This is a genomic window from Bradyrhizobium sp. AUGA SZCCT0176, assembly GCF_018130145.1.
Classification (GTDB): domain Bacteria; phylum Pseudomonadota; class Alphaproteobacteria; order Rhizobiales; family Xanthobacteraceae; genus Bradyrhizobium.
The window spans coordinates 1-56,769 of sequence record NZ_JAFCMB010000019.1 but is presented as its reverse complement, the minus strand read 5'-3'; the positions used below and the strand labels follow the sequence as shown (position 1 = coordinate 56,769).

The 56,769-nt window shown below is 62.9% G+C and carries 54 protein-coding genes (1 of these 54 only partly in view); 34 read left to right on the top strand and 20 right to left on the bottom strand.

Translation table 11 applies throughout. From position 1 onward, the window contains the following. The 6 genes from JQ600_RS30005 to JQ600_RS29980 all read left to right on the top strand — a co-directional run. Positions 1-219, top strand: the 3' end of a protein-coding gene (locus tag JQ600_RS30005; RefSeq protein WP_212390706.1) for a class I SAM-dependent methyltransferase. It extends 708 nt beyond the left edge of the window; only the last 219 of its 927 coding nucleotides appear in the window; the start codon falls outside the window, past its left edge; the stop codon is at positions 217-219. Between the two features lie 106 nt (positions 220-325). Continuing rightward, a complete protein-coding gene (locus tag JQ600_RS30000; protein WP_212390707.1) occupies positions 326-1,075 on the top strand; it encodes a FadR/GntR family transcriptional regulator in 750 nt (249 codons plus the stop codon). Positions 1,076-1,203: 128 nt separating this feature from the next. Then, positions 1,204-2,433: an ABC transporter substrate-binding protein gene (locus JQ600_RS29995; protein WP_212265298.1), complete on the top strand. Its 1,230-nt coding sequence runs from the start codon at positions 1,204-1,206 to the stop codon at positions 2,431-2,433. Between the two features lie 184 nt (positions 2,434-2,617). Then, positions 2,618-5,194 (top strand): ligase-associated DNA damage response DEXH box helicase, encoded by a 2,577-nt coding sequence (locus tag JQ600_RS29990; RefSeq protein ID WP_312011072.1) that lies wholly within the window; start codon positions 2,618-2,620, stop codon positions 5,192-5,194. Positions 5,195-5,233: 39 nt separating this feature from the next. Beyond that, positions 5,234-5,908 (top strand): ligase-associated DNA damage response endonuclease PdeM, encoded by a 675-nt coding sequence (gene pdeM / locus JQ600_RS29985; protein ID WP_212390708.1) that lies wholly within the window; start codon positions 5,234-5,236, stop codon positions 5,906-5,908. 383 nt (positions 5,909-6,291) lie between these two features. Continuing rightward, the gene (locus tag JQ600_RS29980; protein WP_212390709.1) at positions 6,292-6,681 is read left to right on the top strand and encodes a hypothetical protein; all 390 of its coding nucleotides are present in this window, start codon (positions 6,292-6,294) and stop codon (positions 6,679-6,681) included. An 88-nt stretch (positions 6,682-6,769) separates the two neighbouring features. On the opposite strand, the gene JQ600_RS29975 is transcribed toward JQ600_RS29980, so the two are convergent. After that, a complete protein-coding gene (locus tag JQ600_RS29975) occupies positions 6,770-7,633 on the bottom strand; it encodes a LysR substrate-binding domain-containing protein (RefSeq protein ID WP_212390740.1) in 864 nt (287 codons plus the stop codon). Between the two features lie 119 nt (positions 7,634-7,752). Here JQ600_RS29975 and JQ600_RS29970 point away from each other — a divergent pair, with 119 nt between their 5' ends. Next, positions 7,753-8,670 carry a DMT family transporter gene (locus JQ600_RS29970; protein ID WP_212390710.1) on the top strand — a complete coding sequence of 306 codons (918 nt, stop codon included), beginning with the start codon at positions 7,753-7,755 and terminating at the stop codon, positions 8,668-8,670. A 122-nt stretch (positions 8,671-8,792) separates the two neighbouring features. Here JQ600_RS29970 and JQ600_RS29965 read toward each other — a convergent pair whose 3' ends face one another. The 5 genes from JQ600_RS29965 to JQ600_RS29945 all read right to left on the bottom strand — a co-directional run bounded on the left by JQ600_RS29965 (position 8,793) and on the right by JQ600_RS29945 (position 16,052). Next, positions 8,793-9,578 (bottom strand): TIGR02186 family protein, encoded by a 786-nt coding sequence (locus JQ600_RS29965; RefSeq protein WP_212390711.1) that lies wholly within the window; start codon positions 9,576-9,578, stop codon positions 8,793-8,795. Then, positions 9,575-10,501 (bottom strand): sulfite exporter TauE/SafE family protein, encoded by a 927-nt coding sequence (locus JQ600_RS29960; RefSeq protein WP_212265293.1) that lies wholly within the window; start codon positions 10,499-10,501, stop codon positions 9,575-9,577. Before JQ600_RS29960 ends, JQ600_RS29965 begins: the two co-directional genes overlap by 4 nt. A 279-nt stretch (positions 10,502-10,780) precedes the next feature. Beyond that, positions 10,781-11,623, bottom strand: coding sequence for a hypothetical protein (locus tag JQ600_RS29955; RefSeq protein ID WP_212390712.1), 843 nt, complete (start codon positions 11,621-11,623; stop codon positions 10,781-10,783). A 70-nt stretch (positions 11,624-11,693) separates the two neighbouring features. After that, the gene (locus JQ600_RS29950) at positions 11,694-15,260 is read right to left on the bottom strand and encodes a tetratricopeptide repeat protein (protein ID WP_212390713.1); all 3,567 of its coding nucleotides are present in this window, start codon (positions 15,258-15,260) and stop codon (positions 11,694-11,696) included. 201 nt (positions 15,261-15,461) lie between these two features. After that, positions 15,462-16,052 (bottom strand): PadR family transcriptional regulator, encoded by a 591-nt coding sequence (locus JQ600_RS29945; RefSeq protein ID WP_212265290.1) that lies wholly within the window; start codon positions 16,050-16,052, stop codon positions 15,462-15,464. A gap of 161 nt (positions 16,053-16,213) precedes the next feature. Between JQ600_RS29945 and JQ600_RS29940 the strand changes: the two genes are divergently transcribed. The 5 genes from JQ600_RS29940 to JQ600_RS29920 all read left to right on the top strand — a co-directional run bounded on the left by JQ600_RS29940 (position 16,214) and on the right by JQ600_RS29920 (position 23,937). Beyond that, the gene (locus tag JQ600_RS29940) at positions 16,214-16,597 is read left to right on the top strand and encodes a nuclear transport factor 2 family protein (protein ID WP_212390714.1); all 384 of its coding nucleotides are present in this window, start codon (positions 16,214-16,216) and stop codon (positions 16,595-16,597) included. Positions 16,598-16,712: 115 nt separating this feature from the next. Beyond that, entirely contained in the window at positions 16,713-18,503 is a 1,791-nt protein-coding gene (locus tag JQ600_RS29935; protein ID WP_212390715.1) for an acyl-CoA dehydrogenase C-terminal domain-containing protein, read from the top strand. A 173-nt stretch (positions 18,504-18,676) separates the two neighbouring features. Next, on the top strand, positions 18,677-19,885 hold the full coding sequence (locus JQ600_RS29930) for an acetyl-CoA C-acetyltransferase (RefSeq protein WP_212390716.1): 1,209 nt from the start codon (positions 18,677-18,679) through the stop codon (positions 19,883-19,885). A gap of 128 nt (positions 19,886-20,013) precedes the next feature. Continuing rightward, on the top strand, positions 20,014-22,230 hold the full coding sequence (locus JQ600_RS29925; RefSeq protein WP_212390717.1) for a 3-hydroxyacyl-CoA dehydrogenase NAD-binding domain-containing protein: 2,217 nt from the start codon (positions 20,014-20,016) through the stop codon (positions 22,228-22,230). Positions 22,231-22,704: 474 nt separating this feature from the next. Next, positions 22,705-23,937: an FAD-binding oxidoreductase gene (locus JQ600_RS29920; RefSeq protein WP_212390718.1), complete on the top strand. Its 1,233-nt coding sequence runs from the start codon at positions 22,705-22,707 to the stop codon at positions 23,935-23,937. A gap of 220 nt (positions 23,938-24,157) precedes the next feature. On the opposite strand, the gene gstA is transcribed toward JQ600_RS29920, so the two are convergent. Beyond that, positions 24,158-24,772 carry a glutathione transferase GstA gene (gene gstA / locus JQ600_RS29915; RefSeq protein ID WP_211997897.1) on the bottom strand — a complete coding sequence of 205 codons (615 nt, stop codon included), beginning with the start codon at positions 24,770-24,772 and terminating at the stop codon, positions 24,158-24,160. A 163-nt stretch (positions 24,773-24,935) separates the two neighbouring features. Between gstA and JQ600_RS29910 the strand changes: the two genes are divergently transcribed. The 3 genes from JQ600_RS29910 to JQ600_RS29900 all read left to right on the top strand — a co-directional run bounded on the left by JQ600_RS29910 (position 24,936) and on the right by JQ600_RS29900 (position 27,650). Next, entirely contained in the window at positions 24,936-25,424 is a 489-nt protein-coding gene (locus JQ600_RS29910; RefSeq protein ID WP_212265283.1) for a MarR family winged helix-turn-helix transcriptional regulator, read from the top strand. 96 nt (positions 25,425-25,520) lie between these two features. Next, positions 25,521-26,891, top strand: coding sequence for a glutamate--cysteine ligase (locus tag JQ600_RS29905; RefSeq protein ID WP_212265282.1), 1,371 nt, complete (start codon positions 25,521-25,523; stop codon positions 26,889-26,891). Positions 26,892-27,095: 204 nt separating this feature from the next. Next, complete coding sequence (locus JQ600_RS29900) at positions 27,096-27,650, top strand: PAN domain-containing protein (RefSeq protein WP_212390741.1); 555 nt, start codon at positions 27,096-27,098, stop codon at positions 27,648-27,650. Between the two features lie 158 nt (positions 27,651-27,808). Here the strand turns inward: JQ600_RS29900 and JQ600_RS29895 are convergent, their stop codons facing one another. From JQ600_RS29895 to tldD, 4 genes are read right to left on the bottom strand one after another with little or no spacing between them, the layout of a single operon-like run. After that, the gene (locus tag JQ600_RS29895; protein WP_212390719.1) at positions 27,809-28,375 is read right to left on the bottom strand and encodes a nucleotidyltransferase family protein; all 567 of its coding nucleotides are present in this window, start codon (positions 28,373-28,375) and stop codon (positions 27,809-27,811) included. Between the two features lie 51 nt (positions 28,376-28,426). Further along, on the bottom strand, positions 28,427-28,765 hold the full coding sequence (locus JQ600_RS29890; protein WP_212390720.1) for an MmcQ/YjbR family DNA-binding protein: 339 nt from the start codon (positions 28,763-28,765) through the stop codon (positions 28,427-28,429). Between the two features lie 6 nt (positions 28,766-28,771). Beyond that, positions 28,772-29,542: a signal peptidase I gene (lepB, locus tag JQ600_RS29885; RefSeq protein ID WP_312017270.1), complete on the bottom strand. Its 771-nt coding sequence runs from the start codon at positions 29,540-29,542 to the stop codon at positions 28,772-28,774. Then, positions 29,542-30,969, bottom strand: a complete 1,428-nt coding sequence (gene tldD / locus JQ600_RS29880) for a metalloprotease TldD (protein WP_212390721.1) — start codon at positions 30,967-30,969, stop codon at positions 29,542-29,544. Before tldD ends, lepB begins: the two co-directional genes overlap by 1 nt. A gap of 89 nt (positions 30,970-31,058) precedes the next feature. On the opposite strand from tldD, the gene JQ600_RS29875 reads away from it, so the two are divergent. After that, complete coding sequence (locus tag JQ600_RS29875) at positions 31,059-31,553, top strand: GNAT family N-acetyltransferase (RefSeq protein ID WP_212390722.1); 495 nt, start codon at positions 31,059-31,061, stop codon at positions 31,551-31,553. A 72-nt stretch (positions 31,554-31,625) separates the two neighbouring features. Here the strand turns inward: JQ600_RS29875 and JQ600_RS29870 are convergent, their stop codons facing one another. Next, entirely contained in the window at positions 31,626-31,802 is a 177-nt protein-coding gene (locus JQ600_RS29870; RefSeq protein ID WP_212265277.1) for a hypothetical protein, read from the bottom strand. A gap of 129 nt (positions 31,803-31,931) precedes the next feature. Further along, positions 31,932-32,327, bottom strand: coding sequence for a helix-turn-helix domain-containing protein (locus JQ600_RS29865; protein WP_212390743.1), 396 nt, complete (start codon positions 32,325-32,327; stop codon positions 31,932-31,934). 137 nt (positions 32,328-32,464) lie between these two features. On the opposite strand from JQ600_RS29865, the gene JQ600_RS29860 reads away from it, so the two are divergent. From JQ600_RS29860 to JQ600_RS29850, 3 genes are read left to right on the top strand one after another with little or no spacing between them, the layout of a single operon-like run. After that, on the top strand, positions 32,465-32,857 hold the full coding sequence (locus JQ600_RS29860; protein ID WP_212390723.1) for a DoxX family protein: 393 nt from the start codon (positions 32,465-32,467) through the stop codon (positions 32,855-32,857). Between the two features lie 24 nt (positions 32,858-32,881). After that, on the top strand, positions 32,882-33,385 hold the full coding sequence (locus JQ600_RS29855) for a DsrE family protein (protein WP_212265275.1): 504 nt from the start codon (positions 32,882-32,884) through the stop codon (positions 33,383-33,385). Between the two features lie 49 nt (positions 33,386-33,434). Further along, positions 33,435-34,046 carry a TlpA disulfide reductase family protein gene (locus tag JQ600_RS29850; protein WP_212390724.1) on the top strand — a complete coding sequence of 204 codons (612 nt, stop codon included), beginning with the start codon at positions 33,435-33,437 and terminating at the stop codon, positions 34,044-34,046. 33 nt (positions 34,047-34,079) lie between these two features. On the opposite strand, the gene JQ600_RS29845 is transcribed toward JQ600_RS29850, so the two are convergent. Further along, the gene (locus tag JQ600_RS29845; RefSeq protein WP_249133544.1) at positions 34,080-34,616 is read right to left on the bottom strand and encodes an invasion associated locus B family protein; all 537 of its coding nucleotides are present in this window, start codon (positions 34,614-34,616) and stop codon (positions 34,080-34,082) included. A 483-nt stretch (positions 34,617-35,099) separates the two neighbouring features. Between JQ600_RS29845 and coxB the strand changes: the two genes are divergently transcribed. The 12 genes from coxB (at position 35,100) to JQ600_RS29785 (ending at position 47,743) form a co-directional block, all read left to right on the top strand. Further along, entirely contained in the window at positions 35,100-35,939 is an 840-nt protein-coding gene (gene coxB, locus JQ600_RS29840; protein ID WP_212265273.1) for a cytochrome c oxidase subunit II, read from the top strand. 95 nt (positions 35,940-36,034) lie between these two features. Further along, positions 36,035-37,654: a cytochrome c oxidase subunit I gene (ctaD, locus tag JQ600_RS29835; RefSeq protein ID WP_212390725.1), complete on the top strand. Its 1,620-nt coding sequence runs from the start codon at positions 36,035-36,037 to the stop codon at positions 37,652-37,654. A gap of 63 nt (positions 37,655-37,717) precedes the next feature. After that, entirely contained in the window at positions 37,718-38,653 is a 936-nt protein-coding gene (locus JQ600_RS29830) for a heme o synthase (protein WP_212265271.1), read from the top strand. A gap of 18 nt (positions 38,654-38,671) precedes the next feature. After that, positions 38,672-38,836: a CoxF protein gene (locus JQ600_RS29825; RefSeq protein ID WP_192735385.1), complete on the top strand. Its 165-nt coding sequence runs from the start codon at positions 38,672-38,674 to the stop codon at positions 38,834-38,836. A 26-nt stretch (positions 38,837-38,862) separates the two neighbouring features. Next, positions 38,863-39,504 carry a cytochrome c oxidase assembly protein gene (locus JQ600_RS29820; RefSeq protein WP_212390726.1) on the top strand — a complete coding sequence of 214 codons (642 nt, stop codon included), beginning with the start codon at positions 38,863-38,865 and terminating at the stop codon, positions 39,502-39,504. Between the two features lie 94 nt (positions 39,505-39,598). Then, positions 39,599-40,495 (top strand): cytochrome c oxidase subunit 3, encoded by an 897-nt coding sequence (locus JQ600_RS29815; RefSeq protein WP_212390727.1) that lies wholly within the window; start codon positions 39,599-39,601, stop codon positions 40,493-40,495. 355 nt (positions 40,496-40,850) lie between these two features. Further along, complete coding sequence (locus JQ600_RS29810; protein ID WP_212390728.1) at positions 40,851-41,921, top strand: hypothetical protein; 1,071 nt, start codon at positions 40,851-40,853, stop codon at positions 41,919-41,921. Between the two features lie 475 nt (positions 41,922-42,396). Further along, positions 42,397-43,254 (top strand): outer membrane protein, encoded by an 858-nt coding sequence (locus JQ600_RS29805; protein WP_212390729.1) that lies wholly within the window; start codon positions 42,397-42,399, stop codon positions 43,252-43,254. 594 nt (positions 43,255-43,848) lie between these two features. Further along, the gene (locus JQ600_RS29800) at positions 43,849-44,235 is read left to right on the top strand and encodes a DUF983 domain-containing protein (protein ID WP_249133543.1); all 387 of its coding nucleotides are present in this window, start codon (positions 43,849-43,851) and stop codon (positions 44,233-44,235) included. Continuing rightward, the gene (locus JQ600_RS29795; protein ID WP_212390730.1) at positions 44,232-45,008 is read left to right on the top strand and encodes an SURF1 family protein; all 777 of its coding nucleotides are present in this window, start codon (positions 44,232-44,234) and stop codon (positions 45,006-45,008) included. The genes JQ600_RS29800 and JQ600_RS29795 overlap by 4 nt, the downstream gene beginning before the upstream one ends. A gap of 205 nt (positions 45,009-45,213) precedes the next feature. Then, positions 45,214-46,455, top strand: a complete 1,242-nt coding sequence (locus tag JQ600_RS29790; RefSeq protein WP_212390731.1) for a threonine ammonia-lyase — start codon at positions 45,214-45,216, stop codon at positions 46,453-46,455. Positions 46,456-46,558: 103 nt separating this feature from the next. Further along, positions 46,559-47,743: an NADH:flavin oxidoreductase/NADH oxidase gene (locus tag JQ600_RS29785; protein ID WP_212390732.1), complete on the top strand. Its 1,185-nt coding sequence runs from the start codon at positions 46,559-46,561 to the stop codon at positions 47,741-47,743. Positions 47,744-47,860: 117 nt separating this feature from the next. On the opposite strand, the gene JQ600_RS29780 is transcribed toward JQ600_RS29785, so the two are convergent. From JQ600_RS29780 to JQ600_RS29765, 4 genes are all read right to left on the bottom strand, one after another. Beyond that, positions 47,861-48,958 carry an ABC transporter ATP-binding protein gene (locus JQ600_RS29780; protein WP_212390733.1) on the bottom strand — a complete coding sequence of 366 codons (1,098 nt, stop codon included), beginning with the start codon at positions 48,956-48,958 and terminating at the stop codon, positions 47,861-47,863. 138 nt (positions 48,959-49,096) lie between these two features. Next, positions 49,097-50,383 carry an ABC transporter substrate-binding protein gene (locus tag JQ600_RS29775; RefSeq protein ID WP_212390734.1) on the bottom strand — a complete coding sequence of 429 codons (1,287 nt, stop codon included), beginning with the start codon at positions 50,381-50,383 and terminating at the stop codon, positions 49,097-49,099. Between the two features lie 59 nt (positions 50,384-50,442). After that, positions 50,443-51,279 (bottom strand): carbohydrate ABC transporter permease, encoded by an 837-nt coding sequence (locus JQ600_RS29770; protein ID WP_211997879.1) that lies wholly within the window; start codon positions 51,277-51,279, stop codon positions 50,443-50,445. 4 nt (positions 51,280-51,283) lie between these two features. Further along, a complete protein-coding gene (locus JQ600_RS29765; protein ID WP_249119074.1) occupies positions 51,284-52,132 on the bottom strand; it encodes a carbohydrate ABC transporter permease in 849 nt (282 codons plus the stop codon). Positions 52,133-52,577: 445 nt separating this feature from the next. On the opposite strand from JQ600_RS29765, the gene JQ600_RS29760 reads away from it, so the two are divergent. Further along, positions 52,578-53,027, top strand: a complete 450-nt coding sequence (locus tag JQ600_RS29760; protein WP_249136155.1) for a nuclear transport factor 2 family protein — start codon at positions 52,578-52,580, stop codon at positions 53,025-53,027. An 82-nt stretch (positions 53,028-53,109) separates the two neighbouring features. On the opposite strand, the gene JQ600_RS29755 is transcribed toward JQ600_RS29760, so the two are convergent. Next, positions 53,110-54,405: a histidine kinase gene (locus tag JQ600_RS29755; protein ID WP_312011074.1), complete on the bottom strand. Its 1,296-nt coding sequence runs from the start codon at positions 54,403-54,405 to the stop codon at positions 53,110-53,112. 107 nt (positions 54,406-54,512) lie between these two features. On the opposite strand from JQ600_RS29755, the gene JQ600_RS29750 reads away from it, so the two are divergent. Together JQ600_RS29750 and JQ600_RS29745 are read left to right on the top strand one after the other, a co-directional pair. Beyond that, a complete protein-coding gene (locus JQ600_RS29750; protein ID WP_212036681.1) occupies positions 54,513-55,157 on the top strand; it encodes a response regulator transcription factor in 645 nt (214 codons plus the stop codon). 610 nt (positions 55,158-55,767) lie between these two features. Continuing rightward, positions 55,768-55,980 carry a hypothetical protein gene (locus JQ600_RS29745; protein ID WP_409363329.1) on the top strand — a complete coding sequence of 71 codons (213 nt, stop codon included), beginning with the start codon at positions 55,768-55,770 and terminating at the stop codon, positions 55,978-55,980. Positions 55,981-56,061: 81 nt separating this feature from the next. On the opposite strand, the gene JQ600_RS29740 is transcribed toward JQ600_RS29745, so the two are convergent. Further along, positions 56,062-56,385 carry a hypothetical protein gene (locus JQ600_RS29740; protein ID WP_212265257.1) on the bottom strand — a complete coding sequence of 108 codons (324 nt, stop codon included), beginning with the start codon at positions 56,383-56,385 and terminating at the stop codon, positions 56,062-56,064. Positions 56,386-56,769: the final 384 nt, after the last annotated feature.

The window sequence follows — 56,769 nt, the reverse complement described above, 5'->3', positions numbered from 1 at the left end:
GTGCTCGCCGCCGGCGGCCTGTTCGCCTTCACGACCGAGACGCATGCCGGCGAAGGCGTCATTCTCGGCGCAGGGCTGCGCTATGCCCACGCGGCAGCCCATGTGCACGAAGCGGTGGAAGCGGCCGGTCTGAATTTATCCGTGCTCGAAGATCGCTCGGCGCGCACTGAGGACAGCATCCCGGTACCGGGCCTGGTGGCGGTCGCAGCCAAGGGCTGACCGCCAGAATTGCTATTAGGGGAATGAACCCGAAGCCCCCCGCGGGGCGGGCTGGACAAACCTATAGGGATATACCAATCTGGACCTACCAGATTGGTAGGATCAGATGACGGTGCTGCAGCAGGCAGGCGAAGGATCGAGAGCGGTCAAGCGGACGATCGAGTTCATCCGCCATCACCGATTGCAGAAGGGCGACCGGCTGCCGTCAGAGCGCGAGCTGTCAGATCGCTTTGGCGTCACCCGCAGTTCGGTGCGGGAAGCGTTGGCGGTTCTTGATGCGCTGCGGCTGACCGAGCGCCGGCCGAAGTCCGGTATTTTCCTGCGCAACGCGCTCGAAGACAGCGGGCTCGATTCCCTGGTCATCCAGGCCAATCTGGATTTGCCGTTTGACGAGCGCACCATGCGCGATGTGAGCGAGGCCCGCGTCATATTTGAAACCCATGCGATCCGCCTCGCATGCGCGCGCAGGACGGATGCCGATCTCAACAGGTTGCGGGGGTTGGTCGCCAATTATTACAGTCGGGTGCAGGCCGAACTCAATGTCGCCAATGAAGACGTCGAGTTTCATCTGGCAATGGCGGCGGCCAGCCAGAATGCCATCATCGTTCGAACGCTCACGCCTTTGTTTCTCATGAGCTTTCAGTGGCGGCAGAAGTACTTCTCATCCCCTGTCATTCGCCGCCGTTCGCTGGGTGATCATCAGGAGTTCGTGGCCGCCATTGCTGACAGGAACGAATCCCGGGCGGCGGCCTTGGTGCAAAAGCATGTCCATTCCGCATTCGACGAAGTTCGGGCACTGGCGGAAGGAAACGGGCAGCCGGAATCTCACAACCAATGGGTAGGCCGGGACCAGTAATGCCGGGAATACCGGCTCACGCAGCGCAAGTCGAAGCCAATTTCGATCCGCACGAACTGAAGGACAGATCACTGCATTCAGGTTTCAGACAATAACCAATGAAGAACAACTATAAGGGAGTAAACAGCATGAAAAACAAACAGACCCGGCGCCAATTCGGTGCCACCGCTCTTGCCGGTCTCGCTGCCGCCGCCATGCCCGCCCCGTTCGTGTGGGCGGCCGAGAAAAAATACGATCCGGGCGCGACCGATACCGAAATCAAGCTCGGGCAGACCGTGCCGCATTCCGGCCCGGGTTCGCTCTACGGCGTGCTCGGCCGGGTCGGCGAGGCCTATTTCCAGATGCTGAACGAAAAGGGCGGCATCAACGGCCGCAAGGTCAAGTTCTTGACCATGGACGACGGCTACAGCGCGCCGAAATGCGTGGAAGCGACGCGGCGGCTGGTGGAGAATGACGAAGTGCTGGCGCTGTTCGGCTCGCTCGGCACCGCGCCGCAGACCGCCGTGCATAAATATCTCAACTCCAAGGGCGTGCCGCAGCTGATGCTCAATACCGGCGCGTCGAAATGGAACGATCCGAAGAATTTCAAATGGACCATGGCGGGCCTGCCGCTGTACCCGACCGAAGCGCGCATCCTCGCCAAGTACGTCGTGGCCACGAAGCCGAACGCCAAAATCGGCATTCTCTACCAGAACGACGATTTCGGCCGCGATTTCCTGGCGCCGTTCAAGAAGGTTCTGGAGGAAGCCGGCGGCACCGCCAAGGTGATCATGGAGCAGAGCTACGATCTGACCGAGCCGACGATCGATTCGCAGCTGATCAATCTCTCCAAGTCGGGCGCGGACGTCTTCTACAACATCTCGACCGGCAAGGCGTCGTCGCAGTCGATCCGCAAGGTGGTCGAACTCGGCTGGAAGCCGCTGCAATTGCTCTCGGCAGGCTCGACCGGACGTTCGATCCTCAGCGCCGCCGGTTTCGAAAACGCTACCGGCATCGTCGCCATCCGCTACGCCAAGGAAGTCGGCGTGCCGCGCTGGGAAAAGGATCCCGACGTGATGGCGTTCGAGGCGCTGCGCAAGAAATATCTGCCCAATGTGGATCCTGACAACACCATCGCGTTCGCCGGCTACGGCCAGGTGGCGTCGATGGCGGAAATCCTGCGCCGCTGCGGCGACGATCTCACCCGCGCCAATGTGTTGAAACAAGCGACGACGCTGGCCGGCTTCCACTCGCCGTATTTCCTCGACGGCGTCAATTTCAGCTACACGCCGGAGGACTACACGCCGATGAAGACCCTCTTCATCTCGCAGTTCAACGGCAAGGACTGGGATATTTCCGACAAGCCCGTGACGGAGTAGCGGACCTTCTCCCTCGCCCCGCTCTTGCGGGGAGAGGGTTGGGGTGAGGGGCTGTCTCCGCGAAATCGATGTCAAACGTTAGACCTGTACCCCCTCACCCGACGCTTCGCGACGACCTCTCCCCGCAGGCGGGGAGAGGTTAGTAGCCCTCGACGTAGCGATCCTGACGGCTTACCTCTTAGCCGTGCCGCCCCTGACCTCACCCGCCATATCGGCCGAGCCGGCCGCGCTGCTGCCCGAGCGCTTCCTTCGGTGGTTCGCGTCGCGCAGCTGGTCGCCGCGTGAACATCAGCTGGAACTGCTGGCCAAGGCCCGTGAAGATCGCTCGGCGCTGCTGATCGCGCCGACCGGCGCCGGCAAAACGCTGGCGGGTTTTTTGCCGACGCTGGTGGAACTGTCTACTCCGCCACCGGGTGCAGGGGAGGGCGCAAAGAACGTCATCTCCACCGGCCGCGGCGTCCAACGCACCGGCGGTCTACACACGCTTTACATTTCTCCCCTGAAGGCCCTCGCGGTCGATATCGCGCGCAACCTGGAGACGCCGATCGCCGAGATGGGCCTCCCGATCAAGGTCGAGACCCGCACCGGCGACACGCCGGTGTCGCGCCGGCAGCGGCAGCGGCGCTATCCGCCGGACATTCTGCTCACCACGCCCGAGCAACTGGCGCTGCTGCTGTCGTCCGACGATGCGCCGTTCTTGTTCGGCTCGTTGAAGCGCATCGTGCTCGACGAATTGCATGCGCTGGTCACGTCCAAGCGCGGCGACCTGCTGTCGCTCGGGCTGGCGCGGCTGTGGCGGCTGGCGCCCGAAATGCGCGGCATCGGATTGTCGGCGACGGTGGCCGAGCCGGAATCGCTGGCGCGGTTTTTGGTGCCGCAGCGCGACCGCAAAATCGAGTCCGCCGACATTGTCGTCGCCGGCGGCGCCGCGGCGCCCGTGGTCGAGATGCTCGACACCAAAGAACGTCTGCCATGGGCGGGGCATAGCGCCCGCCATGCGCTCGGCGAAATGTACGAGCTGATCAAGCGCAACAAGACCACGCTGGTGTTCGTCAACACCCGCAGCCAGGCCGAAATGCTGTTCCAGGATTTCTGGCGCATGAACGACGACGGCCTGGCCATTGCGCTGCATCACGGCTCGCTCGACGTCGCGCAGCGCCGCAAGGTCGAGGACGCGATGGCGGCCGGCAAATTGCGCGGCGTGGTCTGCACCTCCTCGCTCGATCTCGGTATCGACTGGGGCGACATCGACCTCGTGATCAATGTCGGCGCGCCGAAGGGGTCCTCGCGGCTGATGCAGCGGATCGGCCGCGCCAACCATCGACTGGACGAACCCTCGCGCGCGGTGCTGGTGCCGGCCAACCGCTTCGAGGTGCTGGAATGCGCGGTTGCGATCGATGCGATCGCGGAGAATGCGCAGGATACCCCGCCGTTACGGATCGGCGCGCTCGACGTGCTGGCGCAGCACGTGTTGGGGTGCGCCTGCGGCGAGCCGTTTCTTTCCGATGAGCTCTATGCGGAGGTACTGACATCGGCGCCTTACTCTGGTTTGACGCGAACCGATTTCGACGACGTGGTCGATTTCGTCGCCACCGGCGGTTACGCGCTGAAAACCTATGAGCGCTTCGCGCGCATCAAGCAGGACAAGCAAGGCCGCTGGCGCGTCGCCAATCCCCGCGTGCGGCAGAGCTATCGCCTCAACGTCGGCACCATCGTCGAAGAACCGATGCTCAAAGTCCGGCTGGTGCGTTCGCGCGGCGGCGGCTCGGGATCATCAGGCCCACTTGGACGCGGCGGGCGGATGCTCGGCGAGATCGAGGAATATTTCATCGAGGGACTGGTGGTCGGCGACACCTTTGTGTTCGGCGGCGAGGTGGTGCGCTATGAGGCGCTCGCCGAAGATCAGGTCTACGTCTCCCGTGCCAACGACGCGGATGCCAAGGTGCCGTCTTATATGGGCGGCAAGTTTCCGTTGTCGACCTATCTCGCCGAGCGCGTGCGTAAATTGCTCGACGACAAGCGTGCCTGGAACGCGCTGCCCGATCAGGTGCGCGACTGGCTGTCGCTGCAACGGCATTTTTCGCGCGTGCCGGCGGTGCGGGAATTGCTCATCGAAACCTTCCCGCGCGGCAACAAGCATTATTTGATCTGCTATCCCTTCGAGGGGCGGCTGGCGCACCAGACGCTCGGCATGTTGCTGACGCGGCGGATGGAGCGGGCGCGGGTGCGGCCGCTCGGCTTTGTCGCCAATGAATATGCGGTCGCGGTGTGGGGGCTCGGCGACATGTCGTTCATGATCCGCCAGGGCAAGCTCGATCTCAACGCGCTGTTCGATCCGGACATGCTGGGCGACGATCTCGAGGCGTGGCTCGCCGAATCCGCACTGATGAAGCGCACCTTCCGCACCTGCGCGGTGATATCAGGCCTGATCGCGCGGCGCTTCACCGGCGAGGAAAAATCCCGCCGCCAGGTGCTGTTCTCGACCGATTTGATCTACGACGTGCTGCGCAAACACCAGGCCGACCACGTGCTGCTGCGCGCCGCGCGCGCCGACGCCGCCACCGGGCTGCTCGATCTCAAGCGGCTCGGTGATATGCTGTCGCGTATTCAGGGCCGAATCATCCATCGGGAACTCGACCGTGTTTCGCCGCTGGCGGTGCCGGTGATGCTGGAAATCGGCCGCGAGTCAGTTTATGGCGAAGCAGCCGACGAGTTGCTGGCGGAAGCCGCCGAGGAACTCGTCAAGGAAGCGACAGGGTAGAACGTGACGGCATCGGCGCAATCTTCGGACGATGATCAAATGGCGCGGGTTTCGAAGGTTGCGATTGCGGATGTCACTTTCCTCGCCGATCTCTCCGGCGCGCTGTTCTGGCAGGAACAGCGCCTGCTGGTCGTTTCCGACCTGCATCTGGAAAAAGGCTCCAGCTTCGCCGCGCGCGGCGTGCTGCTGCCGCCTTACGACACGGTGGCGACGCTGAGCCGGCTTGCCGCCGTGATCGCGCGGCACGACCCGCGCATGGTGATCGCGCTCGGCGACAGTTTTCACGACCGCGATGCGCATGAGCGGCTGTCCGCGCCCGACCGCGAGGCGCTGTCAGCGATGCAGGCGCGGCGCGACTGGATCTGGATCGCGGGCAATCATGATCCGGCGTTGCCGTCCGATCTCGGCGGCGTCGTCGCCAGTGACGTCGCGATCGGCAACATCACGTTCCGTCATGAGCCCACGGGCGCGTCAGGCGAGATCGCGGGCCATCTGCACCCCAAGGCCCGCGTCGCCACGCGCGGCCGCGCGATGGAGCGGCGCTGCTTCGCCTGCGACGGCGAACGCGCGGTAATGCCGGCGTTCGGCGCCTATACCGGCGGCCTCAGCATCCGCGATCCGGCGTTCGCAAAGATATTCCAGACACCGGGCCTGATGGCGCACGTGCTCGGCGACAACAGACTGCACGCGATCGCAGCGTCGCGGTGTTACTGAGAGAGCGACCGCAGCTCACCGTTGATACGAACCAAAGCTGATACGAGCCAAAGCCAAGCGAACGCGCATCAGCGTCTGCGACCGAATCTATCGGTAGATTTCGAAATTGTGAGTCAACTCCGTTTCACTATGCGGTGAGCCATTGTTGATTGGCGCAACAGCACCGCGCCAAGCTATCGACAACGGCACATGGAGTTCGGCGACGGCCGAAAGGGAGTCGGTGTCCTCCATGCGTGCCGCGACTCCAATGCGTCAACGGGGTTCATCGACTACCTCGAAAAACGCATCAGGCCTCGGCGGGAGAGCCGGGTTGTCCCTCCGGGACAACGGGCCAATTACAAAACAAAGCGAGCTGTAACTCGCTTAACCATGGAGCAAATACCATGAACTACAAAACACTCGTTGCCGCATCCTTGATGTCGGTCGCTCTGTCGTCCGCAGCGTTTGCGCAGTGCACGGACTGCGCAATGTATCCGGATCGCGATGTCCTGAACAAAGGCGCGCCGACCCCCGCCAGCAAGATGATGGCGGAGCCGGGCGGCCCAGCAGGTGCGAGCGCCGCGAATTTTGAAAACGGTGCGTACAATGCACGGGCCGGAGCCAGGGTGGCTGGAACGCAGCGCCGCCACCCCCACGACGCCAACGCTTCCATGGCCGGGGGTTTTGCGCCGGCCGGTGCCCCGTCGCAGCGGGTGTACCTCAAGAACCTGCACGACTCCGGATACAATCCTGCCAGCGATGTCGATGGCGCCGGCAACATGAAAGTAAACTGATCCCCCGACGCACCATTCGGCATGCGTTACTTGGTGCGCACCCCAGCCCTCGCAAGCGGGAGAGGGGGCGTGCCGAGTTCGCCGCAAGCTACGCCGCCTTCGCCTGCACCGTATTGCAAAACTCCGCCAGCCGATCGGCGAGCCGCAACGTGGCGGGGCTGGCATCCGGTGCGGCGACCAGCGCGACTTCGGTGCGGTCGATCGGCGCAAAACCGTCTTTCGCGGTCAGCACGCGATGGTCGGCCTGGATCGCCATCTCGGACAGAATGCTCAGGCCCATGCCGGCGGCAACCGCGGCCTGGATGCCGGAGAGGCTGGAGGACGTGTAGGCCATGTGCCAGGCGCGGCCGGCGCTTTCCAGCGCGTGGATCGCGCGCGAGCGATAGAGGCATCCGGTGGGAAAGCCGATCAGCGGCACCGAGCCAGTGCTGGTGTCGCGGGGCCGGCTCTTGCTGGTGACCCAGTGCACCCGTTCGGGCCACACCGCGATGCCGATTTTCTCGCCGGCGGCGCGCTTGAACAGCGCCAGATCGAGTTCGCCGCGTTCGAGGTCGCGCTTCAGGTAAGTGCTCTGGTCGGAGCGGACATCCATCCGCAGCTGCGGATGCGAGCGCGAAAACGCCGCCAGCAATTTCGCCAGCCGGTAGGCGGCAAAATCTTCGGGCACGCCGAGCCGGATCGCGCCTTCACTGCCGGGGCGCGTCAGCACATCGCGGGCCTCTTCCGCCAGCGACAGCAGCCGCCGCGCATAGGACAGCAACCGTTCGCCGGCCTCGGTCGGCGTGACGTCCTTGCCGCTCCGGTTCAGCAACGGCTGGCCGACGTCCTCCTCCAGACGCTTGATCTGCTGGCTGACGGTCGACTGGGTGCGGTGGACGCGCTCGCCGGCGCGGGTGAAGCCGCCGGAATCCACCACCGAGACGAAGCTGCGCAGCAGTTCCAGATCGAGCATGGCCATGGCTCGTCTCACTCCACAGAAGTGACTATTCATAAATTCACTGAGTGTCAGTTTATCATTTAATTTCTAAATATCAAGGCGCGGGCCTACATCATTGGCGAAGGAGACTTTCCATGTCGCTCGCGCCCTCGATTGCCGTTCCCCGCACCGGTTTCAATTGGCTGCCGCTCACGATCACGCTGTTCTGCCTGCTCTGGAGCTTTGCCTTCGTCGCCGGCAAGATCGGTGTCACCGATTGTCCGCCGCTGATCCTGCTCACGGCGCGGTTTTCGCTCGCGGGCGTGCTTATCCTCGGCATATCCGCACTGCGCAACGAAGGCTGGCAACTCAGCTGGCGCGACGCCGCCGTGTTTGCCGTGCTCGGCGTCGCCAACAACGCGCTCTATCTCGGGCTCGGTTACACCGGCCTCAAGACCGTATCCGCCGGCCTCGGCGGGCTGATCGTCAGCGCCAATCCGGTGTTCACCGCTGTCGCGGCGGCGGTGTTTCTCGGCGAGGTGCTGACCTGGCGCAAGGTAATGGGACTTTTACTCGGCATCGCCGGCGTCGGCTTTATCGTCTGGCATCGCATGTCGGTTGGGTCAGACAGCATGGACGGCATCGTCTACACGCTGGCGTCGCTCGCCTCGATCGTGGTCGGCACCATCCTGTTCAAGGTGCTGGCGCCGAAGGGCAGCCTGTGGGTCGGCAACGGCGTGCAGAATCTCGCCGGCGGCCTGGCGCTGCTGCCGTTCGCCTTCACGTTTTCCAGCGTCGGCGACATCGTGCCGAGCGCGCGACTGCTCGGCGCATTCGCCTTCCTGGTGCTGGGCGGATCGATCCTGGCCTATTTGCTGTGGTTTCACCTGCTGAAGGTCTGCGGCGCCACCGCTGCGAGCGCCTATCACTTCCTGATGCCGCCGCTCGGCATGCTGTTCGCCTTCCTCGTGCTGGGCGAGCACGTCGAATTCCGCGACCTGCTCGGGATCATTCCGGTGGCGCTCGGGATTTATCTGGTGACGCGGCCCAGCAGAGCCGCTGGTGCTGCGTGAACGCGGCGATGCTAATCAGCCTGTTGTGAAATGGACCGTAGCCCGGATGAGCGCAGCGATATCCGGGAGCCATCGCGACACTGCCCCGGATGTCGCTTCGCTCATCCGGGCTACGTCGGGATTCAATCCTTCCGGAACACGATCGACGCCATCCAGCCCGTCATCAGCGCCATGAAGGCCGTCACCAGCCCGTAGGCGAAACCATTGTTGTGGGCGGCGTTGGCGATGAACTGTTCGAAACCGACTTTGACGATCTCGAACGCGGTTTCGGTGCGCGTGACCAGCGTGCCGTCGGCGAACAGCTTGATTTCGACGTCGTAGGTGCCGATCGGCACCTCGCCCGGCAGCGGAATGCCGGTGCGGAACAGCGTCGGCGTCAGGAACGTCACCGCCGATTGTTCCTCGCGATAAAGCCCGTGCTGGGTACGCAGCCGCACGAACGCGCTGCGGAACGGATCGTTGGGCACGACGTCGGCAAAATCAGGACCGACGCGCTGGGTCAGCAGGACATTGTTGAGCCCGAGTTGTTGCCGCCGCTGCACTTCGGGTGAGGCGATGGCGTCGAACGGCCGGTTGGAAAACAGCGCGAGATAGGTCGGCACTTTGAGGAATTGCCGGGAGTCGGTGTTGATCCAGATGCCGAACTTGCGCTCCTTGCGCCGTGTCACCATGTCGGCGCGCGGTCCGCTGACGGTCACGACCAGATCGTAATTGTTGCGGCCGGCCGGCGTCTGGGCGTCCTTTTCGACCGAGCCGAACAGCACCAGCTCCTCGCCGGAATAATTCGGCGTCACCGTGACGCGGTGGTTCGACACCGACACGATCAGCCGCTCGGCGCATGCCGGCGAAATGGCGAGCGCAGCACCCAGCACGAGACTTGCCACGATGAGCGAGGCGCGCGCGCTCATACCCCGCCTCCCGTTTCGCGGATCGTGAACAGATCGGCCGGCCGGATCACCAGTTCGACGGCAAAGCGGATACCGACGGCGAGCACCAGAAGCCCGAGCAGCAGCCGCAGATGTTCACCGCGGATCTTCTGGCCGGCGCGCGCGCCGAACTGGGCGCCGGTCACGCCGCCGATCATCAGGATCAGCGCCAGCACGGCGTCGACCAGATGATTGGTCACCGCATGCAGCAGGGTGGCGAATATCATCGTCACCAGCGTCAGCACCATCGAGGTGCCGACCACGGTCGAAGTCGGCACCCGCAGCACGTAGATCATCAGCGGCACCAGGATGAAGCCGCCGCCGATTCCCATGACGGCGCCGATGAAGCCGATGATCAGGCCGATCACGACGACGGGGATCACGGACAGGTAGATCTTCGAGCGCTTGAAGCGCATCTTCAGCGGCAGGCCGTGAATCCAGCCATGGCTGCCGGGGCGGCGTATCGTCGCCGCGCCGCCGCGGCGGGTCCGCAGCAGCGCGCGCAGGCCTTCCCAAAACATCAGCCCGCCGACCGTCGTCAGCAGGATGACGTAGGACGTCGCGATCAACAGATCGAGCTGGCCGAGCGAGCGCAGCAGCGTAAACGTCCAGACCCCGAGCGCCGTCCCGACGGTACCGCCGGTCAACAAGACCAACGCCAGAATGGGATCGATGGATCGTCGCCTCCAATAGGATATCGCGCCCGAGAAGGAGGAAGCCGCGATGTGGCTCGCGACCGAGGCGACGGCGACCGCGGGCGCGATGCCGACGAAGATCAACAGCGGCGTCATCAGGAAGCCGCCGCCGATGCCGAACATGCCGGAGACGAAACCAACCGCCGCGCCCATCGCCAGGATGAGGAAAACATTGACGGGAATGTCTGCGATCGGAAGGTAGAGCTGCACGCGCGTCTGCTTCTCGTTGTCTGCCGTTGACCTGGCCTAACGGCCGCCCAGGGCATGGTTTCGAGCATTTGCCGGCAGTGGAATCCGATTGGCGCGCAGGGTCAGCGCACGCGGACCGGTTGCCGCATCTTTGCATAACCCAGATCAGTGGCAGGGGGGACTAAAGAATGCCCCGGAAGGCAATTATTTGCCGCACCTGCACACACTTCCGACGGCGGCGTGAAACATTCGGATGAATGCACTGCATCACATTTGCGTGGCCGACCGGGCCCGGCGGATTCAGGGCTTTCCGAGGGGATCGGTGACGAGGTTCATGGCGAGCGCCTCCTTGGGCGCAAGCCAGCGGATGTCCTTGGTCTCGGACATCGCCTGCACGACCGACGACGAAACCCCCATTTTGGTCATATAGCCCAGCACCGCGCCTGATATCTTCTGGGCTTCGGCGAGCGGATCATCCACTTGCTTTGTCGTGGTAAACCGGTGCACGCCCAAGCCTGAACCCAACACGCCGATGCGGCTCTTGCCGCCGGCATAGACGAGCACGCAGGCGCTGGCGCAATAGGAGGGTTTGACGCGGCCCGCGGCATCGGCGGTGCCGACCGCCGTGATCAGTCCGCGCGAGCGAATGATCTCGCCAATGATCGCGGCCTGATTCAAATCGCCGCCGGGCGAAGACATCAGGATCACGTCGCCGGCGGCAAGCTGGGCCTCGTCCAGTTTCTCGCGGAACCATCTTGCGGCCCCGGGTCCGATCTCTCCCTTGATGAACAGGGCACGCCGATCACGCGCGGCGCCATCAAGATTGAGTTTGGCGACCACCGAGGAGGTCAGGCTCGGCGAGACATACTGGTCCTTCCAGTAATCCCAGGCATCGGGCCGCGAGAGGTCGCGATAGGCCTGGATGGCGATGCCGGCAAGCAAAAGAACGAAGATGAGAATGGAGCCGAGCGGCCATTGGCTCCGCACCGTTTGCGGTTGCTGCGGAGGAGGAGGCGGCAGCGGAGCAGATCGCCACGGCGAAGGCGCGGAGTGCTCGGCCGGCTTGCGCGGCGGCGCGACCGAAGGCCCGGTCGGCGACCTTCGGAAACGGCCTTCCCCGTCCTGACCATCTTCGGCAGACAATCGATCCTCACTGCAAAGCCGCGCGAGGCCACGCCGGCCCCGTCAGATCATACGGCTTTATATGGAGGGATTATCGGGTCGATGCCAGCGGCGCCGCCGCCGAGGCTGCGGCGCGCTTGGTCGAAGCCTGCTTGGCGGCGGGTTTGGTCGCAGCTGCGGGCGCAGGCGCCGGGTCCCAGCCGCCGGCCGGGGTTGCGACATTCACGGCGGCGTCGGGCTGCGGCTCCGGCGTAAAGGTCTGGATCGCGAGCTTGGCCGCGGCCAGCGACTGGGCGTCGAGGCGCTTGGCGATATCGTCACGCTTGCGGCCGGAATCGGCATCGCCCTGCGCGGCGGCGAGGCTGAACCATTTGAAGGATTCGGCGAGGTTCTGCTCGACCCCGATGCCGCGGGCATAGAGGATGCCGAGGTTGAACTGGCTGTCGGCGACGCCGCGATCGGCGGCCTTGCGGAACCATTGCGACGCGACCTTGTAGTTGGCGCCCTTGCCGCCGCCATCGGCGTCGAGAACGGCCAGATTGTGCATCGCCTTGGCGTTGCCGCGTTCGGCCGCCTGCAGATAGTAACGCCGCGCGACATCGGCGTCCTTTTTGACGCTCATGCCCTTCTCGTAGAAGGTGCCGAGCCGGAAGATCGCGGGCACCACGCCGGCTTGCGCCGCGCGGTCATACCATTTCGCGGCTTCGTCGAGATTGGCTGCCACGCCCTTGCCCTCGGCAAAGCGCACGCCGACTTCATAGGCTGCGGTCGGATCGCCCTTCAGCGCAGCGGCGCGCAGCATCGGCCCGCCGATGCCATCGGGCAGTTGCTCGCCCGGCGGCACCTGCACCATTCCAGGCTTGCCGTTGGCCGGCAGGGCCGGGAGCGCGCCGGTGATATCGCCGGCATTGATCGGCGACATCACCGCCTGCGGCGGGATGGACATCGCCGCCTGCGGCGGGATCGCGGTCTGCGGAATAGCGGCTTGAGGAATTATGGCCTGAGGAATCGTGGATTGGGGAATAGCGACTTGCGCGCCATCCAGCGTGTTCGGTGCGGAGCTGTTGTTCGATTGCCGTCCGATCGGGGCGGGCGACATCATGGAGGGCCCAGCCGGTGCCGGCATGGCGGGCTTGGCGCTGTTCTCGGCCGGGGCCTTTGAGGCCGGCGCCGGATCGGTGGATTCCATCTGCGGTATTTGCGGCGCGCTGCCGGTGTCGAGCAGCGTCATCGCCAGCTGGAAGGTGCTAAGCACGATCGCGAATACGCTCGCGCCGACCAGCAGCGAGCGGATCTTGGAAGTGATGTTCGACGGCTCCTTGCCGTCGGTCTTGCCGTTGTCGATGGCCGTAACCTTGGCGGAGGTCTTCGAAGTAGCCTTCGAGGCGGCCTTCGCAGCGGCCTTGGCCGCCTTCTCGTTGGCGGGCGCGGCGGCAGCAGCCTGCGCGGCACGGCGGGCGGCGGCGATGAAGCTCGACGAACTGACCGGCTCCTTGGCGGCCGCGGAAATTTCGTTGATCACGCTTTCGGATGCGGCGATCCGCTCCGATGGCGACGACGCCCGTGCGGTCGGCCGTGTGCCCGGCTCCAGCGGATGATCCGGCGGCAATTCCGGCGCGATCGCGGTGCGCGGCGGGGCTGCGTGCGGCTCAAGGATTTCGCTGATGGCGCGCGGCGTCATCGGCGGAATGGCCGGCGGCGCTACCGGCTCCGCGGCATGGAAGTCGCGCGGCGCGGCGGTAAAATGCTCCTGGGAGGCTGCGGGATTCGGCAATTCCGGTTTCGGCTGCGGCGCAAAGGCCTGCGGCTGAGCCTGAGGGACATAGGCCGGCGGTGCAAAGCTCGGCGGCGGCATCATCGCGCGCGGCGCTTCTTCGCGGGCTTCGTATGCAGCAGGGGCCGGCGCTGCCACGGGCGGTGCGGCGCGAACCGCGCGCAAATCGCCTTCGATCATCGCCAGCCGATCGACCACATGGCCGAGCGTGCTGTGAACCGTCTCCAGCGAATCCTGGGTGCGGCGGTCGGTTTCCGACTGGTTGAAACGGATGTCCGACAGCTCACGCTTGACGGCTTCGACGATGCCGGAATCCATCGACTGCGGTGCCGCATAGCTGCTGGTGTTGTCGGCGAGCCTGGCCAAATTCGCGTGCTGGTGTTCGAGATGGCGCAGGATGTCCTGCAGCCCTTCCTCGACGCGCCCGAGATTGCCGCCGCCAGAACCGCCCTGGCTGCCGGAGGTCTCCAGGCGTTCCAGCAGATAGGTCACGCGCTGTTCGAGATGGGTGAATGCCGAAGCATTGTCGTTGCCGGCCGGGATCCGATCCAGGCGTTCGGACAGCGAGCGCAGCGCGCCTTCGATATATTCGGAATTGTCGCTTGCGACCGGCCGCTCGCGCGTTTCGATCGACGAGGTCAGCGCGGCAATGCGCTGTTCGAGGCTGGCCAGCGACTCGCTGTTGTCGCCGGCGCGGGACAATTGATCGACCTTGGCCGACAGCGCATGCAGATCGTCGGAAACCCTTGCCAGCGCATCGTTGGACGCAACGTTGGAGGCGATCGCGCGCATCGCCGAGATCGCGTCTTCGAGCTGACGCACCGTCGACGGATCGTCGTTCGTACGCAGGATCAGGTCGAGCTTGGTGCCGAGGTTGCGGATCGCATCGTCATAGCCCGCGAGTTGCTCCGCCGGCTTCAGCGAGCGCAGCGCGTCGTAGATTTCGCCGAGCGCGCGCTCGAGGTTGGCCAGCACGTTGGCGTCCATGCCGTTCTGGCGGGTTTCGTCGATCCGGCGCGACAGCGAGCGGATTTCGTTCTCGATCGAATCGATCGCCTGGCGTGGCATCGCTTCGGTAATGGCGCGGCGGATGTCGGCAAGCTCGGTGCGGAAGGCCGCAATCGACTGCTCGACATTGTCGGGGCGCTGCATCGCCTCGATCTGGCTCGTGATCTTGAGCAGATGCCGTTCCAGCGACGAAAAATCCGGACCGGCGGGCATGGGAGCAGGTGCCGGCGCCGGTGCAGGCGGCTGCATCGGTGGCGCATAAGCCATGGCAGGGGCGCTCGGCGCCATCGGCGGCATACCTGCCGCCATCGGCGGCGCGCTGCGCGGCGGCATCTGCCGGGACGGCACCCCGTCCAGTTCGTTCTGGCGCGCGGCGATTTCGGCGATCGCCGAATCAAACGACGTCGGGCTCAGCGGCGGCGAGGGACGATAAACCTGGGCTGCGGCGCGCTCGACCAGGTCGGTCTGGCGCTGCCTGTCCTGCATCGTTGGCTGGCGGGGAGCGTGGTTTGAAATCTGCGACAGCCGCGCATCGAGCCGCGAAATGGCGTCGTTCAGCTGCCGCGCGACGGTCGGCTCAGCGCGGGGCGCTTCGGTTCGGGGCGCGTCGCTCCGCGGGGCGGGGCGGGAAATCTGATCGATCTGCCGGGTGATCGAATCGAGCCGCTGGTGAATGTCCGCAACCTCGCGGCTCTCCGCGCTCGGCGTCGCCGGCTGCTCGTCATAGGACGCACGGAAATTCGGAGGGGCGGAATCACCGATGGTGGAATTGAGCCAGTCGCTCAGCGACATGCCAGCGCGCCGCGCGGCAGCCTCGGCCCTTTCGCGGACCGATGGATCGATGCCCTCTACACTCCACGATACGCGCGAATTCATGCTCTCGTCCGGTTCTGACTCCGGCGCTTCCTGCGCCTTCAGCCTCCCCGCGCGTCCCAACCAGGAGACAATCGAATTTTGCGCAGGTCGTCTGCCTCAGAACCTGACTTTTTCGCGTTACGGTAAATAACGGGTTAAGGAATGGGGCCGGACGGCCCGAAAGTTAACTTGGAACCCGAACCAGCCGGGTTCCGCTGCTGCTCAGCCGTTGCTTTCGCGGCTGGTGTCTTCGAGCAGCAGGATGGGAGCAGGTTTCGCGACGGCGGCCAGGGTCTCGATCGCCTCTTCGCACCATTCCGCCACGGCTTGTTCGTGGCGCAGGCCGATGCGCAGTCCCAGCAGCTTGCCGGTATCGGCGACGGAGGTGGCTTTGCCGTCCGGGAACAGCTTGTTCAGAATGCGCTCGTAGCGCGCGTAGCGGTCGCGGTGATGTTCCAGCCGCGCCATCAGGTCGGCGCGCAAGGGCTCGATGTCGAAGCTGTCGAGCGCGCACAGCCGCACCAGGAGATCGTCCTTCATCATTGGCGGGCTGCTCGGCCGGGCGCCCCAGTGCCGCAGCGCGGCCCGGCCCTCTTGTGTCAGCGTATAGACCAGCTTGTTGGGCTTGCCGGACTGGACCACCTCGTGGCCCTGGATATGGCCGCGGTCCCTGAGTTTTGAGAGTTCGCGATAGATCTGCTGGTGGTCGGCCTTCCAGAAGAACCCGATCGAGGAATCGAACGTCTTGGCGAGCTCATAGCCCGACATCGGACGCTCCGTCAGACAAGCAAGGATTGCGTCACCGAGCGCCACTACGCCGATCCTTCCAAAAATCGCGAAAACAACCCCATGCAAAGTAGAAGGGGCCCGTCTCACGATCAAATTGCCGCGTTGACTTTATGCATAAAGTTGCATATGCGTCAACGTGCATAAAGATTGGGCTGAACCTGTTTTGAGCCGATCGGAGACGCATCATGACCGTGACTGCACTCGACAAATGGTACGGCTACATGAAGTCGCACGACCAGACGGCGCTGTGGGATCTCCTGCATCCCGACGCGGTGTTCGAGAGTCCCGTGGTCCATACCCCGCAGCGCGGGCGTGACATCACCTTCAAATATCTATCGAGCGCCGAGAAAGTCCTGGGCGGCCCGGGATTCAGATATGTCGGCGAATGGCGCAGCGACAATGGCGCCGTGCTCGAATTCGAAAAAGAAATCGACGGCATCGTGATCAACGGCGTCGACATCATCACCTTCGCGGATGGCAAGATCACGCATTTCAAGGTGATGGTGCGGCCGCTCAAGGCGATGAACCTGCTGCATCAATTGATGGGCGCGCAACTCGCAAAAGGGTGAGGCCGTGTCGTCCGGAACCGGATAAGGTCCACCTTTAAATAAAGCGCCTGCTGGCCTGCCGACTTTCACCTGAAACGTAATCAGCCATTTCATTCTGCCCTGCCGGGAGAACACCATGCCGACTTACAAAGCCCCTGTTGAAGACGTCACCTTCCTGCTCAACGACGTGTTCCAGATCGACCGCTACGACAATCTCCCTGGCTTCACCGACGCGTCAGCCGATGTCCGCGAAGCGATCCTCGGTGAAGCGGCCAAGCTTTCCGAAGAAGTGCTGCAGCCGCTGAACCGGGTGGGCGATCTCGAAGGCTGCGTCCGCCACGATGACGGCCGCGTCACCACGCCGAAAGGTTTCAAGGAAGCCTTCAAGCAGGTCGCCGAGGGCGGCTGGCTCGGGCTGTCGGCGCCTTCAGAATATGGCGGGCAGGGGCTGCCGGTCACGCTGAGCCAGGTCGTGACCGAATTCCAGAGCTCGGCCAACATGGCGTTTTCGATGTATGGCGGCCTCACCATGGGCGCGACCGCGGCATTGATGGTGCACGGCAAGCCCGAGCAGAAGAAGATGTTCGTGCCGAAGATGGTGGCCGGCGAGTGGACCGGCACTATGAACCTGACCGAGCCGCAATGCGGCACGGATCTCGGTCTGCTCCGCACCAAGGCCGTCAAGCAGGCCGACGGCAGCTACAAGATCACGGGCACCAAGATATTCATCTCGGCCGGCGAGCATGATCTCGCCGACAACATCATCCATCTGGTGCTGGCGCGCATCGAAGGCGCGCCCGCGGGCATCAAGGGCGTCTCGCTGTTCGTGGTGCCGAAGGTGCTGGTCAATGCCGACGGCTCGCTCGGCGCACGCAACGGCGTGTCCTGCGGCTCGATCGAGCACAAGATGGGCATTCACGGCAATTCCACCTGCGTAATGAATTACGACAGCGCCACCGGCTGGCTGATCGGCGAAGAGAACAAGGGCATGCAGGGCATGTTCGTGATGATGAACGAGGCCCGCCTCGGCGTCGCCGTGCAGGGCCTCGCACAGTCAGAGGTCGCCTATCAGAACGCGGTCAATTATGCGCGCGAGCGCCTGCAGGGCCGGTCGCTGACGGGCGCCAAAGATCCGGACAAGCCGGCCGATCCGATCATCGTACATCCCGACGTGCGCCGCGTGCTGCTGACGATCCGCGCCTTCAACGAGGCGGCCCGCGCCATGGTGGTGTGGACCGCGCTGAAGAGCGACGTCGCCCACCGCTCAAGCGACCCGAAGGATCGCCAGGAGGCCGATGACCACATGGGCCTGATGACGCCGGTCATGAAGGGCGTGATGACCGATGTCGGCTTCTCGAATTCGGTGCTGGCGCAGCAGATGTATGGCGGCCACGGCTACATCGCCGAACACGGCATGGAGCAGTTCGTGCGCGATGCGCGCATCGCCATGCTCTATGAAGGCGCCAACGGCATCCAGGCCCTCGATCTCGTCGGGCGCAAATTGCCGCGCGACGGCGGCCGCGCCGTGATGGCGTTCTTCGGCGAGGTCGGAGCCTTCGCCAAGGAGCACGGCGCCGACGAGGCGATGAAGCCGTTCGTGACGCCGCTCTCGACCGCGCTCGGCCATCTGCAACAGGCCACCGGCTGGCTGATGCAGAACGCGCTGACCAAGCCCGACAATGCCGGCGCCGCCGCTACCGACTACATGCAATTGTTCGGCCTCGTCACCTTTGCCTATATGTGGGCGCGGATGGCCAAGGTGGCGCAGGACAAGATTGCGTCCGGCGGGGCCACGCCCTATCTGACCACCAAGCTCGTGACCGGCCGCTTCTTCATGGAGCGGATGCTGCCGGAAACGACGGTGCACCTTGCGCGCATCCAGACCGGCTGCGCGACCACCATGGAATTGGCGGCGGAAGCGTTCTGAAGCGTCCTGCAAAATTCTATCGTCATTGCGAGCGCAGCGAAGCAATCCATAGACCCACAACGGAAGCATGGATTGCTTCGTCGCTTCGCTCCTCGCAATGACGGACCTAACGATCTGACTGTTCTGCAATTCGTCTGGCTCGATCAGAGCCTGCACCGAAACGGGAGAAAACCATGCCTGAGGCATATATCTACGATCACGTTCGCACCCCGCGCGGCCGCGGCAAGGCCGACGGCTCGCTGCATGAAGTGACCGCGCTGGCGCTGGCCACGGTGCCGCTAAGGGCGTTGAAGGAGCGCAACAATCTCGCCGTCGACGTCGTCGACGACGTCGTGCTCGGCGTGGTCGATCCAGTCGGCGAGGCCGGCTCCGACATCGCGCGCTTTGCGGCGCTCAAGGCCGGCCTCGGCCAGGCCGTCCCCGGCGTCCAGATCAGCCGCTTCTGTGCTTCCGGCCTCGATGCCGTGAATTTTGCCGCCGCCCAGGTCATGGCCGGCCAGCATGAGCTCGTGATCGGCGGCGGCGCCGAATCCATGAGCCGCGTCGGTATCGGCGCCTCCGGCGGCGCCTGGCCGATGGATCCCTCGATGGCGGTGCCGGCCTATTTCATGCCGCAGGGCGTCTCCGCCGATCTGATCGCCACCAAATACGGCTTTTCGCGCGATGACGTCGACGCCTACGCGGTGCAGAGCCAGCAGCGCGCCGCCAAAGCCTGGGAAGAGGGCCGCTTCAAGAACTCCGTGGTGCCGGTGAAGGACATCAACGGCCTCACCATCCTCGCCAAGGATGAGCATATGCGCCCCTCAACGACGATGCAGTCGCTCGGTCAGTTGCAGCCGTCATTCGTGGCGATGGGCCAGATGGGTGGTTTCGACGCGGTCGCGATCCAGTCGCACCCCGAAGTCGAGCGCATCAATTACGTGCATCACGCCGGCAACTCCTCCGGCATCGTCGACGGCGCGGGCGCCGTGCTGCTCGGCAGCAAGGAAGCCGGCGCCAAGCATGGCCTGAAGGCCCGCGCGCGCATTCGCGCCTTTGCCAATATCGGCTCCGAGCCCGCGATGATGCTGACCGGCCCGGTCGACGTCACCGAAAAGCTGTTCGAGCGCTCCGGCATGAAGAAGTCGGACATCGACCTGTTCGAACTCAACGAGGCCTTTGCCTCGGTGGTGCTGCGCTACATGCAGGCCTTCGACATCGACAGCTCCAAGATCAACGTCAATGGCGGCGCAATCGCGCTCGGCCATCCCCTGGGTGCGACAGGTGCGATGATCCTGGGCACCGTGCTCGATGAACTCGAGCGCACCAACAAGTCGACCGCGCTGGTGACGCTGTGCATCGGCGGCGGCATGGGCACCGCGACCATCATCGAGCGGGTCTGACGCTTAATCCGTAGGGTGGGCAAAGCGAAGCGTGCCCACCAAGACCAACACCTCGATCAAAATGGTGGGCACGGCGCGAAGCGCGCCTTTGCCCACCCTACGATCAGAAATCGATTTGGGAGCAACACATGGCCTTCAAGAATTTCAAGCTGGAAACCGACGCCGACGGCATCGTGCTCGTCACCTGGGACACGCCCGGCCGTTCGATGAACGTGCTCGACGAGACCTCGGCCACCGAACTCGAGGAGATCGTCAAGCAGACCACCGCCGACGCCGCCGTCAAAGGCGTCGTCATCACCTCGGGCAAGGAGGCGCTGTGCGCCGGCGCTGATCTGTCGATGCTCGAAGGCATGGCCCATCAATATGCCGATCTGCTCAAGGCCAAGGGCGAAGAGGCCGCCAACCAGATGCTGTTCGACCAGAGCCGCCGCTTCTCGCAGGTGTATCGCAACATCGAAATTTCAGGGAAGCCGTGGGTCGCCGCGATCAATGGTCTCGCGCTCGGCGGCGGTTTTGAACTGACGCTGGCCTGTCACTACCGCGTCGCCGCCGACAACCCGAAGACCCGGCTCGGTCTGCCCGAAGTGAAGGTCGGCCTGTTCCCCGGCGCCGGCGGCACCCAGCGCGTGCCGCGTATCGTCTCGCCGCAGGATGCGATGCAGCTGCTGCTGAAGGGCGAGGCGATCAACCTTGCCAGGGCCAAGGCGCTCAATCTCATTCACGCGATCGTCCCGGCGGCCGATATGATCAAGGCGGCCAAGGACTGGATCAAGGGCGGCGGCAAGGCCATCGCGCCCTGGGACGAGAAGGGCTTTAAGCTTCCCGGCGGACCGGTGTTCTCCAAGATGGGCATGCAGATGTTCCCGGCGGGCAATGCGATCTACCGCCGCGAGACCTACGACAATTACCCGGCGGCGCGCGCCATCATGAGCTGCGTCTACGAAGGCCTGCAGTTGCCGATCGATGCGGCGCTCCGCGTCGAGTCGCGCTACTTCACGCAGATCCTGCGCTCCAACGAAGCCGCCGCGATGATTCGCAGCCTGTTCCTGTCGATGCAGGAACTGAACAAGGGCGCGCGCCGTCCGCCAAACGTGCCGCCGACCAAAGTGAAAAAGCTCGCCGTGATCGGCGCCGGCTTCATGGGCGCCAGCGTCGGCTATGTCTCCGCGCGGGCCGGCATCGACGTGGTCTTGATCGACCGCGACCAGGCCAGCGCCGACAAGGGCAAGGGCCACGCCCAAACCGTGATCGACGATCTCATCAAGAAGGGCCGCGCCAAGGAAAGCGACCGCGACGCCGTGATGTCGCGCATCAGCGCCACCGCCGACTATGGCGTGCTGAAAGACTGCGATCTCGTCATCGAGGCCGTGTTCGAGGACCGGAAAGTAAAGGCCGAAACCTACGCCAAGGCGCAGCCGCTCCTGAAGGATGGCGCGATCTTCGCCTCCAACACCTCGACGCTGCCGATCAACTCGCTGGCCGAGGAATTCAAGGACCAGGGCAAGTTCATCGGCATCCACTTCTTCTCGCCGGTCGAGAAGATGATGCTGGTCGAGATCATCGTCGGCAAGAACACCGGCGATGCGGCGCTTGCCACTGCGCTCGATTACACGCGGATGATCGGCAAGACGCCCATTGTCGTCAACGACAGCAGAGGCTTCTACGCCAACCGCTGCGTCGGCCGTTACATCGCCGAAGGCAACGAGATGTTCCTGGAAGGCGTGCCGCCGGCGATGATCGAGAACTGCGCCAAGATGGCCGGCATGCCGGTCGGCCCGCTGTCGCTCTCCGATGAAGTGGCGCTCGACCTCGGGCTCAAGGTGATGAAGGCGACCGAGGCCGATCTCGGGCCGAACTCGATCAACCCCGATCAGAAGAAGCTGATGGTGGAACTGGTCGAGAAGCAGGGCCGTCTCGGCCGCAAGAACAGCAAGGGCTTTTACGACTATCCCGAGAAGGGCAAGGGCCAGAAGAGCCTGTGGACGGGACTTGCCGATCTGCAGCCGAAGAAGCTCGACCCCGACACGCTCGACATCGAGGAACTGAAGCAGCGTTTTCTCGTCGTGCAGGCGGTGGAAGCCGCGCGCACGGTGGAGGATCACGTCATCACCGACATGCGCGAGGCCGACGTCGGCTCGATCCTCGGCTTCGGTTTTGCGCCGTTCACCGGCGGCACGCTGTCCTACATCGACTTCATGGGCACCAGGAAGTTCGTCGAGCTCTGCCACAAGCTCGAGGCCAAATACGGCTCCCGCTTCACGCCGCCGAAACTGCTCGAGGACATGGCGGCCAAGGGCGAGACGTTCTATGGCCGCTTCCCGCCGAAGAAGCTGGCGGCGGCGTAACACAAATCCATCGTCGTCCCGGCCTTGAGCCGGGACCCATAACCACCGTCGTTCATTGTTGCAGATGCCGTTAGCCGCAATGTCTTATTGATAGATCACGCGGTATGGGTCCCGGCCTTCGCCGGGACGACATCCAACAAAAGGGGCCGGATCATTTATCCGGCCCTTTATTTTGTGAATAGGGTTTTCAGCTTTGCTTGTGCAAAGCAGCTCTCCATCTCAGAGAGCCATCGCCATTGACGCAAACCGGTGCTGCTTGTTGGAAGACCAATCAAGAGCACAACCTCGCAGTCAGGGAGGTCGAGTGTTTCGCGAACACGCTCGGCCATCAAAATCCTGACAAATCAATATAAGGCAGAGCCACCATCCGCAATTCCGCCTACTGCCCAGCCGCGATTTGATGTAGCTGGTCCCAGAGATTAGCGGAAGCCTGGTCCTGACCGGTCCCGGACCCATGCAAGGGTGATGGTCGCAATGCCAAGTGTTATCGTTCTCGGCGCCGGAATGGTCGGGGTCGCAACCGCGCTGCAGTTACAGCGCCGCGGCTGGTCGGTCGTGCTGCTTGATCGCAATCAGCCCGGCCGCGAGACCAGCTACGGCAACGCCGGCTTCATCCAGGCCGAAGCGGTGCGGCCCTATCCGATGCCGCGCGATCTTGCGACGCTGGCGGCGATCGCAACAGGGCGCGCCAACGATGTCCATTACCGCGTAAAATGGCTGCCGCGGCATCTTGGTCCTTTGCTGCGGTACTGGTGGCATTCCGCTCCGGATCGGCACCAGCACATATCGCAGGCCTACGCGCGGATCATCGCACGGGCGACAAGCGAGCATGATGTGCTGATCCGGGAAGCCGGCGCGGACAATCTGGTGCAGCGAAGCGGCTATCATTCCCTGCGCCGCACCCAGGCTGCGCTGGATGAAGTGGCGCTGGTCGCCGAGATGCTGGCGGCCGAATTCGGTGTGCGATCGGAAATTATCAGCCCGGCACAGCTTGCCGCGGCCGAACCCGGGCTTAACGAGACCGGGGCGGGGGCTGTTCACTGGCGCGACCCATGGACGGTCTCGGACCCGGGCGGGCTCGTATCCGCCTATGCCGATCTGTTCACACGCGCAGGCGGCACCTTCGTCAACGGGGATGCGACCACGTTGGCGCCGAGTCCTGCCGGCTGGACGGTTCAGTCGGATGATGGCCCGATCGACGCCGAGGCGGCCGTGGTATCGCTGGGTCCGTGGTCTCCCGATCTGTTGCAAAAGTTTGACTATCGTTTTCCGATGCTGCGCAAGCGTGGCTACCATCGGCATTTCACCGGCGGCGGCCGCCTCAATCTGCCGCTGCACGACCCCGAATTCGCATACGCCATGGCGCCGATGGCGAAGGGATTGCGGATTACGTCGGGCGCCGAATTGATGGGACCGGAAAGGTCGTCGCAGTCGCGCCAGCTCGAACGGGCGGAGCAGGCGGCGCGGCGGCTTGTCGATCTCGGCACCGCGGTGGAGGCCGAACCCTGGAGCGGGGTCCGCCCCTGCATGCCCGACATGCTGCCGGTCGTGGGGGCTGCACCGAAGCACAAAGGCCTGTGGATGCATTTCGGGCATGGTCATCACGGCCACACTCTTGGCCCCACCACAGGCCGCCTGCTCGCCGAGATGATGAGCGGCGAGGCGACATTCACCGACCCATCAGCGTTCAGTCCGGCGCGATACTGATCGTCTTGTTGTGGTTGCAGCGTAAAAAAAGTTGTCGTCCCGGCGAAGGCCGGGACCCATGCGCCGCGGCCCATCGGTAAGAGCGCCGGCGTTAGAGACCTTCTACAACAATCAGCGTCACGGAGTATGGGTCCCGGCCTTCGCCGGGACGACGCGGGGTAAAACAAAAAGGGCCGGATCATCGATCCGGCCCTCAAGCCTTATCGCACTCCGAAAAAACTCACGCCGCCTTCAGCAGGCCTTCCTTGGTCAGCGCTTCCTGCACCTTCGGGCGGGCGCCGACGCGGGCCTTGTAGGCCATCAGATTGGAGAGATCAGCGAGATCCCATTTCATCCGTTCGGCCCAAGACAGCATCGTGAACATGTAACCGTCGGCGACCGAAAACTGCTTGCCCATCAGGTAGTCTTTTCCGGCGAGCTCGCCGTCGACATACCTGAACTTGCCCATCACACGGTCCTTGAAAAATGCCTTGGCATCGTCTGACAGTGCCGGGGCGAACTGCGGACCGAGGTTCTTGTGCAGCTCACTGTTGATATAGGTGAGCCAGGCCTGCAGCTTGTAGCGATCGGCATGGTCGCGGCTGGGGGCAAGATTCTTGTCCGCGGCTTTATCGGCGATGATCTGGACGATGACCGGGCCTTCGGTGACCAGTTCGCCGGAATCCAGCGCCAGCGCCGGCACTTGGCCCTTCGGATTGACCGTCAGATAGTCGTCGCCGTTTTCCAGCTTCTTGGCGCGCAAATCGACCTTGACCAGATCGTAGGGGAGACCGGCCTCCAGGAGCGCGATATGGGGAGACAGCGAGCAGGCGCCTGGCGAATAGTACAATTTCATTGGATTTTCTCCCTTTGGAAGTTCTTGCCTTTGGAAACCTTGGCTTGGGGCCGAGGAACGACTAAATGCATCTGCATGTAATAGTCAAGATTGATGCAGCTGCATTTAGTGCGGTACACTAACCTGTGACAGACACGGACCTGTGACGGATACGGACCAGACCATGAAACGCAAACCATCGACCGAGGCGACCAACGCCTGGATCCGCCTGATGCGGGTGCAGAGCCGGGTGCTGGACGCCGTCGAGCAGGATTTGAAGAAGGCGGGCTTCCCGCCGCTCGCCTGGTATGACGCGCTGCTGGAATTGTCGCGCGCGCCGTCCGGCGAGATGCGCCCGGTGGAGCTGGAGAAGCAGATGCTGATCCCGCAATACTCGACCTCGCGCCTGATCGACCGTCTGGTCGACGAGGGGCTGGCGGCGCGGCGCGAATGCAAGATCGACAAGCGCGGCCAGTTCGTCGAGATCACGGAGACGGGACGCGAGCTGCAGAAGAAAATGTGGAGCGCCTATTCCGCCGCGATCGAAAAACACGTCGGCTCGAAACTGTCCGACACCGACGCCATCAAGCTCTGCGGTCTGCTCGACCGGCTGGGCTGCTCGTGCAGCGAAGTCAGGGCGGTCGCCGCGCGAGACGGCGTTCCCGCCCGATGATACGCCTTCATCTTATCGTTTTTGCGGACAACGCTGTCCGCAATGCTCCCTGCCACACGGCGCGTTCGGTCGAATCGCCAAAGATCCGGATTTTTTATGGCGCGTGACCAAATCGATATGACGCCGTTGCAATCGCGCGACGAACTCGTGGCGTGGCTGGCGGCCGGCGTGAAGCCGCCGTCGGAATTCCGCATCGGCACCGAGCACGAGAAGACCCCGTTCACGCTCGAGGGCTATCACCCCGTGCCATACGAAGGCGCGCGCGGCATCGGCGCGCTGCTGGAGGGCATGCAGCTTCTGCTCGGCTGGGAGCCGATCATGGAGCACGGCAACATCATCGGGCTGTACGACGTCACCGGCGGCGGCGCGATTTCGCTGGAGCCCGGCGGGCAGTTCGAATTGTCGGGCGCCCCGGTCGAGACCGTGCACCAGACCCAGGCGGAATTGATGGCGCATCTGGCGCAGGTGCGCGAGATCGCGACCCCTTTGGGGATCGGTTTTCTCGGCCTCGGCATGACGCCGTCATGGTCGCGGTCGCAGGTACCGCTGATGCCCAAGGGCCGCTACAAGATCATGACCAATTACATGCCGAAGGTCGGCCAATACGGCCTCGACATGATGTACCGGACCTGCACCGTGCAGACCAATCTCGACTTCTCCTCCGAAGCCGACATGGTCAAGAAGCTGCGGGTATCGGTGGCGCTGCAGCCGATCGCGACCGCGTTGTTCGCCAATTCGCCGTTCACCGAAGGCAAGCCCAACGGCTTCCTGTCATTCCGCTCGGAAATCTGGCGCGATACCGATAATGCGCGTTCCGGCATGATCCCTTGGGCGTTCGAGGACGGGATGGGTTTCGAGCGCTGGGTCGACTATGCGCTCGACGTTCCCATGTATTTCGTCAAGCGCGGCGACAGCTATATCGACGTGTCAGGCTCGTCGTTCCGCGCCTTTTTCGACGGCAGGAACAGTTCCTTGCCCGGCGAGCGGCCGACGCTGTCGGATTGGGCCAATCACCTCTCGACGATTTTCCCGGAAGTACGGTTGAAACGTTATCTGGAAATGCGCGGCGCCGATGGCGTGCCGTGGGGCCGTTTGCCGGCGCTGCCGGCGTTCTGGGTCGGTCTCTTGTACGACGACACGACGCTGGACGCGGCATGGGATCTCGTGAAGCACTGGACGGCGGCAGAGCGTCAGGCGCTGCGCGACGACGTGCCGCGCTTCGGCTTCAAGGCCCGGATCCGCGACCGCTATCTGTTCGAAATCGCGCGGGAATGCGTGAAGCTGTCGCATGCCGGCTTGCGGCGGCGCAGCCGCATCGATCACCTCGGCCGTGACGAAAGCCGTCACCTCGAGCCGCTGGAGCGGATCCTCGAATCCGGCCGCACGCCGGCCGAAGAGATGCTGGAGAAATTCAACGGCGCCTGGGGCGGCTCCGTGGAACCGGCCTACAAGGAATACGCTTTCTAGCGCATGATCCGGTAAAGCATGCCCCGCACTTGATGCGGGGTGGGTACCGGTTTTCCGAGAAAGATCATGCGCAAACAAAAGCATAGAGCGTGATGAGATCATCACGCTCGGCTCGTTGCCGCGTTTCTGGGCCGTTCATCCGCCGTACAGGTTGATGCCGCTCCAATGGCAACCTTCGGAACGCGCGCATTCGAAAGCAATCACATGGGGATAGGCCGCCTGCTCAGGGCGTGTTTGGTGACGCTCGCCTTTTTGGCGGCGGCAGCACCCGCACGCCCAGCCGCGGCGCAGGCCAATTTCGATCGCCCCGGCGGCGATTATCTGAACTCGCCGGTGATCTCGGGCGATCCGGCCGACTGCGCGCTGGTGTGCGAACGCGACAAGCGTTGCCGGTCGTGGAGTTTCAACTATCCGACCGACCTGACCAGCGGCGCGGTGTGCTGGCTCAAGAGCAACGTCCCGGCGCGCGTCCAGGACAGTTGCTGCGTCTCCGGCGTGCGCGGCGCCGGCGTGGTCGAGCCGAGGAACAGCGCGATCGAAACCTCGATCGACCGGTTCGGCGGCGACTACAAGAATTTCGACGTCAAGAGCAAGGACGGCGACGACGCCTGCAAGGCCGCCTGCACCGCCGACAACAAGTGCCGGGCCTGGACCTATGCGCGGCCGGGCTATGCCGGCACGGAAGGCCATTGCTTCCTGAAAAAAGACATCAAGCCGCCGCGGCGCAAGGCCGGGTTTACCTCTGGCGTGGTGCGGTAGCTCCGTCCTCCGTCGTCCCGGACAAGCGACCGCAGGGAGCGCCGATCCGGGACCCATACGCCGCGGCCGTCCTGATTATGGGTGCTGGTCGACGACTTCCTCTACTCATGATGCCCTGTGGTTATGGGTCCCGGCGTTCGCCGGGACGACGACCAGAGTCACTCCGCCGCCAGCACAGTCACCTCCGGCCACGTCGCCTTCCATCGCGCCGCCTTCACCGCATAACTCTCGGGCAAAAAATTCGGGCCCGGATTGGGTCGCACGATCAGGCCGGCGGCATCGTCGAAACCATCGGGCGCGTAGACGTCGTAGCCATCCGGCGTGCGGCGGATGCCGATTTGCGTATTTCTCGTAAGAAAGCGATCGATGCCTTCGGTCGAGCAGCGCAGCGGCGGGTAGGGTAGGCCATGCTTTTCGCCGTACCAGAGATGGACGCGCGCCTGGTTGCGCGCCTCGATTTTGGCGTCGAGCTTGCCGAGCGCGCCGTGCAGACGGCGGATCACGGCGTCCTCGGCCGTCCAGGATGTATCGGGATCGAAATAGAACACGTCGTAATCGTTGATGCCGTAATCGACATCACGCCCGGTCAGCATGTTCCACACCGTCTGCACCAGGCATCCCGACACGATCCAGGCATCCGGCAGCGCGAGCTCGAACAGTTTTTCGGCGATGATTTGATTGGCGGGATTGCGCAGCGCAAGGTCGAGGAATTCGTCTTGGGTCATGGATGCTCTTTCCCGTCATTGCTTCGCTTCGCTCGCAATGACGGGAATGATCTATGATTCGTCGTATTCCTTCACCGCCTTCTTCGATGCCAGTGTGCGCCAGTGCCGGCGCAGCAGCGGCTCGACGACGGCGCGCCTGGCCTTCGAGAGATGGATCAGCACGATCGGATAATCGCGATAGTGGTCGGTGAAGTAAAACAGCTTTGGCTGGCTTTCGACCAGCATCTCGCGCTCGCCATGGGGAACGCCGAACACGACAAGACTGTCATGGTCTTCGCGGAGCCGCGCCAGCAGCTTCTTGCGCACCTTCAGCGCCGGTGTGCCGTAGGACGTGCCGTCCTCGACCTCGTCCCACAGCAGCGCGAACTCCCTGACGTCGTCGAAGGTCACGCTTTCTCAATGCACCGACGTGAAAAACCGCGCCATGCGAAAGCCGGAGAGCCATGTCCATACCGGCTGGCTGCGGATGCCGAGATCCCAGGAGCCGACCACGGCGTCGGCGCGGCCGATCAAATTGTCGATCGGCAACAGGCCGACGCCGCCGTCGCGCACCGCGACACGGCTGTCGGCGGAATTGTCCCTGTTGTCGCCGAGCACGAACAGTTTTCCCGTCGGCACCGTTACCTCTGGCGTGTTGTCGAGCCGGCCGTTGTCGCGCATCTTGAAGACCGCATGCGTGACCCCGTTCGGCAGCGTCTCGACATAGCGATAGGCCTTTTCGCTGCCGCCGCGGTCGTCTTCGGCTTCACCCACGCCATCCGGCTTCAAGGTCGCAGCATGGTCGTTGATGAAGAGCTGGCCCTGCCGCATCTGGATGCGGTCGCCGGGCAGCCCGACCACGCGCTTGACCCAGGCCTGCGAGCGGTCGCCGGGCCAGCGGAACACGACGACGTCGCCGCGCTTGGGCGTCTCGCCGAACAGGCGGCCGGTTTCCGGCAGCGTGATCTGGATCGGCAGCGACGCCGCGCCGTAGCCATAGGGGAATTTTGACGCCAGCAGCGCGTCGCCGATCAGGAGCGTCGGCTCCATCGAACCGGACGGTACGTAAAACGGTTCGGCCAAGGCGCCCTTGGCGACGAACACAACCATCACGATGGCCGCGATCTGGGCTAGCTGCGCGCGCCAGCTCGAAGGTTTGGCACCCGCAGTTTCGTTTTCGCTGGTCACTAGCCGGTTCCTCCGACCGTAATGCGCTCCATCCGCAGCGTCGGCTGGCCGACGCCAACAGGCACGCCCTGGCCGTTCTTGCCGCAGGTGCCGATCCCGGTATCGAGCGAGAGGTCGTTGCCGACCATGGTGATGCGATGCAGGTCGGTCGGGCCGTTGCCGATCAGCATCGCGCCCTTCAGGGGCGCGCCGATCTTGCCGTTCTCGATCTTGTAGGCCTCGGTGCACTGGAACACGTATTTGCCCGAGGTGATGTCGACCTGGCCGCCGCCGAAATTCGCGGCATAGATGCCGTTCTTTACCGAGGCCAGGATTTCAGCGGGGTCGCGCCCACCCGACAGCATGTAGGTGTTGGTCATGCGCGGCATCGGCACATGGGCGTAGCTCTGGCGCCGTCCGTTGCCGGTCGGCTTCATGTTCATCAGGCGGGCGTTCTGGCGGTCCTGCATGTAGCCGACCAGAATGCCGTCCTCGATCAGCACGGTGCGGTTGGTCGGCGTGCCCTCGTCGTCGATCGACAGTGAGCCGCGCCGCGAGGCCATGGTGCCGTCGTCGACCACGGTGACGCCCTTGGCGGCGACCTGCTTGCCCATCAGGCCTGCGAAGGCCGAGGTCTGCTTGCGGTTGAAATCACCCTCGAGCCCGTGGCCGACCGCTTCATGCAGCATGACGCCGGGCCAGCCGGCCCCCAGCACCACGTCCATTTCGCCGGCGGGGGCGGGAACCGATTCCAGATTGACCAGCGCTTCGCGGATCGCGCCGTCGGCGGCATCGCGCCAGGCCTTGGTCTCGATGAAGCGCGCATAGCCCTCGCGGCCGCCATAGCCCTTGCTGCCGCTTTCCTGCCGGTCGCCCTGGCCGGCAACCACGGAAACATTGACCCGCACCAGGGGGCGGATGTCGCGGTAGCTTTCACCGTCGGGCCGCAGGATTTCCACCACCTGCCAGGTGGCGCTGAGGCTGGCCGTCACCTGCCGCACGCGCGGGTCCTTGTCGCGCACATAGGCGTCGATTTCGGCGAGCAGCTTCACCTTGGCCTCAAAACCCGGCGCATCCAGCGGATTGTCGTCGCCATAGAGTCTCACATTGGTGTGAGCGGGGGCGGCGGAAAAGCTGCCGGAATAGCCGCCACGGACCGCTGCGACCGCATTGGCGGCGCGGATCAGCGCCGGCAGCGAGACGTCGGAGGAATGCGCGTAACCGACCGCGTCGTCCTTGACCGCACGCAGGCCAAAACCCTGCGAAGTGTCATAGGTCGCCTGCTTCAGCCTTCCATTGTCGAACATCAGCGCTTCGGTCTGGCCATATTCCAGGAACAATTCGCCGTCATCGGCGCCTTCGAGCCCGCGCGCGATCTCCCGGCGGACGGAATCGCGGTCGAGGTTGGCGCGGTCGATCAGGGAGGTTGTAGCGGGGGAGTTGGTCATTACATTCAGTCCGTTGTCGGAGGGGTGCAACCAAGATAGTTGTTTCCTCGTAGTTTCGCGAGAGGCTGGATCAACACGTTGCAGGCACGATGGCTACGATCGAAATTGTTCCGATAACGCAAGGCCATATCGACAGCTTTCACCGGACCCTCGATATCGTGGCGCGGGAGCGGCGCTTTCTGTCCTTCCTGGAGGCCCCGCCGCTGGAAGCGACGCGGGCGTTCATTCTCGACATCATCGAACAGGGTTATCCGCAATTTGTCGCGCTGTCGGGCGGTGAAGTCATCGGCTGGTGCGACGTGACCCCGAAGCCAAGGCCGATTTATGCCCATAACGGCGTTCTCGGCATGGGCCTTTTGCCGCAATTCCGGGGGCGGGGCATCGGCAAGCGCCTGATCGCGCAGGCGCTGGGCGCCGCACAGGCCTTCGGGCTGCAGCGGGTCGAACTGACGGTCCGGGAAAACAACGTGAACGCGATCGCGCTCTATAAGAAGGTCGGCTTCGAGATCGAAGGCGTGCAGCGCGAGGCCATCCTGGTCGATGGCAGCTACGAAAACCTGATTTTGATGGGGTTGCTGTTCTAGCGGCAGGGCCAAGAAAAATCTGACGGGAAAAACCTGACGGCGAAAACCTGACGACGCCCAATCAGATCAGGGTTAGTGCTGGCGGCGCCCGGTTGCCAATCCTGACGCCGCGTCTCGCGGGGACTTCACACTGTGCTCGACGCGCACGATTTCAAACCACTTGCCGCCGGATACGATGTTGAGTTGCTCCCCGGTCAGCTCGCTTTTCGCAGCGTCTGCACGGGTCTCGAACGTACGGTCGTCAGTCATGGCGGTCTCCTCCGCGTTGATGGGGAAACCTTGGCAGGATTGCCGTTGCCTCGGCTGTGAGCGAGGTCACTGTGTCGTTCCGCGTCATTGCGACCCGGTGGCTCGCAATGACGGGGGAATCTACCTTGGCTACGCTTTCTTGTCGGCGGAAGAACCCTTGGGCTGCGCCGCGGTCGGAAAGCCATGCTCCTGCGACCAGCGAAACAGTTCATCGAACACCGGTTTGAGGGCTCTTGCCGATGGCGTGATCTCATATTCGACGCGCGGCGGCACCTCGGGATAGACGGTGCGCTTCACGAGTCCGTTGGCCTCAAGGTCGCGCAGCTGCGTCGTAAGCATGTGCTGGGTGACGCCGGGGATCGATTGGCGCAATTCGCCGAACCGGTGCTTGCGCTGGACCAATTGCCAGAGAATTTCGCCCTTCCATTTTCCGGCCAGGACCCCCAGCGCACGATGAAATTGCTCCACCACGCCGCGCTGGCACGGTTCCGCGGCGGCAATATCGTTGCTTTCTGCAATAGTCATCTTTTTCATACTACCTCACAAAAAGCATCCTACTTGTACTTTTCATCTTACTCCCGAATTTTGTGTGTCGAAAGCCTTTGGCGCGTCGGCCACGGCGCCGCGCGGTCTGAACCGCTGGAACATATCGGGAGCTACCAATGTCACTTGCCGCCGCATCGGCGCCGCCGCGCTGGAAGTCTGCCGGTCTCTGGGTCGTCAGGGGATTACTGGCCCTTGCCTTTGCAGGCGCAGGCGCCGCCAAGCTCTATGGCGTGCCGATGCTGGTTGAGGAATTTCAGCACATCGGACTTGGTCAATGGTTCCGCTATTTGACCGGGGCGCTGGAAGTGCTCGGGGCCATCCTGATCCTCGCGCCATCGCTGGCGGCCTTCGGTGCCGTGCTGCTGATCTGCATCATGATCGGCGCGACCGTCACTCATCTCTTTGTGATCGGCGGCTCGGCTGTGCCTGCTCTGGTGCTGTTGGCACTGAGCGCCATCGTCGCCTACGCGAAGCGCGACCAGATCGCATCGCTTGCCAAGAATTTGTGAACAGGCATTTGTGAAGCTGCTGCCATGCACCTTTCTCGCCGTGAATTGACGATTGCCGCGGGGCTCATCCTGGCCTTCATGGTGCCGCTGACCGTGACCTTGTTGCTGACAGGATCGGAGGCGGCGAGCCCAAAGCCGCAGGCGAAGGCCGCTGCGGTCGGCGTGCATCGGCTGGTGCTGCCGATCAACACCGATGATCCCACCACGATGCGGGCGCTGATCTCGACCTCGCTCAACCTTCCAAAATACTACCAGGAGCGGAACGAAGCGTTCACGATCGAAGTGGTCGCCTACAATGCCGGCGTTCACATGCTGCGCGCCGACACTTCGCCGGTGAAGGACATGCTGCGGGTGTTAAGGACGGTCAATTCGAACATCCGCTTCGTGGTCTGCGACGCCACCAAGCTCGGTATGGAGCGCCAGGAGGGGCGTCCGGTCACCCTGATCGATGGCGTCGATCTGGTGCCGAGCGGGCCGGGGCGCATCATCGAATTGCAGGAAGCCGGCTGGTCCTACATCCGATCGTGATATTTGGATTCAGAACCTGGATGCAAAACTGCACAGCGGAGTATCCGACATGACGTCGCCTCGCGGCCCGACCCGCCGCAGCTTTGTCGCGGGGATAATGGGCGCGGCTGCCTCGCTTGCGATTCCGCCCCTGCCAGGCCGCGCCGCGGCCGGCGGGCCGCCGCCATTCGCAACGGCCCGGCATCAGTTCACGCTTCTTCGCGGCGCACGGCCGGTCCCGCCGGTACCGATCCCGCGTCTCGGCGGAGGTGTGCTCGATCTGACGTCCTTCCGCGGCAAGGTGGTGCTCGTCAATTTCTGGGCAACCTGGTGCCCCGGCTGCCGCACGGAACTGCCGATACTGGATCAACTCGCGGAAAACCGCCGCGCCGACCTTATGGTCGTCGCCATCACCACCGATCGCGATCGATCCGTGGTCGCGCCGTTCGTCCGGCAGCTGAAGCTTCGCCACCTCGGAATCGGTTTCGATCCCGGTGGACTGGTGGGGCGTGCCGGCGCCAGCGACGGTGTCGACACGCCATTCGCGCTGTACGGCATGCCGATCAGCTTCCTGCTCGGCGTCACCGGGCAAGTCGAAGGCTACATCACGGGTGAAGCGGACTGGCTCTCGATCGAGGCGCGCCGGTTGTTCGACTACTACGCCGGCGCCGCGCGTGACTAAGCGAAGCGGACGTTGAGGCGAGCGCCCGGCCCCTCACGGCAGCTTGTCATACCCCTCGCCGATCCCGTTCAGGCTCAGCGGAAAGCCGATGCCCTCTTCCGGGGTCTCGAAGATAATGAAGGTCGCGGTCTTGGCGGTGCGAAGCTGGCCGAGCAGTTTTTCGTCCATCACGACCTCGGCAACGCAGCCATTGGGCAGGCAGCGGACAAAACCGGCGCGGCCGACGTCCTGATTGTCCAGTTTCAGGCCGAGCCCGGAGGGCAGCAGCACGCCCAAGGGGGCGACTACCCGCATCAGCTTGCTCTTCTGGTCGGCGGTCTTGAGCACGATCACGGTGAGGCCGGCGTTGGAGCGGTCTTCGGCTACCACGCTCTGGATCAGGGCGCATTGCTCGCCCTGGGCGCCCGGCGGGGTGTCGCAGCGGATCTGCCAGTCGCCATGGACCGAGCGCACCGCGCCCTGGGCGCTGGCAGCCTCCGTCAGGCCGAGCAGGAGCGCGGTGGCGAGCAGTCCGCCCAGCCAGCGGCCTGGCCCTGGCTTGCGTCCTGCCTGATGTTTCGAACGCCTCATCCGGGTCGATCCTCTGAATGATTACTCGGACTGATACGTAATGACGGCGCCTTGAAGGCGGTCTTTCGCTAAATCTCGAAGCAATTCCCAAGCCCGATATCAAGCCCGATGCCAAGCCGGAAGGGCGCTTCGGCGGCGAATCAGGTCCCCGCGGCGCACCCTGCCTTTGCGTACATCCAGTAATCCGCCTGTCAAGCGGCGCAGCTGGACAAAAAGGCGAGTTTTGCCTGTTTCACCGGGAAAACCTGACATGCAGAGATTAGCCGGTGACGCATGGCTTTGGTCCCCACTACTGCATTGCGAGAGCCTGCGAATTATGGTTTGAGAGGCTGGATTTCGAAGCGTTCTAGCGATTTGGCCCCGGTACTTTTGAGGTGTGCATCCAAGCCACCTCCGGCGGGCTGTTTGTAGGGGCGGATCGTGCGGCATTTCCGGCCATCCGGCGGGGATGCTTTGGGGATTTATCAAGGGAGCGCGAGCGGCATGAAGATGTCGAAGGGCCAGATTGGCCGGCGGTTGCTGGGATTTGCGGTGGCGGGCATGGCCCTTGTCGCCGGCGGTACGGCGTCAGCCGAATTGGGGCAGCCAGCGCCGTGGGAATGGACCCTGCAGGAATCCGCTACGCCTGTGATGGACTACATCATCTGGTTCCATAACTGGCTGGTCGGCACCATCACCGTCATCACGCTGTTCGTGCTCGTGCTGCTGGTCATGGTCGTCGTGAAATTCAACGCCAAGGCCAACCCGGTCCCCTCCAAGACCACCCACAACACCCTGATCGAAGTGGCCTGGACCCTGATCCCGGTGCTGATTCTGGTCGCGATCGCGGTGCCGTCGTTCCGGCTGCTGTTTCTGCAGCTCGACGTGCCAAAGGCCGATCTCACCATCAAGGCGACCGGCAAGCAGTGGTACTGGAGCTACGCCTATCCCGATCACGGCAAGTTCGAGTTCGATTCGCTGATGGCGGCGGACAAGAAGCCCCGGCTGCTCGGCGTCGACAATGAGATGGTGGTGCCGGTCAACAAGGTGGTCAAGGTTCTGACCACCGGTGCTGACGTCATCCACGCCTTCGCGGTGCCGGCCTTCGGCATCAAGATCGACGCCATCCCCGGCCGTCTGAACGAGACCTGGTTCAAGGCCACCAAGACCGGGATGTTCTACGGCCAGTGCTCCGAACTGTGCGGCAAGGATCACGCCTTCATGCCGATCGCGGTGCGGGTCGTGAGCGATCAGGAATTCGCGGCCTGGGTGGAAACCGCGAAGAAGAAATATGCGACCAACCCGGCGAATTCGTACGCCTCGGCTGGCGCGGTGGCGCAGTAAGCCGCAAAGCTCAGGCAAGCTTAAGGCTTAGGCGCAAGGGACAAGGGCGACGGGACCGCAAGGTCCGAAAAGGGACTGCAAGGCAGGATTTGAACATGGCAACAGGCGCAGCGACACACCACGATCACGCCCATGATGACCACGCGCACGCGCATCCGACCGGATGGCGGCGCTTCGTCTATTCGACGAACCACAAGGACATCGGAACGATGTACCTGGTGTTCGCGGTCATCGCCGGCGTCATTGGCGCGGCGATGTCGATCGCGATCCGCATCGAGCTGATGTATCCCGGCGTCCAGCTGTTCCACGAAGCCCATACCTACAACGTGTTCGTGACCTCGCACGGCCTGATCATGATCTTCTTCATGGTGATGCCGGCGATGATCGGCGGCTTCGGCAACTGGTTCGTGCCGCTGATGATCGGTGCGCCCGACATGGCGTTCCCGCGCATGAACAACATCTCGTTCTGGCTGCTGCCGGCCTCGTTCGCGCTGCTCTTGATGTCCACCTTCGTCGAGGGTGAGCCGGGCGCCAACGGCGTCGGCGCGGGCTGGACCATGTACGCGCCGCTATCGACCTCGGGCCATCCGGGACCGGCGGTCGATTTCGCGATCCTGTCGCTGCATCTGGCCGGCGCCTCGTCGATCCTCGGCGCCATCAACTTCATCACCACGATCTTCAACATGCGCGCGCCGGGCATGACCCTGCACAAGATGCCGCTGTTCGTCTGGTCGATCCTGGTCACCGTGTTCCTGCTGCTGTTGTCGCTGCCGGTGCTCGCCGGTGCGATCACCATGCTGCTGACCGACCGCAATTTCGGCACCACCTTCTTCTCCGCCGACGGCGGCGGCGACCCCCTGCTGTTCCAGCATCTGTTCTGGTTCTTCGGCCATCCCGAAGTCTACATCCTGATCCTGCCCGGCTTCGGCATGGTCAGCCAGATCGTCTCGACCTTCTCGAAGAAGCCCGTGTTCGGCTATCTCGGCATGGCCTACGCCATGGTCGCGATCGGCGGCATCGGCTTCGTGGTGTGGGCGCACCACATGTACACGGTCGGCATGTCCAGCGCGACGCAGGCCTATTTCGTCGCCGCCACCATGGTGATCGCGGTGCCGACCGGGGTGAAGATCTTCTCCTGGATCGCCACGATGTGGGGCGGCTCGATCGAGTTCAAGACGCCGATGCTGTGGGCGATCGGCTTCATCTTTCTGTTCACGCTCGGTGGCGTCACCGGCGTCGTGCTGGCCAATGCCGGCGTCGACCGCGTGCTGCAGGAAACCTATTACGTCGTCGCGCACTTCCACTACGTGCTGTCGCTCGGCGCCGTGTTCGCGATCTTCGCCGGCTGGTACTACTGGTTCCCGAAGATGTCCGGCTACATGTACTCGGAAACCATCGGCAAGCTGCACTTCTGGGTCACCTTCATCGGCGTCAACCTGGTGTTCTTCCCGCAGCATTTCCTCGGGCTATCCGGCATGCCGCGCCGCTACATCGACTATCCGGATGCGTTCGCCGGCTGGAACCTGGTGTCCTCGCTCGGCTCCTACGTCTCGGGCTTCGGCGTGCTGATCTTCATCTATGGCGTGATCGATGCCTTCATCAAGAAGGAGCAGGCGGCGGATAATCCGTGGGGCCCCGGTGCCACCACGCTGGAATGGACGCTGTCGTCGCCGCCGCCCTTCCACCAGTTCGAAGTGCTGCCGCGGGTGCAATAAACCTCATAATTCGCGGCGCGCTCCTTCGGGCGCGCCGCGGCTTAGAACCAAGCGAGATCAATCTTGTCGGTCGTCGATCACAACGCCATCGAGTTGCCCCGGATTTCCGAGGCTGAGGTCGGCGACTACCTCGCGCTGCTGAAGCCGCGGGTGATGTCGCTGGTGATCTTCACCGCGCTGGTCGGCCTCGTGATCGCGCCCGGGCATATCCACCCGATCCTGGCGTTCACTTCCATCCTCTGCATCGCGGTCGGCGCCGGCGCCTCCGGTGCGCTGAACATGGCCTATGAGGGCGATATCGACGCGTTGATGTCGCGCACCGCGAACCGGCCGATCCCGCGCGGCCGCATCACGCGCGAGGAAGCCACCGCGTTCGGGCTGATCCTGGCGTTCTTCTCGGTGATGACGCTCGGCATCCTCGTCAACTGGCTCGCGGGCGGCCTCCTGGCGTTCACGATCTTCTTCTACGTCGTGATCTACACCATGCTCCTGAAGCGCTGGACCGCGCAGAACATCGTGATCGGCGGCGCCGCCGGCGCACTGCCGCCTGTGGTGGCGTGGGCCGCGGCGACCGGCTCGCTGTCGATGGAGCCGGTGCTGCTGTTCCTGATCATCTTCTTCTGGACCCCGCCGCATTTCTGGGCGCTGGCGCTGTTTCGCAGCGACGATTACGCCCGCGCCGGCGTGCCGATGCTGCCGGTCGTCGCCGGCCCCGACGCGACCCGGCTGCAGATCCTGCTCTATACGGTCGTACTGGTCGCGATCGCCGTCGCCCCCTGGCCGCTCGGCTATTTCGACGCGATCTATGGCATCACCTCGCTGGTGCTTGGCGCCGGAATGATGGCGCTGGCGATCAACGTCTACCGCCGCCGCGAGGGTACCGCGGCGCTGCGCGCGACCCGACGGCTGTTTGCTTTCTCGATCCTTTACCTGTTCGCGCTGTTCGCCACGCTGCTGCTCGAGGTTGTCGTGCGCGGCGTCATGGCTTTGATCGGGTAGGGGGCGCATGGGACCGGAATGGACGACAAGCGGATGCCAGATGGAATCGTCCTCACCGAGGCGCAGAAAAGAAGCCGGCGGCAGCGGTCGGTCGCGATTGCGCTCGCGCTCCTCGTGCTCGTCGTGCTGTTTTTCGCCGTCACCATGGTCAAGGGGCCGGCCGTTCTAGTTCGGCCCATGTAAACTGGAAATGTAGGTAGGTGGTGGAGATGGCAAACCAACCGATCGCGCGAGGGGAAACGGAGGCAAGCCGCAAGGCTTCGCGCCGCGGCCTGACGCGCGATGCGATGGTGGCCTCGATCTGCGGTTTCGTCGTGGTGTTCATGGTCGGCGCATCCTATGCCGCCGTTCCCTTCTATAACTGGTTCTGCCGCGCCACCGGCTTCAACGGCACCACCCAGGTCGCTACCTCGGCGCCGTCGCAAGGCCCGCTGGCTCGCAAAATCTCGGTGCGGTTCGATGCCAATGTCGGCGCCGGCCTGCCCTGGAAGTTCGAGCCGGAGCAGAACGAGATCGAGGTCAGGATCGGCGAGGTCGTCACCGTATTTTATCATGTGACCAACCAGGCGGCGCGGCCCACGGTCGGCCAGGCCGCTTACAATGTAACCCCGCTGACGGTCGGCGCGTATTTCCAGAAGATCAACTGCTTCTGCTTCACCGAACAGACCATGGCGCCGGGCGAGAAGCGCGAGATGCCGGTCGTGTTCTACGTCGATCCGGCGCTGATCGCCGACAGCGAGAATGACGGGCTGAACACCATCACGCTGTCCTACACCTTCTATCCCGTGCGCGATCCGGCGCCGAAGCCGGTGGCTTCGGGCGAGCCGGACAAGCGCAAGGGAAGCCTGTAACTCCGGGAATTTCGGCCTTTCGAAATTCCCGGACTTTGAATTTTTGAGACGAAGATGTGCCGAAGGATCCGGCACCGCTAACGGAGAGACCGCAATGGCTACGGCGCACGCGAAGCACCACGACTACCACCTCGTCGATCCGAGCCCGTGGCCGGTCGTCGGCTCGATCTCGGCCTTCATCATGGCCGTCGGTGCGATCGGCTGGATGCACCATATGTATGCGGCGGCGCCGATCGTGTTCGGCGCCGGCACCATCGGCGTGCTCTACACCATGGCGAGCTGGTGGGGCGACGTGATCCGCGAAGCCCAGTTCAAGGGCGACCACACCCGCGTGGTGCAGATCAGCCACCGTTACGGCATGATCCTGTTCATCGCCTCCGAGGTGATGTTCTTCGTCGCCTGGTTCTGGGCCTTCTTCAATTCCGCGCTGTTCCCGGCCGATGCCATTCACGCCACCCGCGACGCGGTGTTCGGCTGTGGCGCCGGCACGGCCGCGGGCGCCTGCAGCGTGCCGGGCACCTGGCCGCCGAAGGGCATCGAGACCTTCGACCCCTGGCATCTGCCGCTCCTCAATACGCTGCTGCTGCTGACCTCGGGCACCACGGTGACCTGGGCGCACCACGCGCTGCTGGAAGGCGATCGCAAGGGTCTGAAATACGGCCTGATCCTCACCGTCGTGCTCGGCGCGTTGTTCACCTGCGTGCAGGCCTATGAATACGCCCACGCCACATTCCACTTCTCCGGCAACATGTATGGCGCGACCTTCTTCATGGCGACCGGCTTCCACGGTTTCCACGTGCTGGTCGGCACCGTGTTCCTGCTGGTCTGCCTGTTCCGCGCCTATGCCGGACACTTCACGCCGACCCAGCATCTCGGCTTCGAATTCGCCGCCTGGTACTGGCACTTCGTCGACGTGGTGTGGCTGTTCCTGTTCATCTGCATCTATGTCTGGTTCCGCGGCGCTGACGCTGTCGGGCACGCCGCGCATTGATCTGGCATCATTTTGTTACAAGAGGGCGGCCGCAGGGCCGCCCTTTTTCTTTCGTTTGCCTTTTGGGCTAACGATCGAGATGCGTGTATCGCCGGGCGTTAACCATCCTCATGCTGACACGGTCACCGACGGGTGAAGTCTCGGATCGTGACAGCATGGAGACCGGTTCAGCGCTAGCCGGAGCGGCTTGCCGGTTTGGGTAATCCTTCTGCGCACTCACTCTTGCGTCGTCCCCCGAATACTCTGAACAGGCTACCGGGCGGTCGGGGGAGCTCCCGCGCGTGCCGATAGACTGAACGATTACCGCTGGAAGATATTGAACATCGCGAATTTCGAAAATTGGAGGAGCCGCCTTTTGGCGGCGACGCTCGTGCCGAAGAGTAGCAAGCGCGATTGGATCGCGGGCGCACACCCGGACGACGTATCGATCTTTTCTCAGCCCTGGTTCGTAGATATCGCGTACAGGAAGGAGCACCGGGTAGCCAAAGCATTCAACAGAGCCGGCAAGCTGATATGCGCTTTTCCGTATTGCCAAACAAACGTACTGGGCATTTTTCCAAGGATAACAAGTTTAGATAACTGGAGACGGCTCAGCTCATTCGTCTTTCTCGACAAGCACATCAGTGATGAAGAGAAACGAGGTGCGATTGCCGATATTATAAAGCAGCTACCTGGATCGATTGGTTACTGCCAATTCATCCTGGATGATGATTCCGGCATCATTCGCGATGCGTTCATCAAGGCCGGGTTTGAATGCATCAAAATACCCAAATACGTCCGTTCACCCAGCAAACAAAATTATGAGCGTGACGCGTATGCGCAAGCCAGAGAAAAAGTACTGAAAACCATTTCAAGAGACGGAAGAACTAGATACCGAACCGCATTGGAACAAGCTAAAATAGAGGATATCTCAGCGTCTGACTTTTGTAAGTTTTATCAGAGCAATCTTACCAGTAATGGCGCGCAGAGCTATGCTCCGCTGAGCATTGCAGAGGCACTCATCGAGAATGGCGTCCGTCGTCAGAAAGCGTTCGCGCTTGCGGTAAAAGACAAAGACGGCATAGAAGCCGCCGCCGCTTTCCTGTTTGATTCAGGAGCGATCTATGCGTGGATGGCAACCAGAAAGTATCATCCGCAAAGCACGAAATTTCGTGGTGATGATAAACATAAAAAATACTTCATTGATATATTGGTCATCGAAGCCATGATCTTCGCGGAATTGCATGGCCTAATTTATGATGCCGAAATTGTTCCTGTTGAAACAGACGGCGCCCCCAGAAATCCGCACAAGGTTTTTGTCAACGAGAAGATACTTCACCTTTCGAAAAGAGAATCCAGATTTCTTTTCCAAAGAGTGGGGTGGTGGTATCACGGGGCAAGGCGGTTTTTTTACACGGCGAGGGATTTTTGCAAAGCGACCGGTTGATATGATCGGATGACGCTCGACTTGACCGTCGGGGGCCGATCCTTGCGAGGCGCTGCCCCTGCGTCGCGCCGTGCTGCTTGGAAATTTCATCCAGGCTGCTTCAAATTTGCTCCTCAAGGCTCTGATGCTGGTCCTGTGGCCACTCCACCACGGGCAGCAAACCGCCATCATCCGTAGCCTCCGGATATGTCGGCGCAGGCCTTGATCTACCGGAAGAGGTGCAGCCGCACGGCCTTGGCGGCTGCAAGCGCGGCGTTGATGCGCTCGCTGACGAGGCGTCGCTCTTGCTCGGCTACACCACGATGCCGATCGTCAGCGATTGGCGGTCCCAGGCCGGCGGACGGGTTGGCAAGAGCGGAACAGGGTTCCGCATGTTCGTCCGAAATGTCGCGACTGTGGCCTGAACGATACATCTGGGCACGATGAACCCGTTTAAGCTTTGGTTCGGGCCATTCACCGAGCGCTGGGGCTTTTTATGAAAAAACTTGCTTTGGCAATATCCGTTCTCGCGTCCAGCGCCATGGGCGCATCCGCTGCCGACATGGCTGTGAAAGCCCCTCGCTACGCGCCTGAAGCAGCGGTTTCGACCTGGACAGGCTTTTATGTTGGAGCCTCGCTCGGCGGCGAGCAGGCCAACGCCGATTGGACCACGACGTCGATTGGCGTTGTCGCGCCGGGCTTTGTAATTCCTCCCCCAACGGTAGACGGTAGTTCGCCTAGAGGCTTTCGCCCCTCAAACGGTCGCTACGGCGGCTTTGCAGGATACGACTACCAGTTCGCGCCTCAATGGGTTGCCGGCATTGTCCTCGATGCCGCGTATTTTGATGGTACCGTCACGACGGTGGGCGCGCCCGGCTGCACGGTCACCTGCATTCTGGGTGTCCCGGGCCCCGGCGCCAATGTATCGAGCGTGAAAGCTCGATGGGATGCGAATGTGCGGGGGCGGCTCGGATACCTGGTAGCTCCCAATGTTCTGCTCTATGGGACTGGCGGTATTGCGTTCCAGAACTTCTCCAACTCGATAACCTGCGAAACCAGCTTTACTGATCCCCTTTGCGGACCAACGCCAATCCCCCTTCTTACGACGGCGACCAACAGCTCCACCCGAACGGGCTGGACGGCCGGCGTCGGCATCGACGCGAAAATCTTCGCAAACTGGATGCTTCGTGCTGAGTATCGTTACTCGGACTTCGGAACCTGGAGCAATTCGCTGGTGCTGGTATCCCCCGGTGTTTCAGTTGTAACGGTAGCCACGGATTTGAAACTCAACACGCACATTGGAATGATAGGAATAGCGTACCGGTTTGGTGGCCCCGTCGTTGCAAGGTACTGAGTTCTCCAAACTTTCCATCCATTAAAGCCACGCACACCTCCCTGTGCGCCGCTTAGGGCAGTCGCCTCGAAGGCGCTGGGAAAAATGGGTCTGCGGTGTCGCGGCCGCCATAAACTGATTCCGGCATTCCAGCAGACAGGCTTGGGAATGCGGAGATCGCTCGCGAGTTGCTTCGTCGAAGGCGAGGAGTGCGCAAGCGGATGGTGCGATCGGGTGGGCATTGTCGTTCGTCCGCTATTCCCACGCTTACGATGCCGACGAGATCGCTGCGAGAGAGAACCGTGCGGGCCTGTGGTCCGGATCGATCATCGCGCCATGGGACTGGCGGCAGCGCAACAAAACGGCCATTATTCACTCGGGGAGCCTTGAGGTGGAGGCAACCCAGTAGTACGCGAATGGCTCTCCAATAAGTAGCTTGCGGTACATATGAAGGTGGCGTAGGCCGCCTCCGGCCGCCGTTTCTTGGAACGCCGACGCTTCGCGTCGGCCAGGGCACCGAATGACGGGTCTGTCGCCGCGGATAGAGACCCCTCACCCGCCCTCGCTTCGCGAGTGCACCCTCTCCCACAAGGGGAGAGGGGAAGAAGGATGCAAATGGACGAGACACTTCCCACGCTGACCGAGAGCGCATTGCGCGGCATCGCCTGCCGTTGCCCGCGCTGCGGCAAGGGCAAGCTCTACGCGGGCTTCATCGATTTGCGGCCGAACTGCGAGGCCTGCGGGCTCGATTACGCCTTCATCGATGCCGGCGACGGGCCGGCGATTTTCATCATCATGATCGCCGGTGCGATCGTGGTCGGATCGGCCTTGATCGTGGAGATAAAATACCAGCCGCCGTTCTGGCTGCATGCGGCGCTGTGGCTGCCGCTGATTCTGGCGACCACGCTGTTGCCGCTGCGCTCGATGAAGTCGCTGCTGATCGCGCTGCAATACCATCACAAGGCCGCACCCGGCCGCCTGATCGACCGCGAGCCGAAATGACCGGCGTCGTTGCGCGGCGGCGTGGTACGCTCGGCTTTGCCATCTTCACGCTCGTGATGATCGTGACCTGCCTGAGCCTTGGGATCTGGCAATTGCAGCGGCGCGACCAGAAGCACGCGCTGATCGCCGCCCTGAACGAAAGGCTGGCCGATGCGCCCAAGGCGCTGCCGGAACAGGCGCAGTGGGGCACGCTGACACCGGCCAAAGACGAATTCCGCCGCGTCAGTTTCACCGGAGCTTACGCGCGGCTTCCCGATGTGATGGTCTATAGCTCCGGCTCTTCGGTCCGTAACGACGTGTCCGGCCCCGGCACCTGGGCGTTCCTGCCGGCGCAAACCGCCGATGGGGCAATCGTCGCGGTCAATACCGGCTTCGTGCAGAACACGATGCAGGATCGCGCCCAGCAGGATCGCGCGGTCGGCCGTCTCGTCACCGGCCAGCCGGTCAAATTCACCGGCTATCTCCGCTTTCCGGAAGCCGCCGGCACGCTGACGCCGTCGGAAAACATCGCCAAGCGGCTCTGGTTCATCCGCGATCATCTTGCGATGGCGCGCGCGCTCGGCTGGGGCGAGGGCGGCAAGAATGTCGCGCCGTTTTATATCGATCTGGAATCACCGGTGCCCGAGAGCGGCATTCCGAAACCGGGGCCGCTCAATGTCCATCTCAAGGACGACCACATGCAATACGCCATCACCTGGTTCAGCCTGGCGGCCGCCGTCGTGATCGCATTCGGCGTGTGGTGGCGCGCGCAAAGGCGGAGCGCAGCTTCGTAGCTTCTTGGTGTCGTAGGGTGGGTTAGCGAAGCGTAACCCACCATCCTCGTCCCTTACTCGGTGGGTTACGCCTTCGGCTAACCCACCCTACGAAGCCACTGTATTTTTTCTTGAAATAGCTTCATAGGGTGGGTTGGGTAGCGTAACCCGCCGTCTCCGTCTTCGCCCTTACTGCGTGGAACGTGTCGGCAGAGATTCGATAGCCATGACCGAGACGTTGAAAGCTTCCCTCGCGCACCTGCCGGTTACCCTTCGCGATATCGAGGCGGCGGCAGGCGTGCTCGCCGGCTTCGTGAAGCGGACGAGCTTCGAGCCTAGTCGTACGTTGTCCGACATCACGGGCGCGAACATATGGCTGAAATTCGAAAACCTGCAGTTTACGGCGACGTTCAAGGAGCGCGGCGCGCTCAATCGGCTGTCTGCGTTATCGGCCGACGAACGGCGGCGCGGTGTGACAGCCGCCTCGGCGGGCAACCACGCACAGGGCGTGGCCTATCACGCGGCCTGCCTCTCGATCCCTGCAACCATCTTCATGCCGGTGGGAACTCCAACTGTGAAGATCGAGAACACGCGCCGGCACGGTGCGACCGTGATCGAGGGTGGGGCGACGCTGGAGGATACCGCCACCCTCGCCACCGACTACGGTCGAAAACAGGGTTTGACGTATATCCATCCCTATGACGATCCGTTGATCATCGCGGGTCAAGGTACCATCGCGCTCGAGATGCTGGCTTCGGTGCCCGATCTCGATGTCCTGATCGTTCCAATCGGGGGCGGCGGCCTGATATCCGGCATGGCCGTTGCAGCCAAGACCCTCAAGCCGGATATCGAGATCGTCGGCGTTCAGGCCGCGCTTTATCCCTCGATGTACAACCTCATCAAGGGGGAACATCTTGCGATGCGCGGTGATACGCTCGCGGAGGGCATTGCCGTCAAGGCGCCCGGTCAGATCACGTCGAAGATCGTGCGCGCGCTCGTCGATGATATCGTGCTCGTCACCGAACAGCAGATTGAGCACGCGTTGAGCCTTTTCATCACCATCGAGAAGTCGGTGACCGAGGGTGCGGGGGCGGCGGGCCTGGCGGCCGTGCTCGCCGATCAGGCCCGCTTCAAGGGCCGTTCGCTCGGCCTGGTGCTGAGCGGAGGCAATATCGACACGCGGCTCCTTTCCGGCGTGCTGACGCGTCAACTCGCAAGGGAAGGTCGGCTTTCGAAGCTGAAGTTCGACATCGTGGATCGGCCCGGACAGCTCGGCACGGTTGTCGCCGTCCTGGCCAAGGCAGGCGCCAATATCGTCGAGGTGTCGCATCAACGCATCTTCACCGACCTGCCAGCCAAGGCGGTGGTCCTTGAGGTTGTCATCGAAACCCGAGACCGGACCCATCTTGAGGCGACCATCGCCTCACTGAAGGCCGCCAGCCTCGATGTCGATGTCGGTGGCGACTAGGGGGCCGAAGCGTCGCTGCATGCATGACATGCAAGGGCTGGCTGGACCGTGGATTTCAAATGATGGATCATTCGCTACCCGCAGTTCACGCCACAGGCCACCGATGTCCGACGCGCCCTCCGCCGATCCCGCACGCCCCCTGCTGTTCCAGCCGTTCAAAATCCGCGATCTGACGCTGAAGAACCGCCTGGTGGTGCCACCGATGGTGCATTACCGCGCCGATCCCGGGGCGACCTGCGGCATGTTTCATCAGGTGCATCTCGGTCGTTACGCGCTCGGCGGTTTTGGTCTGGTGTTTGTCGAAGCTACCGGCGTCGAGGAAATCGGCCTGATCAACGAGTTCGATCTCGGCATCTGGAACGAGGCCCAGGTCGAAAGTTTCAAGCCGCTGATATCATTCATGAGGCGGGAGAACACCGCGATCGGTCTTCAGCTCGCGCATGGCGGCCGCAAATCGTCCTCGCAAAAGGCGATGGACGGCATGGGCCCGCTGACGCCGGAAGAGATCAAGGCCGGCGCCAAATTATGGCAGCCGGTCGGTCCGACCAGCGAGCCGGTGGCGCCGGGATGGCTGACGCCGCGCCAGCTCACGACCGAAGACTGCCGCGCCATGGTGAAGACCTGGGCGCACGCCGCGAAAAACGCGGTCAAGGCGGGCTTCGACGTGATCGAGGTTCATATGGCCCATGGCTATCTGCTGGCCTCGTTCCTGTCGCCGATTTCAAATACCCGCAACGACGAGTATGGCGGCGACCGCAACGGGCGGATGCGGCTGCCGCTCGACATCGTCGAGGCGGTACGGCGCGAAATGCCTGATACGATGCCGCTGTTCGTACGCGTGTCCTCGGTCGACGGCGCGCAGAACGGCTGGAACATGGATGACACGGTGGCGCTGGCGCATGAATTGAAAGCGCGCGGTGTCGACGTGGTCGACTGTTCCTCCGGCGGCATTTCCGGCTCGGCGACGGCCGCGCAGGTGCCGCGCGGCCTCGGTTTCCAGGTGCCTTATGCTGAAAGAGTCCGCAAGGAAGTCGATATCGCGACCATGGCGGTCGGCATCATCCTCGAGGCCGAGCAGGCCGAAGCGGTGCTCGAAAAAGGCCAGGCCGATCTGATCGCGGTCGGCCGGCAATCGCAGTACAACCCCAACATCGCCCATCACTGGGCCCATGATCTCGGCATCAACCGCAAGTTCGAGGACTGGGCGCCCGAATATGGCTGGTGGTTGGAAAAGCGGATCCGGACCATGGAAGGGTTTGCCAGCCCGACCGGCGCCGTGAAGCGGTGAGGGGTTCTTTCTTCGTCATGCCCGGGCTTGTCCCGGGCATCCACGACTTTCTTCTCATTCGTCCGAGTTAAGACGTGGATGGCCGGGTCAAGCCCGGCCATGACGGAGAGGGAGGAATCAACCCGTAATCGGCAATTCCGTTTCCGGATCGAAGAAATGCAGCCGGCCGGGCTGGGCCGAGACGCGGACCTGATCGCCACGCGCGATCACCGTTTCCGCTGGCACCCGGGCCACCGTGATGCCGTGGCTCCCCACGCGGGTTTCGAGCAGGATCTCGGAGCCGAGCTGCTCGACGACCTCGACATGGGCGTCAAAGCTTGCGCCCGGCGCGCCCTCGCCGAGGGCGAGATGTTCGGGCCGCGCCCCCATGATCACGGGCTTGTCATGATAGGCCGCGAGCGCACGCGCATCCGCGCCGCCGACCGCCAGCTTGAGGCCATCAGCCTCGACCGTCGTCGCGCCGCCATCGCTGCGCACGGTGACGCTGACAAAATTCATCGCGGGCGCGCCGATGAAACCGGCGACGAACTTGTTGGCGGGCTTGCCGTAGACCTGCAGCGGCGTGCCGACCTGCTGCACCCGGCCGTCGCGCATGATCACGACCCGGTCGCCCAGCGTCATGGCCTCGACCTGGTCGTGGGTCACGAAAACAGACGTGGTCGGAATGGCGGCGTGCAGGCGCTTGATCTCGATCCGCATCTGCGCGCGCAGCTTGGCATCCAGGTTCGACAGCGGCTCGTCGAACAAAAACACTTCCGGATTGCGCACGATGCAGCGGCCGAGCGCCACGCGCTGCTGCTGGCCGCCGGATAATTGCTTCGGCTTGCGCGCCAGCAATTCGTGCAGTCCGAGCATGTTTGCCGCGCGGTCGATCGCGGCCTTGATCTCGGCTTCCGAAGTCTTCTTGTTGCGCAGGCCGAAGGCAAGATTGTCGTAGACGCTCATGTGCTGATAGAGCGCGTAATTCTGGAACACCATCGCGATGTCGCGGTCGCGCGGCGGCAGGTCGTTGACGACCCGGTTGCCGATGCGGATGTCACCGCTACTGATGTCCTCCAGCCCCGCGATCATGCGCAGCGTCGTCGACTTGCCGCAGCCGGACGGGCCGACCAGCGCCACGAACTCCTTGTCGGAGATCTCGAGATCGACGTCCTTTACGGCGTGGAACAGCGAGCCATAATGCTTGTTGAGCTTGCTGAGTGAAATCGCTGCCATTTACCCGCCGTTACTGTACTAGAGCGTTTTCGAGCGAAGTGGATACCGGTTCGCGTGAAGAAAACGCGTCAAGATAAAGATCATGTTGACCCAAAACAATCCCGCCGCGATTTCCCGCGGCGGGATATTGCTTTCGACTTATTGCGCCGCCTTGCTGACCAGCGGCGCGCCTTCGGCCAGCACCTTTGCGATGTCCTCGCGCTTGCCGGTGACGGCCTTGGTGACGGTGTCGTTGAACGCCTTGTGCACGGCGGGCCATTGCGGGAAGTAATAGGCGCCGCGCACCTTGTCCGGGGAATCCAGCACCGATTCCTTCAAGAGCTTCATGAACGCATCTTCCGCCGCGATCTCCGCCCAGAACTCGGTGTTGGGCGGCGGCGCGCCGGTCGCCTTGAACAGCTTCTTCTGGCCTTCCTTGTCCAGCATCATCGCGTTAAGCATTTCCTTGGCCTTCTTCTTACGCTCCGGCGAGATCGACTTCGGGATCGCCCAGCCCCAGATGTCGTCCCAGGCGAACGGCTTGGCGCGGTCGGGACCGAGCGGGAAACGCGTCGCAGCCACCTTGCCAACGATCTTCGACTTGGCGGGATCGTTGAACGTGCCCCACCACAGCGAGTCCGCCACCGTGAACGCGGCATCGCCGGCCATGAACACGGCGTTGGCTTCGTTGCGGTCATAGGCCGGCATGCCGCGCGGCACGATCTTGTGGGTATTGATCGCATCCCACCAATATTCGACGTTCTTCTGCATGCAGGGCTCGGTCATGCCCGACTTCCATCCTGCCGCGGCGAGCTTCTTGTTGTCGCGCTCGTAGGGCGGCAGCAGCACGTCGCAATTGTTGCCCCACATCGACCAGAACCAGGTGAACCAGGAGTTGTTCATCGAAGCGCCGGCGACATAGCCGAACTTCACCTTGCCGTCAGCCTGCAGCTTCTTGCTCACGGTGACGAGTTCATCCAGCGTCTTCGGCACTTCCTCGGGCTTGACGAGGTCGGAGCGGTAGAAGAACACGCTGAAGGTCTGGCCCATCGGCACGACGGTGTTCTGGCCCTTGTCGTTGCCGAACACGATCGGTGACATGCTCCACTTGGAAGCAAATTTGTTGGCTTCGACGTCATCCATCGGCTCGAGCAGATGCGCCCAGGTCTGGCCCCAATCGTCATTGTGCCAGATCACGTCGTACTGATCGGAGTTCGACGTCAGCGACGCCGTCATCTTCTCGACATAGACGCCGTAGGAGTTCGGCACCTTGACGATCTTGACGCCATTCTTGGCGCCCCAGGCCTCGAACATCGCAATCGAATTGTCCTGGATCGGGCTCGGCTGGTAGCCGATCCGCAGTTCGGTCACCTGGGCGCTCGCGCTTCCTGCGGCCGCCCACAGGGCCACCGTCGTTGCGACAGCCAGTTTTGTCAGTTGCTTCATCGCTTCCCTCCCTCTTTTTTGGTGTTGTTTCCTCGTCGTATTCAGCGTCCCCGTCGTTTCTAGATACGCAGTCCCCGGATCACATATTTCTGCCCGAACAGCGCGACCAGGAACGCTGGCACCAGCGCCATCACGGCGGTCGCCGCCATCAAATTCCAGCGCAGCCCCATCTCGGTGACGAACTGCGCCATGACAACCGTGATCATCGGCACGCGGTTGCCGGTCAGGATCAGCGCGAACAGGAATTCGTTCCAGGTGAACAGCCAGCACAGCACCGCGAGCGCCGAGATCGCCGGCAGCGCCGACGGTATGGCGACGCGGATGAAGGCGCCCCACCGCGTGCAGCCGTCGATCATCGCGGCATATTCCATGCTGGGATCGATGCCGTCGAAAAACCCCTTCATCAGCCACGAGAAGAAGCAGATATGCACCGCGACGTGCGGCAGCAGCAGCCCGGTATAGGTGTCGTAGAGGCCCCAGCTCTGGGTCACGAAATACAGCGGCAGCACCCAGGAAATATAGGGGATGCAGCGGAACACATAGATGGTCCCGAACCAGATCCGCGACGCCGGCCCGGTGAAGCGCGACAGCATGTAGCCGCTGGAGACGGTGACCAGCAGCGAGAAGATGGTCGCCAGCGTCGAGATCAGCGCGCTGTTGAGGAAGGCCGACACGATGCGGTCGTCGGTCAGCACCTCGGCAAAGCTGGCCAGTGTGAATTCGGTGCCACGATGGACGTAATAGACGCCGGATTCTGGCCGCAGCGAGGTCAGGATCAGCCACAACACCGGAAACGCGAACGCAAAGCAGATGCCGAACAGCGCCAGCGCGAACAGCGTCTTGCGGCTCCATTTCGGCAATCCCGGCAGGAAATCGGGGCGGCTTACGATCGGCATCTGATTATGCCTTTGCGATGCGGTCGACGAGGCGGTACAGCACCACGCCGATCACGAGGATGATGAGCCCGCCGATGATCGCCGCCGCCGAGCCGCGGCCGAGATCGAGGTTGAGGAACGCGTGCACATAGGCATAGAGGCTGAACAGCTCGGTCGAGCGGCCCGGCCCGCCGCCGGTCAGCGTCCACACGATGTCGAAGGTGCGAAAGGCGTCGATGGCGCGGATCACCACGCACACCACGATGACCGGGCGCAGCATCGGCAGGGTCAGGAATCTGAACACGCGCCAGGTCGTGGTGCCGTCGATCGCGGCCGCCTCGAACGGCTCCTTCGGCAGGCTCTGTAATCCCGCGAGCAGCAGCAGCGTGAACCACGGCGTCCACAGCCAGATGTCGGTGAGCAGGATGATGCCGAAGGCGCTCCAGCGCTGCACCAGCCAGGGCTGGCCCTCCAGCCCGATAGCCTCCAGCACCGTGTTGACGATGCCGAACTGGTCGTTGAACATCCAGCGGATCATGATCGCGGCGACGACCGGCGCCACCATCAGCGGCACCAGCAGGATCGTCTGCACCAGCTTTTGCCCACGAAACGGGCGGTTGAGCAGCAGCGCCAGCGCCAGTCCCGCCACCAGCGCCCCGGCCACGCTCAGGATCATGAACAGGAAGGTGTTCGGCAGCACCGTGTAGAGAAACGCCGGATCCGACAGCACCGCGTAATAGTGGCTAAAGCCGACCCAGATCTTCTTCGGGTTATAGAGCGCCCAATCGCGGAAGCTGGCATTGGCGCCGATCACGATCGGCAGCACCTGAAACAGCAGCATCAGGAGTGCCGCCGGCGCAATGAGAAACAGCATGAACCGCTGTTGCTCGCCGAACATTGGACGCCGCGATGCCGACAAGCCCGTTACCCCGCCTTTGCACCAGACTGTCACGACTCTTGTGGTCGGTACGTGCAGAAAGCCCCTTGCATCGGGATTATGGGCGCGGCGTCGGAGGCTAGTCAATCCGCATTGTGGCGTAGGCAGACGCGCGACGCATGCAGTGTGTGGCTGCAAGGTGCAAACGCGCTGCCACGCCTGAATCCGCGTGCTCACCGTTTATACGGATTGCCGCTACCAGAGATTGCTGGTTCGAAAGTACGGTTGTCTTGAATCCGCTGATCGCGCCTGGAACTTCCGTGGACCCAAATTGTTTTTGGTTTCAAACTGAATTGCGCGGGTAACCGGTGGTTCAGTGCCCGTTCACGACGATCGCCTTAACTCCGTTGCCTTTCTCGACCCATCGAGCCAGGTGCAGCCAATGGACATGTCGAACCTGCCCAAGAATACTGCCAAGGAAATTGCCAAGGATAACGCCAAGGATATCGCGAACGATATCGATCAGGTGGCTGTTGTCGTCGATTGGCTCGATGCCTGCCGGCGACATGAGCTTGGTCCGCTGCTCGACCTGTACGCGTCCGAAGCAAGGCTCGAATGTGGCTGCGACGGCGGAAACACCTATGCGGGCCGGGCTGCGCTTGAATCATATTGGCGGCCCCGGCTCGAGGCGTTCTCGCCCAATGCCTTCGGACTGGAAGAGATCACGCCGTCTGCCGACGGGGTCATGCTCGATTACCTGAACTCCGAAGGCAGGCCCGTTCGCATTGTCTTCACGTTCGACGCGGCCGGGAAGATTCTGCAAACCCGCTGCGCCCCGTTCGCGCCGGCAACCGCGCCGGATGTCGCTGGTGTGCCGGATCGCGCCTGGTGACGACGCGGTCGCCACTCCAGTTTTCAACCTGATGTTCTTTCGCGCTGCATCCTTCGCTGCATCCTTGGGCCAGCGGTGCGCCTCACACGCCAGCCGGCAAACGGCACCGGACATAGGTCCGGCCGTTCTGCCGCTTGAATTCGAATGTCCCGCTCAGGGCCCGGACGCGCTCGTGCATTCCCGTCAATCCACGGCCAAAGCGCTGGTCCGGTGTAAATCCAACGCCATCGTCGGAAATTTCCACCAATACCTGGTTTCCTTCGATCATCGCCTCGACGCTGATCGCGCCGGCATTGGCGTGCCTGAGGACATTGGTCACGCCTTCCTGGATAACCCGGTAGATGGTCTGGGAAAGCAACCCGTCGGTGTCGTTCAGACAGGGATCGATCCGCACCGCTAGCTTGAGACCGGGCGCCTGCGATCGCGCATATTGCAGCAGTGTCTGGACACTCTTCTCGAGCCCCAATTCCTGGATATGGAGCGGCCGCAACCGGTCGAGGATACGGCGATTCGCGAGCTGCAGTGCCTCCACCGATTCAAGCATCGCCTCGACCGCAGCGCCGAGTTTCCCATCCTGTGCCGCGCCATCCTGCAGCGCCACCGCGTTGGCCCGGATCCCGAACAGCAAGGGCCCGAGTTCGTCATGAAGGTCGCGCGCGATGTCGCGGCGCTCATCGTCCTGCAGCGAGACGATCTTCCGCAGCAGGCTGCGATTGTCCTGGCTCAGTTGGTTCAGCGTGCGTGCGAGTTCATTGGCCAATTCGGAACTCTTGCGAATCTCCGGCGGACCCGTCGCCGCGATCAGGTGCTGGTAGTCCCCCGTCCGCATCCGGGTCAGGCCTTCACCCAGATTCCGCAGCGCATCGACCACGGTTCCTGCGGTCAAATAGGCGATAATTCCGGTCACCAGCATCAGGGCGATGACGGATGAAACGAGGGCGAGAAAGCCGACCCATTTCTCGTAGATGTCGGCTGAAAGATCGGGCGAAGACAGGATGTCGCCGACCTGCTTTCCATCGATCCTCACCGGAAACGAGGCGCCGATCTCCGGCAGGCCGAGAAGATCGACGAACCAGTGCGGCACGCGTCCAAGCGGGGTGCGTATCTCCGCCGGCAACGGCGTCGCCGTCTCGATACCGGTACGGCGGAAGCGGATGGCCTCGGATGTGCCCAGCGCCTGCACAAATGCATCGAGCGTTTGCTGCGGGTTGGCGGACGTCAGCAGCGCGCTGTTGAGCGCCTCGGCGACCACCTTTGCCGATCGCGATGCCGGCTCGCTTTCATCCACCAGTTGGGCCGGCGCGAAAAGCTGCAGCGAGACCGCCCCGAGCAGCAGCGCGGCCACGAACATGGTGCCGAGCGGGAGAATTAGCCGCATGCGAAGGGAAAGATTCTGCCACATTCGGACTATTCTAACTCCCGTAGCGCAGGTTTCTCTTTTCAATTATCGCGAAATGCCTATTTATCCCAAAAGGGGCTGCAAGGATGCAGAACATCGCCAAATCGGCAACCAGGATCCTGATCGTCGACGACCATCCCGTGGTCGTTTCCGGATGCCGTTCGCTGTTCGCTTCGGACGCGACGGTGAAAATTGACGAGGCCGCGGACGCAAAATCCGGTCACAAGGCCTTTATGACGCGACGACCGGATGTCACAATCATCGATATCAAACTTCCCGACGTCTCGGGGTTTGAGCTGATGCGCCGGATCCGCAAGGAGGATCCGGACGCGAAAATCATCATGTTCAGCATGAATGACGACCCTGCCTTCGTGGTTCGCGCGGTGGAAATGGGCGCGCAGGGTTACGTCGCCAAGGGCGACGATCCGCGGACGCTGGTAAAGGCCGTTCGTAAGGTGGCTTCGGGAGAAAATTTCATCTCGCCGCAACTGGCGGAGGCAGTGACGTTCTCGGGCGCTTCCATCAAGGCCAATCCGGCCTCGCAAATGACCGCGCGCGAATTGGAAATCCTGCGCTTGCTGGGCCGCGGCGACAAAATCGTCGAAGTCGCCGACGCGCTCGATATTTCCTACAAGACCGTGGCCAACACCACCTCGCTGCTGAAGCAGAAACTCGGCGCCAAGAACCATTCCGACTTGATCCGGATCGCCGTCGAGATGGAGCTGGGCTGACCGGCGTCAGGAAACTGAACGGGCCGCGCCTGTCGGCGCGACCGTCCATACCGCCGGTGCCTGCTTTCGTCGGGGCAATGGATCGATGAAAGCAGCACCGGGCGAGCGTTTCAATAGTGACGACGGTGATGGCGCCAGCCGTAATGGTGCCCGCGACCCCGGCCCCAACCGTGATGATGGCCCCGGCCACCGCGGCCCATGCGATGTCCGTGACCGTGCCCACGTCCGTGCTTGACCTGGGTCACTCCGTCATCCGGCACGGTAAGCGGCGCAACTCCCAGCCTGGCGGAAGCGGATGCGGTCATTGCCAGCAGCAGTGCGCAGCCAATCAATGCAATGCGTCTCATGCAGTCGTCCTCCATCGCATGATTGCGACTACGTCTATAAGTTCCCGGCCATATGTTTGTTCCGCTCGCCGGAAAGACCGAGGTCTTTAGTGGGCGGTATTGCTGACTATTCCCGATCTGTTACCGAGCCGGCTCGCTGCGCATAGGCCAGGATGGAATCCGGGAAGTGCAAACCATTCGGGAAAAAGTGGAACATCCGGTTTCTCCGCGGGTTGCTGATGGCATCACTAAAATCGGAGGAGGATACCTTGAAGAAATTTCTGATGATCGGCGCACTGGCGTTTGCCGCAACGAGCGTAGCCGGGACCGCGATGGCTGCCGAATATTACGTCGTTCGCGACAGCACCACGAAGAAGTGCACCGTGGTCGAAACCAAGCCGGTCAGCACGACCACCGTCGTCGTCGACAACGGCATCTACAAGACCAAGACGGAGGCCGAAACCGGCATGAAGACGACCAAGGTCTGCACGGAGTAACGACAGACCCTTCCAGGAGAAAGGGCCGCGGTTTTGCCGCGGCCCTTTTTGCGTTTCGATTTGGCTGTGCGTGCCCGTCAGTTACGGTCGCTCGACGTTGGTGATGGTTTTGCTCCCCCCCGCGTCGGTGAGCGTAAACTTGACCCGGTCGCCGGCGTGCAGGACGTTCAACAGATTGCCCTGGATCTTGGTCTTGAGCTCTTCGGCAGGACCCTCTGTTTTAGCGCCGTCGGTGTTGGCGCCGACGGTGCCGCTCTGCGTTGGAGTCCGGTGCAACTGGATTGCGATCGTCCCGTCGGTCCGGTCAATTCGCGTGACCGTTCCCGTCATCGCTTGCTGGGCTGAGGCCGCTGAAACGAGGGTGAGGGCGGCCAGTCCAGCCAGCATGATCTTTGCCGTTTTCATGGAAGTCTCCCGGAATTCGAAGCGTTGACAATAATGCCGACAGGACCGGATTGTTCCCGCCGCATTTTCGTTGGCAAGTGCAATCTGATTTGTTTGTGTGTTCTTAATCTGATGTGTTTGTGTGTTTTTTTCATGTGAGCGCGCTTGCAGGCCTCGAAATTCGAGTGGCGAATGTTCCGCTTGCAATGACGGTTGGCTGCGACAAAGCAACCCGACGGGCAAATCAGTTCTGATTTACGGAAATCGTGTCAGGCCCCAAAATAAAAAATATTTCTGTTTACCAGAAGGCAAATCAGGTGCATATCTTTGCCCATCCCGTCCTACTCAGAAGGGCGTCGGCCGTCGTCACGGACGTTGGACGGGTTGCGGTGGACGCTTGTTTAC

Bases quoted from the DNA above. Each gene is read 5' to 3' on its own strand.
- JQ600_RS29995 (WP_212265298.1), top strand. From the start codon at position 1,204: ATGAAAAACAAACAGACCCGGCGCCAATTCGGTGCCACCGCTCTTGCC.
- ctaD (WP_212390725.1), top strand. From the start codon at position 36,035: ATGGCAACAGGCGCAGCGACACACCACGATCACGCCCATGATGACCAC.
- JQ600_RS29775 (WP_212390734.1), bottom strand. From the start codon at position 50,383: ATGAAGCAACTGACAAAACTGGCTGTCGCAACGACGGTGGCCCTGTGG.
- JQ600_RS29795 (WP_212390730.1), top strand. From the start codon at position 44,232: ATGACCGGCGTCGTTGCGCGGCGGCGTGGTACGCTCGGCTTTGCCATC.
- JQ600_RS29865 (WP_212390743.1), bottom strand. From the start codon at position 32,327: ATGACTATTGCAGAAAGCAACGATATTGCCGCCGCGGAACCGTGCCAG.
- JQ600_RS29925 (WP_212390717.1), top strand. From the start codon at position 20,014: ATGGCCTTCAAGAATTTCAAGCTGGAAACCGACGCCGACGGCATCGTG.
- JQ600_RS29965 (WP_212390711.1), bottom strand. From the start codon at position 9,578: ATGAGCGCGCGCGCCTCGCTCATCGTGGCAAGTCTCGTGCTGGGTGCT.
- JQ600_RS29745 (WP_409363329.1), top strand. From the start codon at position 55,768: ATGATCGGCGCACTGGCGTTTGCCGCAACGAGCGTAGCCGGGACCGCG.
- JQ600_RS29755 (WP_312011074.1), bottom strand. From the start codon at position 54,405: ATGCGGCTAATTCTCCCGCTCGGCACCATGTTCGTGGCCGCGCTGCTG.
- JQ600_RS29825 (WP_192735385.1), top strand. From the start codon at position 38,672: ATGGACGACAAGCGGATGCCAGATGGAATCGTCCTCACCGAGGCGCAG.
- pdeM (WP_212390708.1), top strand. From the start codon at position 5,234: ATGGCGCGGGTTTCGAAGGTTGCGATTGCGGATGTCACTTTCCTCGCC.
- JQ600_RS29850 (WP_212390724.1), top strand. From the start codon at position 33,435: ATGACGTCGCCTCGCGGCCCGACCCGCCGCAGCTTTGTCGCGGGGATA.
- JQ600_RS29765 (WP_249119074.1), bottom strand. From the start codon at position 52,132: ATGCTGTTTCTCATTGCGCCGGCGGCACTCCTGATGCTGCTGTTTCAG.
- JQ600_RS29950 (WP_212390713.1), bottom strand. From the start codon at position 15,260: ATGAATTCGCGCGTATCGTGGAGTGTAGAGGGCATCGATCCATCGGTC.
- JQ600_RS29805 (WP_212390729.1), top strand. From the start codon at position 42,397: ATGAAAAAACTTGCTTTGGCAATATCCGTTCTCGCGTCCAGCGCCATG.
- JQ600_RS29900 (WP_212390741.1), top strand. From the start codon at position 27,096: ATGGGGATAGGCCGCCTGCTCAGGGCGTGTTTGGTGACGCTCGCCTTT.
- JQ600_RS29935 (WP_212390715.1), top strand. From the start codon at position 16,713: ATGCCGACTTACAAAGCCCCTGTTGAAGACGTCACCTTCCTGCTCAAC.
- JQ600_RS29930 (WP_212390716.1), top strand. From the start codon at position 18,677: ATGCCTGAGGCATATATCTACGATCACGTTCGCACCCCGCGCGGCCGC.
- JQ600_RS29760 (WP_249136155.1), top strand. From the start codon at position 52,578: ATGGACATGTCGAACCTGCCCAAGAATACTGCCAAGGAAATTGCCAAG.
- JQ600_RS29875 (WP_212390722.1), top strand. From the start codon at position 31,059: ATGGCTACGATCGAAATTGTTCCGATAACGCAAGGCCATATCGACAGC.
- JQ600_RS29970 (WP_212390710.1), top strand. From the start codon at position 7,753: ATGTCGCTCGCGCCCTCGATTGCCGTTCCCCGCACCGGTTTCAATTGG.
- JQ600_RS29790 (WP_212390731.1), top strand. From the start codon at position 45,214: ATGACCGAGACGTTGAAAGCTTCCCTCGCGCACCTGCCGGTTACCCTT.
- JQ600_RS29845 (WP_249133544.1), bottom strand. From the start codon at position 34,616: ATGAGGCGTTCGAAACATCAGGCAGGACGCAAGCCAGGGCCAGGCCGC.
- JQ600_RS29975 (WP_212390740.1), bottom strand. From the start codon at position 7,633: ATGCTCGATCTGGAACTGCTGCGCAGCTTCGTCTCGGTGGTGGATTCC.
- JQ600_RS29910 (WP_212265283.1), top strand. From the start codon at position 24,936: ATGAAACGCAAACCATCGACCGAGGCGACCAACGCCTGGATCCGCCTG.
- JQ600_RS29895 (WP_212390719.1), bottom strand. From the start codon at position 28,375: ATGACCCAAGACGAATTCCTCGACCTTGCGCTGCGCAATCCCGCCAAT.
- JQ600_RS29870 (WP_212265277.1), bottom strand. From the start codon at position 31,802: ATGACTGACGACCGTACGTTCGAGACCCGTGCAGACGCTGCGAAAAGC.
- JQ600_RS29920 (WP_212390718.1), top strand. From the start codon at position 22,705: ATGCCAAGTGTTATCGTTCTCGGCGCCGGAATGGTCGGGGTCGCAACC.
- JQ600_RS29780 (WP_212390733.1), bottom strand. From the start codon at position 48,958: ATGGCAGCGATTTCACTCAGCAAGCTCAACAAGCATTATGGCTCGCTG.
- tldD (WP_212390721.1), bottom strand. From the start codon at position 30,969: ATGACCAACTCCCCCGCTACAACCTCCCTGATCGACCGCGCCAACCTC.
- JQ600_RS30000 (WP_212390707.1), top strand. From the start codon at position 326: ATGACGGTGCTGCAGCAGGCAGGCGAAGGATCGAGAGCGGTCAAGCGG.
- JQ600_RS29980 (WP_212390709.1), top strand. From the start codon at position 6,292: ATGAACTACAAAACACTCGTTGCCGCATCCTTGATGTCGGTCGCTCTG.
- JQ600_RS29940 (WP_212390714.1), top strand. From the start codon at position 16,214: ATGACCGTGACTGCACTCGACAAATGGTACGGCTACATGAAGTCGCAC.
- coxB (WP_212265273.1), top strand. From the start codon at position 35,100: ATGAAGATGTCGAAGGGCCAGATTGGCCGGCGGTTGCTGGGATTTGCG.
- JQ600_RS29815 (WP_212390727.1), top strand. From the start codon at position 39,599: ATGGCTACGGCGCACGCGAAGCACCACGACTACCACCTCGTCGATCCG.
- gstA (WP_211997897.1), bottom strand. From the start codon at position 24,772: ATGAAATTGTACTATTCGCCAGGCGCCTGCTCGCTGTCTCCCCATATC.
- JQ600_RS29770 (WP_211997879.1), bottom strand. From the start codon at position 51,279: ATGCCGATCGTAAGCCGCCCCGATTTCCTGCCGGGATTGCCGAAATGG.
- JQ600_RS29785 (WP_212390732.1), top strand. From the start codon at position 46,559: ATGTCCGACGCGCCCTCCGCCGATCCCGCACGCCCCCTGCTGTTCCAG.
- JQ600_RS29820 (WP_212390726.1), top strand. From the start codon at position 38,863: ATGGCAAACCAACCGATCGCGCGAGGGGAAACGGAGGCAAGCCGCAAG.
- JQ600_RS29860 (WP_212390723.1), top strand. From the start codon at position 32,465: ATGTCACTTGCCGCCGCATCGGCGCCGCCGCGCTGGAAGTCTGCCGGT.
- JQ600_RS29740 (WP_212265257.1), bottom strand. From the start codon at position 56,385: ATGAAAACGGCAAAGATCATGCTGGCTGGACTGGCCGCCCTCACCCTC.
- JQ600_RS29905 (WP_212265282.1), top strand. From the start codon at position 25,521: ATGGCGCGTGACCAAATCGATATGACGCCGTTGCAATCGCGCGACGAA.
- JQ600_RS29855 (WP_212265275.1), top strand. From the start codon at position 32,882: ATGCACCTTTCTCGCCGTGAATTGACGATTGCCGCGGGGCTCATCCTG.
- JQ600_RS29800 (WP_249133543.1), top strand. From the start codon at position 43,849: ATGGACGAGACACTTCCCACGCTGACCGAGAGCGCATTGCGCGGCATC.
- JQ600_RS29750 (WP_212036681.1), top strand. From the start codon at position 54,513: ATGCAGAACATCGCCAAATCGGCAACCAGGATCCTGATCGTCGACGAC.